The 54,403-nt window shown below is 67.0% G+C and carries 59 protein-coding genes (1 of these 59 cut by a window edge); 36 read left to right on the top strand and 23 right to left on the bottom strand.

Annotated elements, in window-relative coordinates; all coding sequences use genetic code 11:
- On the bottom strand, positions 1–131 hold the beginning of the coding sequence (locus tag WFK61_RS24005) for an SDR family NAD(P)-dependent oxidoreductase (RefSeq protein WP_336814577.1). 652 nt of this gene lie to the left of the window's left edge; only the first 131 of its 783 coding nucleotides appear in the window; it begins with the start codon at positions 129–131; its stop codon lies beyond the left edge, outside the window.
- 166 nt (positions 132–297) lie between these two features.
- Between WFK61_RS24005 and WFK61_RS24000 the strand changes: the two genes are divergently transcribed.
- Genes WFK61_RS24000 through WFK61_RS23985 form a run of 4 tightly spaced genes read left to right on the top strand, consistent with a single transcriptional unit; the run spans position 298 to position 2,887 of the window.
- Positions 298–1,014: an alanyl-tRNA editing protein gene (locus WFK61_RS24000; protein WP_336814576.1), complete on the top strand. Its 717-nt coding sequence runs from the start codon at positions 298–300 to the stop codon at positions 1,012–1,014.
- 34 nt (positions 1,015–1,048) lie between these two features.
- Complete coding sequence (gene sseA, locus WFK61_RS23995) at positions 1,049–1,906, top strand: 3-mercaptopyruvate sulfurtransferase (RefSeq protein WP_336814575.1); 858 nt, start codon at positions 1,049–1,051, stop codon at positions 1,904–1,906.
- 13 nt (positions 1,907–1,919) lie between these two features.
- Positions 1,920–2,435: a cupin domain-containing protein gene (locus WFK61_RS23990; protein WP_336814574.1), complete on the top strand. Its 516-nt coding sequence runs from the start codon at positions 1,920–1,922 to the stop codon at positions 2,433–2,435.
- 14 nt (positions 2,436–2,449) lie between these two features.
- Positions 2,450–2,887: a GNAT family N-acetyltransferase gene (locus tag WFK61_RS23985; RefSeq protein ID WP_336814573.1), complete on the top strand. Its 438-nt coding sequence runs from the start codon at positions 2,450–2,452 to the stop codon at positions 2,885–2,887.
- A 13-nt stretch (positions 2,888–2,900) separates the two neighbouring features.
- On the opposite strand, the gene tsaA is transcribed toward WFK61_RS23985, so the two are convergent.
- Both tsaA and WFK61_RS23975 read right to left on the bottom strand, forming a co-directional pair.
- Positions 2,901–3,392: a tRNA (N6-threonylcarbamoyladenosine(37)-N6)-methyltransferase TrmO gene (tsaA, locus tag WFK61_RS23980; RefSeq protein ID WP_142115539.1), complete on the bottom strand. Its 492-nt coding sequence runs from the start codon at positions 3,390–3,392 to the stop codon at positions 2,901–2,903.
- 13 nt (positions 3,393–3,405) lie between these two features.
- On the bottom strand, positions 3,406–3,612 hold the full coding sequence (locus WFK61_RS23975) for a TOBE domain-containing protein (RefSeq protein WP_265059377.1): 207 nt from the start codon (positions 3,610–3,612) through the stop codon (positions 3,406–3,408).
- A gap of 117 nt (positions 3,613–3,729) precedes the next feature.
- On the opposite strand from WFK61_RS23975, the gene modA reads away from it, so the two are divergent.
- The 7 genes from modA (at position 3,730) to WFK61_RS23940 (ending at position 11,725) form a co-directional block, all read left to right on the top strand.
- The gene (modA, locus tag WFK61_RS23970; protein WP_336814572.1) at positions 3,730–4,533 is read left to right on the top strand and encodes a molybdate ABC transporter substrate-binding protein; all 804 of its coding nucleotides are present in this window, start codon (positions 3,730–3,732) and stop codon (positions 4,531–4,533) included.
- A complete protein-coding gene (gene modB, locus WFK61_RS23965) occupies positions 4,530–5,228 on the top strand; it encodes a molybdate ABC transporter permease subunit (RefSeq protein ID WP_336814571.1) in 699 nt (232 codons plus the stop codon). Before modA ends, modB begins: the two co-directional genes overlap by 4 nt.
- Positions 5,225–6,319: a molybdenum ABC transporter ATP-binding protein gene (modC, locus tag WFK61_RS23960; RefSeq protein ID WP_336814570.1), complete on the top strand. Its 1,095-nt coding sequence runs from the start codon at positions 5,225–5,227 to the stop codon at positions 6,317–6,319. The genes modB and modC overlap by 4 nt, the downstream gene beginning before the upstream one ends.
- A 102-nt stretch (positions 6,320–6,421) precedes the next feature.
- Entirely contained in the window at positions 6,422–8,926 is a 2,505-nt protein-coding gene (locus tag WFK61_RS23955; RefSeq protein WP_336814569.1) for a heavy metal translocating P-type ATPase, read from the top strand.
- Between the two features lies 1 nt (position 8,927).
- On the top strand, positions 8,928–9,338 hold the full coding sequence (cueR, locus tag WFK61_RS23950; protein ID WP_336814568.1) for a Cu(I)-responsive transcriptional regulator: 411 nt from the start codon (positions 8,928–8,930) through the stop codon (positions 9,336–9,338).
- Positions 9,339–9,504: 166 nt separating this feature from the next.
- On the top strand, positions 9,505–10,923 hold the full coding sequence (locus WFK61_RS23945) for a M20 family metallopeptidase (protein ID WP_336814567.1): 1,419 nt from the start codon (positions 9,505–9,507) through the stop codon (positions 10,921–10,923).
- A 244-nt stretch (positions 10,924–11,167) separates the two neighbouring features.
- Positions 11,168–11,725: a MarR family winged helix-turn-helix transcriptional regulator gene (locus WFK61_RS23940; RefSeq protein ID WP_336814566.1), complete on the top strand. Its 558-nt coding sequence runs from the start codon at positions 11,168–11,170 to the stop codon at positions 11,723–11,725.
- Here the strand turns inward: WFK61_RS23940 and WFK61_RS23935 are convergent.
- The 10 genes from WFK61_RS23935 to WFK61_RS23890 all read right to left on the bottom strand — a co-directional run bounded on the left by WFK61_RS23935 (position 11,682) and on the right by WFK61_RS23890 (position 20,637).
- On the bottom strand, positions 11,682–12,392 hold the full coding sequence (locus tag WFK61_RS23935; protein ID WP_336814565.1) for an ABC transporter ATP-binding protein: 711 nt from the start codon (positions 12,390–12,392) through the stop codon (positions 11,682–11,684). The genes WFK61_RS23940 and WFK61_RS23935 overlap by 44 nt on opposite strands.
- Entirely contained in the window at positions 12,392–13,165 is a 774-nt protein-coding gene (locus WFK61_RS23930; protein ID WP_336814564.1) for an ABC transporter ATP-binding protein, read from the bottom strand. Before WFK61_RS23930 ends, WFK61_RS23935 begins: the two co-directional genes overlap by 1 nt.
- Positions 13,162–15,030 (bottom strand): ABC transporter permease, encoded by a 1,869-nt coding sequence (locus WFK61_RS23925; protein ID WP_336814563.1) that lies wholly within the window; start codon positions 15,028–15,030, stop codon positions 13,162–13,164. Before WFK61_RS23925 ends, WFK61_RS23930 begins: the two co-directional genes overlap by 4 nt.
- Before the next feature lie 63 nt (positions 15,031–15,093).
- A complete protein-coding gene (locus WFK61_RS23920) occupies positions 15,094–16,302 on the bottom strand; it encodes an ABC transporter substrate-binding protein (protein WP_336814562.1) in 1,209 nt (402 codons plus the stop codon).
- A 392-nt stretch (positions 16,303–16,694) separates the two neighbouring features.
- Positions 16,695–16,943: a hypothetical protein gene (locus tag WFK61_RS23915; RefSeq protein ID WP_336814561.1), complete on the bottom strand. Its 249-nt coding sequence runs from the start codon at positions 16,941–16,943 to the stop codon at positions 16,695–16,697.
- Between the two features lie 66 nt (positions 16,944–17,009).
- On the bottom strand, positions 17,010–17,873 hold the full coding sequence (locus tag WFK61_RS23910; RefSeq protein ID WP_336814560.1) for an energy transducer TonB family protein: 864 nt from the start codon (positions 17,871–17,873) through the stop codon (positions 17,010–17,012).
- A complete protein-coding gene (gene exbD, locus WFK61_RS23905; protein ID WP_336814559.1) occupies positions 17,870–18,319 on the bottom strand; it encodes a TonB system transport protein ExbD in 450 nt (149 codons plus the stop codon). The genes WFK61_RS23910 and exbD overlap by 4 nt, the downstream gene beginning before the upstream one ends.
- A 3-nt stretch (positions 18,320–18,322) precedes the next feature.
- Positions 18,323–19,450 (bottom strand): tonB-system energizer ExbB, encoded by a 1,128-nt coding sequence (exbB, locus tag WFK61_RS23900; RefSeq protein WP_336814558.1) that lies wholly within the window; start codon positions 19,448–19,450, stop codon positions 18,323–18,325.
- 310 nt (positions 19,451–19,760) lie between these two features.
- On the bottom strand, positions 19,761–20,111 hold the full coding sequence (locus WFK61_RS23895; RefSeq protein WP_336814557.1) for a winged helix-turn-helix domain-containing protein: 351 nt from the start codon (positions 20,109–20,111) through the stop codon (positions 19,761–19,763).
- 7 nt (positions 20,112–20,118) lie between these two features.
- Positions 20,119–20,637, bottom strand: a complete 519-nt coding sequence (locus tag WFK61_RS23890) for a GAF domain-containing protein (RefSeq protein WP_336814556.1) — start codon at positions 20,635–20,637, stop codon at positions 20,119–20,121.
- Positions 20,638–20,784: 147 nt separating this feature from the next.
- On the opposite strand from WFK61_RS23890, the gene WFK61_RS23885 reads away from it, so the two are divergent.
- Both WFK61_RS23885 and WFK61_RS23880 read left to right on the top strand, forming a co-directional pair.
- Positions 20,785–21,210 (top strand): NUDIX hydrolase, encoded by a 426-nt coding sequence (locus WFK61_RS23885; protein ID WP_336814555.1) that lies wholly within the window; start codon positions 20,785–20,787, stop codon positions 21,208–21,210.
- Positions 21,207–21,998: a class I SAM-dependent methyltransferase gene (locus tag WFK61_RS23880; protein WP_336814554.1), complete on the top strand. Its 792-nt coding sequence runs from the start codon at positions 21,207–21,209 to the stop codon at positions 21,996–21,998. The genes WFK61_RS23885 and WFK61_RS23880 overlap by 4 nt, the downstream gene beginning before the upstream one ends.
- 188 nt (positions 21,999–22,186) lie before the next feature.
- Here WFK61_RS23880 and ssb read toward each other — a convergent pair whose 3' ends face one another.
- From ssb to WFK61_RS23865, 3 genes are all read right to left on the bottom strand, one after another.
- Positions 22,187–22,750, bottom strand: a complete 564-nt coding sequence (gene ssb, locus WFK61_RS23875; protein ID WP_336814553.1) for a single-stranded DNA-binding protein — start codon at positions 22,748–22,750, stop codon at positions 22,187–22,189.
- Positions 22,751–22,896: 146 nt separating this feature from the next.
- The gene (locus WFK61_RS23870; RefSeq protein WP_336814552.1) at positions 22,897–23,754 is read right to left on the bottom strand and encodes an ABC transporter permease; all 858 of its coding nucleotides are present in this window, start codon (positions 23,752–23,754) and stop codon (positions 22,897–22,899) included.
- Positions 23,751–24,743 carry an ABC transporter substrate-binding protein gene (locus WFK61_RS23865; protein WP_336814551.1) on the bottom strand — a complete coding sequence of 331 codons (993 nt, stop codon included), beginning with the start codon at positions 24,741–24,743 and terminating at the stop codon, positions 23,751–23,753. The genes WFK61_RS23870 and WFK61_RS23865 overlap by 4 nt, the downstream gene beginning before the upstream one ends.
- 286 nt (positions 24,744–25,029) lie before the next feature.
- Here WFK61_RS23865 and rpiB point away from each other — a divergent pair, with 286 nt between their 5' ends.
- Positions 25,030–25,479, top strand: a complete 450-nt coding sequence (gene rpiB / locus WFK61_RS23860) for a ribose 5-phosphate isomerase B (protein ID WP_336814550.1) — start codon at positions 25,030–25,032, stop codon at positions 25,477–25,479.
- Positions 25,480–25,557: 78 nt separating this feature from the next.
- Here rpiB and WFK61_RS23855 read toward each other — a convergent pair whose 3' ends face one another.
- Together WFK61_RS23855 and WFK61_RS23850 are read right to left on the bottom strand one after the other, a co-directional pair.
- Entirely contained in the window at positions 25,558–25,863 is a 306-nt protein-coding gene (locus WFK61_RS23855; protein ID WP_336814549.1) for a hypothetical protein, read from the bottom strand.
- A 246-nt stretch (positions 25,864–26,109) separates the two neighbouring features.
- Complete coding sequence (locus tag WFK61_RS23850) at positions 26,110–27,426, bottom strand: porin (protein ID WP_336814548.1); 1,317 nt, start codon at positions 27,424–27,426, stop codon at positions 26,110–26,112.
- Positions 27,427–27,532: 106 nt separating this feature from the next.
- On the opposite strand from WFK61_RS23850, the gene WFK61_RS23845 reads away from it, so the two are divergent.
- Complete coding sequence (locus tag WFK61_RS23845) at positions 27,533–27,697, top strand: hypothetical protein (RefSeq protein ID WP_336814547.1); 165 nt, start codon at positions 27,533–27,535, stop codon at positions 27,695–27,697.
- A gap of 111 nt (positions 27,698–27,808) precedes the next feature.
- Here WFK61_RS23845 and WFK61_RS23840 read toward each other — a convergent pair whose 3' ends face one another.
- Both WFK61_RS23840 and WFK61_RS23835 read right to left on the bottom strand, forming a co-directional pair.
- Positions 27,809–28,375, bottom strand: coding sequence for a biotin transporter BioY (locus tag WFK61_RS23840; RefSeq protein WP_336814546.1), 567 nt, complete (start codon positions 28,373–28,375; stop codon positions 27,809–27,811).
- A 129-nt stretch (positions 28,376–28,504) separates the two neighbouring features.
- A complete protein-coding gene (locus WFK61_RS23835; protein WP_336814545.1) occupies positions 28,505–29,173 on the bottom strand; it encodes a GntR family transcriptional regulator in 669 nt (222 codons plus the stop codon).
- Positions 29,174–29,383: 210 nt separating this feature from the next.
- Here WFK61_RS23835 and uvrA point away from each other — a divergent pair, with 210 nt between their 5' ends.
- From uvrA to WFK61_RS23810, 5 genes are all read left to right on the top strand, one after another.
- A complete protein-coding gene (gene uvrA / locus WFK61_RS23830) occupies positions 29,384–32,353 on the top strand; it encodes an excinuclease ABC subunit UvrA (RefSeq protein ID WP_442896365.1) in 2,970 nt (989 codons plus the stop codon).
- A gap of 330 nt (positions 32,354–32,683) precedes the next feature.
- On the top strand, positions 32,684–33,115 hold the full coding sequence (locus WFK61_RS23825; RefSeq protein ID WP_336814544.1) for a hypothetical protein: 432 nt from the start codon (positions 32,684–32,686) through the stop codon (positions 33,113–33,115).
- Complete coding sequence (locus tag WFK61_RS23820; RefSeq protein ID WP_336814543.1) at positions 33,087–34,331, top strand: hypothetical protein; 1,245 nt, start codon at positions 33,087–33,089, stop codon at positions 34,329–34,331. The genes WFK61_RS23825 and WFK61_RS23820 overlap by 29 nt, the downstream gene beginning before the upstream one ends.
- Before the next feature lie 22 nt (positions 34,332–34,353).
- Positions 34,354–34,950, top strand: a complete 597-nt coding sequence (gene dcd, locus WFK61_RS23815; RefSeq protein WP_336814542.1) for a dCTP deaminase — start codon at positions 34,354–34,356, stop codon at positions 34,948–34,950.
- Positions 34,951–35,528: 578 nt separating this feature from the next.
- Positions 35,529–35,855: a hypothetical protein gene (locus tag WFK61_RS23810; protein WP_336814541.1), complete on the top strand. Its 327-nt coding sequence runs from the start codon at positions 35,529–35,531 to the stop codon at positions 35,853–35,855.
- 36 nt (positions 35,856–35,891) lie between these two features.
- On the opposite strand, the gene WFK61_RS23805 is transcribed toward WFK61_RS23810, so the two are convergent.
- On the bottom strand, positions 35,892–36,932 hold the full coding sequence (locus tag WFK61_RS23805) for a zinc-dependent alcohol dehydrogenase family protein (RefSeq protein ID WP_336814540.1): 1,041 nt from the start codon (positions 36,930–36,932) through the stop codon (positions 35,892–35,894).
- A 167-nt stretch (positions 36,933–37,099) separates the two neighbouring features.
- On the opposite strand from WFK61_RS23805, the gene WFK61_RS23800 reads away from it, so the two are divergent.
- From WFK61_RS23800 to rimO, 15 genes are all read left to right on the top strand, one after another.
- A complete protein-coding gene (locus tag WFK61_RS23800) occupies positions 37,100–38,413 on the top strand; it encodes an O-antigen ligase family protein (RefSeq protein ID WP_336814539.1) in 1,314 nt (437 codons plus the stop codon).
- Between the two features lie 94 nt (positions 38,414–38,507).
- Positions 38,508–39,482: a Gfo/Idh/MocA family protein gene (locus WFK61_RS23795; protein WP_336814538.1), complete on the top strand. Its 975-nt coding sequence runs from the start codon at positions 38,508–38,510 to the stop codon at positions 39,480–39,482.
- Positions 39,483–39,701: 219 nt separating this feature from the next.
- Positions 39,702–40,016, top strand: coding sequence for a 2Fe-2S iron-sulfur cluster-binding protein (locus WFK61_RS23790; RefSeq protein ID WP_265059304.1), 315 nt, complete (start codon positions 39,702–39,704; stop codon positions 40,014–40,016).
- A complete protein-coding gene (locus tag WFK61_RS23785; RefSeq protein WP_336814537.1) occupies positions 40,016–40,372 on the top strand; it encodes a DUF2849 domain-containing protein in 357 nt (118 codons plus the stop codon). The genes WFK61_RS23790 and WFK61_RS23785 overlap by 1 nt, the downstream gene beginning before the upstream one ends.
- Positions 40,373–40,374: 2 nt before the next feature.
- Positions 40,375–42,045, top strand: coding sequence for a nitrite/sulfite reductase (locus tag WFK61_RS23780; protein ID WP_336814536.1), 1,671 nt, complete (start codon positions 40,375–40,377; stop codon positions 42,043–42,045).
- Positions 42,032–42,556, top strand: coding sequence for a DUF934 domain-containing protein (locus WFK61_RS23775; protein ID WP_336814535.1), 525 nt, complete (start codon positions 42,032–42,034; stop codon positions 42,554–42,556). The genes WFK61_RS23780 and WFK61_RS23775 overlap by 14 nt, the downstream gene beginning before the upstream one ends.
- 3 nt (positions 42,557–42,559) lie before the next feature.
- Positions 42,560–42,811 (top strand): hypothetical protein, encoded by a 252-nt coding sequence (locus tag WFK61_RS23770; protein WP_336814534.1) that lies wholly within the window; start codon positions 42,560–42,562, stop codon positions 42,809–42,811.
- Complete coding sequence (gene cysG, locus WFK61_RS23765) at positions 42,808–44,265, top strand: siroheme synthase CysG (RefSeq protein ID WP_336814533.1); 1,458 nt, start codon at positions 42,808–42,810, stop codon at positions 44,263–44,265. Before WFK61_RS23770 ends, cysG begins: the two co-directional genes overlap by 4 nt.
- Positions 44,266–44,457: 192 nt before the next feature.
- Positions 44,458–45,498: a sulfate ABC transporter substrate-binding protein gene (locus WFK61_RS23760; protein WP_336814532.1), complete on the top strand. Its 1,041-nt coding sequence runs from the start codon at positions 44,458–44,460 to the stop codon at positions 45,496–45,498.
- Between the two features lie 9 nt (positions 45,499–45,507).
- Positions 45,508–46,404, top strand: a complete 897-nt coding sequence (gene cysT, locus WFK61_RS23755) for a sulfate ABC transporter permease subunit CysT (RefSeq protein ID WP_336814531.1) — start codon at positions 45,508–45,510, stop codon at positions 46,402–46,404.
- Entirely contained in the window at positions 46,397–47,287 is an 891-nt protein-coding gene (gene cysW / locus WFK61_RS23750; RefSeq protein WP_336814530.1) for a sulfate ABC transporter permease subunit CysW, read from the top strand. Before cysT ends, cysW begins: the two co-directional genes overlap by 8 nt.
- Positions 47,288–47,311: 24 nt before the next feature.
- A complete protein-coding gene (locus tag WFK61_RS23745; RefSeq protein ID WP_336814529.1) occupies positions 47,312–48,358 on the top strand; it encodes a sulfate/molybdate ABC transporter ATP-binding protein in 1,047 nt (348 codons plus the stop codon).
- A gap of 125 nt (positions 48,359–48,483) precedes the next feature.
- On the top strand, positions 48,484–48,921 hold the full coding sequence (locus WFK61_RS23740) for an OsmC family protein (protein ID WP_257732945.1): 438 nt from the start codon (positions 48,484–48,486) through the stop codon (positions 48,919–48,921).
- Positions 48,918–49,784, top strand: coding sequence for a sulfurtransferase (locus tag WFK61_RS23735; RefSeq protein ID WP_336814528.1), 867 nt, complete (start codon positions 48,918–48,920; stop codon positions 49,782–49,784). The genes WFK61_RS23740 and WFK61_RS23735 overlap by 4 nt, the downstream gene beginning before the upstream one ends.
- A 104-nt stretch (positions 49,785–49,888) precedes the next feature.
- Entirely contained in the window at positions 49,889–51,208 is a 1,320-nt protein-coding gene (rimO, locus tag WFK61_RS23730; RefSeq protein ID WP_336814527.1) for a 30S ribosomal protein S12 methylthiotransferase RimO, read from the top strand.
- A 171-nt stretch (positions 51,209–51,379) separates the two neighbouring features.
- Here the strand turns inward: rimO and WFK61_RS23725 are convergent, their stop codons facing one another.
- The gene (locus tag WFK61_RS23725; protein WP_336814526.1) at positions 51,380–51,709 is read right to left on the bottom strand and encodes a hypothetical protein; all 330 of its coding nucleotides are present in this window, start codon (positions 51,707–51,709) and stop codon (positions 51,380–51,382) included.
- Between the two features lie 213 nt (positions 51,710–51,922).
- The gene (locus tag WFK61_RS23720) at positions 51,923–52,897 is read right to left on the bottom strand and encodes a quinone oxidoreductase family protein (protein ID WP_336814525.1); all 975 of its coding nucleotides are present in this window, start codon (positions 52,895–52,897) and stop codon (positions 51,923–51,925) included.
- Between the two features lie 135 nt (positions 52,898–53,032).
- On the opposite strand from WFK61_RS23720, the gene WFK61_RS23715 reads away from it, so the two are divergent.
- Positions 53,033–54,208, top strand: coding sequence for a UbiH/UbiF family hydroxylase (locus WFK61_RS23715; RefSeq protein ID WP_442896364.1), 1,176 nt, complete (start codon positions 53,033–53,035; stop codon positions 54,206–54,208).
- Positions 54,209–54,403 lie beyond the last annotated feature (195 nt).

The raw sequence follows: 54,403 nt of genomic DNA, 5'->3' as shown, positions 1-54,403 counted from the left end.
AGCCGCCGTGCCGTGACCGCGACCGTCCAGCCCCGGCGCGCCAGTTCGAGCGCGACCGCGGCCCCGACGCCGGAGCTCGCGCCGGTGATCCAGGCGACGCCGTCCTGCGGCTTCATGCGGGCTGAGGCCATGCTGGCTCCGGGTTGGCGGGTAGTCATCTAGGCACGGAATCGCGAAGCCGGAAGCCATGCGCCCCAAATCATCCCCGCTATCCCGCCAATGAGGTGGCACCCCGGCGGCAATCGGTGCAGTCTGCGCCGCGAAGGCGCGCTCGCGCCGCTCAAGAGACACGAGACCATGCCGACCGAACTGCTCTTCCGCCAGGATGCCTATCTCAAGGAAACGCCCGCGACGGTCGAAGCCGTGAATGAGCGCGGCGGCATCATCCTGGACCGCACCAATTTCTACGCGACCGGCGGCGGCCAGCCCGGCGATGCCGGGCATCTGCGCCGTGCCGATGGCAGCCAGATCGCGATCGCCACGACGATCTACGACCCCGAGGACAAGAGCCGGGTCATCCATGTTCCCGCCGAAGGACAGGCCTTGCCGGCGCCGGGCGAGGCGGTCACCGCCGTGCTCGACTGGGAGCGCCGCTTCAAGCGCATGCGCATCCATACCGCTTTGCATCTGCTCAGCGTCGTGCTCGCCTTCCCCGTTACCGGCGGCTCGATCGGCGATGGCGACGGCCGGCTCGATTTCGACATCCCGGAAGGCGGGCTCGACAAGGCCGAGATTTCCGAGAAGCTCAACGCGCTGATCGCCCGCAACGCCGACGTCACCGAGCGCTGGATCACCGACGAGGAGCTCGACGCCAATCCGGGCCTGGTCAAGACGATGTCGGTGAAGCCGCCGCGCGGCTCGGGCCGCGTCCGGCTCGTCGCCATCGGCGATATCGACCTGCAGCCCTGCGGCGGCACCCATGTCCGCAACACCGCCGAGATCGGCGCGGTCGCGGTCACCGATATCGAGAAGAAGGGCAAGCAGAACCGGCGCGTCCGGATCGCGCTCGCCTGAGAACACCAAGCTCAAGTGCCCAGAGGATACGCCTATGGCCCGTGAAGACGTCTTCGTTTCGACCGAGTGGCTGGCCGAGCGCCTGAACGCGCCGGATATCGTCGTGGTCGATGCCTCCTGGTACCTGCCGGCGCAGAAGCGCGATGGCGCGGCCGAATACGCCGCGCGACGCATTCCGGGCGCGGTCCATTTCGACATCGACAAGATCAAGGACAGCCGCTCGTCCCTGCCCCATATGCTGCCCTCGGCGCCCGAATTCGCGGCCGCCGTCGGCGCGCTCGGCATCGGCGACGGCATGCGCATTGTCGTCTATGACGGGCTCGGCTTCTTCGCGGCCCCGCGCGTGCGCTGGACCTTCAAGGTGTTCGGCGCGCGCGATGTCGTCATCCTCGATGGCGGCCTCCCGAAATGGCTCGCCGAGGGCCGCCCGGTCGAGGAAGACAGCCCGAAGCCGCGCCAGCCCCGCAGCTTCACCGCAAGGCTCGACAACGGCGCCGTGGCCAACGCGGACGACGTCGCGCGCGCCACCGCCTCGCAGGCGATCCAGGTGGTCGATGCCCGCGCCGCCGACCGCTTCCGCGGCGAGGCGCCGGAGCCGCGGCCGGGCCTGGCCTCCGGCCATATTCCCGGCTCGCTCAACCTGCCGTCGTCGCAGCTCACCGCCGATGGCCGGCTGAAATCCCCGGAAGAGATCGTCGCGCTGTTCAGGGATGCCGGCTTCGACCTCGACAAGCCCTCGATCATGACCTGCGGCTCGGGCGTCTCGGCCGTGATCCTGTCGACGGCGCTCGAGACCGTCGGCAAGCCGGCCAAGGCGATCTATGACGGCTCCTGGTCCGAATGGGGCATGGGCGAGCGGCCTGTCGCGACAGGCCCGGCGAAGCAGGCTTGAACGGGAGACTGCCATGAGCCACGACCATTCGCACGATCATCCCCATGATCACAGCCATGACGGCGAGCCGCGCTGGAAGCATGACGGCGTGCGCGTCATCTCCGGCGACAAGCTCGACCCCAACACGGCGCAGACACCCGGCATGTTCCGGCAGGCCGCGATCAACCATGCCCGCGTCGGCGCCCAGAAGATCTGGGCCGGCACCGTCGCGATCGAGCCCAATGCCAAGACCGGCGTGCACCATCACGGCGAGCTCGAAAGCGTGATCTATGTGGTGAGCGGCAAGGCGCGGATGCGCTGGGGCGAGCGGCTGGAATTCGTCGCCGAGGCCGGTCCGGGCGACTTCATCTACGTGCCGCCCTTCGTGCCGCATCAGGAGATCAACGCCGATCCCGACAACCCGCTGCAATGCGTGCTGGTGCGCTCCGACAACGAGGCGGTGGTGGTCAACATCACCGATGTCGACCCGGTCGAGAAGCCGGAGGAGGTCTACTGGGTCGACCCGATCCACAAGCACCCGCACGGGTGAGCGGGGACGCCTCCTTGCCTGTCGAACTGCGCGAAATCACGGCAGAGACGGTCCGCATCATCTGCGGACTCGAGGTCGCAGAGGAGCAGAGCGACTATGTCGCGCCGGTCGCGATCTCGATCGCGCAGGCGCATTTCGAACCGCGCGCAACCTTCCGGGCGATCTATGCCGAGGACGAGCCCGTCGGCTTCATGCTCTGGCGTGACGGCGACAAGCCCGATGCCGCCTATCTCTGGCGTTTCATGGTCGATCGCCGGCATCAGGGCAAAGGCTATGGCCGCGCCGCGCTGGAACAGGTCTTCGCGCTGCTGAAGGCGCGCGGCATCACCACGCTCAGCGCCAGCGTGGTCCGCGGGGAGCACAGCCCGCTGGGCTTCTACCTGTCGATCGGCTTCATCGAGGCGAACGAAGTCACCAGCACTGGCGAATGGCTGATCCTGAAGAGCCTTTAGGCAGAACGGCTACCTAGCCCGTCTCGAAATCGCCGGGCTGCGGCGGCGCGATCGGGGTGAACAGCGTTCGGTCCGGCTTGATATCGAGGAGCGGCGTCTCATCGAGACAGTCGAGCCCGCGCACCAGCAGCACCCGTCCCTCGCGCGCCACCAACGTCGCGATCGAAGTTCCGATCGGGTTCGGCCGGACCGGCGTGCGCAGCGCGAAAGTGCCGTGGGTCTCGCCATTATTGGCGGGGCTCTGGCGGACGAGATCGCGGCGCGACTGGTGCAGCCAGTAGAGCACTTCCAATCGCTCGAAGCGCTCGATGCCTTCCAGCGCCTCGTCCCAGGGCGGGAACAGCTCGATGCGGCAAATCGGCCCGTCCGCCCTGCCCTGGCGCGGGCAGACCAGCCGCGAGGTCCAGGGCGTACGGATGGTGCCGATGAAGACGAGGCCGGCATCGGTCGCCTGCGGCGGCGCGACGGCGACCTCCCTCTCGCGGATCTCGTTCTCGCGGACCATGTGAGCAAGCCCGTCAGTCGATCGCGATCATCACGTCGGAGGCCTTGACCACGGCATAAGCTTCCTTGCCGACGGTGAGGCCGAGATCGTCCACCGCGGCGTTGGTGATCGAGGAGGTCACGATCGCGCCGCCGATATCGATGCGGACATGGGCCGTCGTCGCGCCCTTGGTGATCTCGACGATCTTGCCTTTGAGCTGGTTGCGGGCGCTGATCTTCATGGCTCATCCTTTCCTTGCGACAACGCGACCGCCGCCGCGCCTTGACTTGGATCCGGGCGCGCGGCAACCATCGTTATATCCGTCGATATACAACGATAAATTCGAGCGAGGAACAGCATGTTGAAACGCCGCACCCTGCTGGGCATGGGCCTCGCCCTTGCCGTGAGTTTCGCCCCTGCCTTCGACGCCGCGCAGGCGCAGACGAAGGACCTCGTGATCTTCGCCGCGGCCAGCATGAAGAATGCGCTGGACGAGGCCGCCGCCAACTGGGTCAAGGAGAGCGGCAAGCCCGCGCCGAAGATCTCCTATGCCGCCAGCAACACGCTGGCGAAGCAGCTTGAGAACGGCGCCCCGGCCGACCTCTTCGTCTCGGCCGATCTCGACTGGATGGACTATGCGGCGGGCAAGAACCTGATCAAGCCGGATACCCGCGTCAGCCTGCTCGCCAACCGCATCGTGCTGGTCGCCGGCAAGGATTCGACCGCCAAGCTCGATCTCAAGCCCGGCGCCGATGTCGCGGGGGCCGTTGGCGCAGGCCGCCTCGCCATGGGCAATGTCGATTCCGTCCCGGCCGGCAAATACGGCAAGGCGGCGCTGGAGAAGCTGGGTGCCTGGGACAAGGTGAAGGACAAGATCGCGCAGGCCGACAATGTCCGCGCCGCGCTGCTGCTGGTCTCGCGTGGCGAGGCTCCGCTCGGCATCGTCTACGCGACCGATGCCGCGGCCGACCCGCAGGTCAAGGTCGTCGCGACCTTCCCCGAGGATTCGCATCCGCCGATCGTCTATCCCGTCGCCGTCACCAAGGACTCGGCCAACCCCGACGCGCAGGCCTTCCTGACCTATCTGCGCAGCCCCGCCGCCCGGCCCGTCTTCGAGAAGCAGGGCTTCACGGTGCTCAACCAGGCTGCCAGCTCTTCGTGACCGACTGGCTGTCGCCTGAAGAATGGACGGCGGTGAGGCTCAGCCTCATCGTCGCGACGACGGCCATGATCGCGAGCCTCCCGCTGGGGCTTGGCGTTGGCCTGCTGCTGGCGCGCGGGCGCTTCTGGGGCAAGTCCCTGCTCGACGCCATCGTCCACATGCCGCTGATCCTGCCGCCCGTGGTGACGGGCTATCTGCTGCTCGTCGGCTTCGGCCGGCGCGGGCCGATCGGGCAGTTCCTCTATGACTGGTTCGGGATCGTGCTCTCGTTCCGCTGGACCGGCGCGGCGCTCGCCTGCGCCGTGATGGGCTTCCCATTGATGGTCCGCGCCATCCGCCTCTCGATCGAGGCCGTCGACCGCAAGCTCGAATCCGCTGCCGGAACGCTGGGCGCGAGCCCGATCTGGGTCTTCCTCACCGTCACCTTGCCGCTCTGCCTGCCCGGCATCATCGCCGGCATGATCCTGTGCTTCGCCAAGGCGATGGGCGAATTCGGCGCGACGATCACCTTCGTCTCCAATATCCCCGGCGAGACGCAGACCCTGCCCTCCGCGATCTACACCTTTACGCAGGTGCCCGGCGGCGATGCCGGCGCGCTGCGCCTGACGCTGATCTCGATCGCGATCTCGGTCGCGGCGCTCTTCCTCTCCGAACTGATGGCCCGCATCGTCGGCCGCCGGATCAATGTCGAATGACCCACGTCCTCGACATTGCCGTCCGCCACAGGCTCGGCGACTTCACCCTCGATGCCTCCCTCACCTCCGACGGGCGCCTGACCGCCCTGTTCGGCAGCTCGGGCTCCGGCAAGACCTCGCTGGTCAACGTCATCGGTGGATTGATCCGCCCCGATTCCGGCCATGTCCGCATCGATGGCGAGACACTGGTCGATACGGAGCGCGGCGTCTTCGTGCCGAAGCACCGCCGCCGCATCGGCTATGTCTTCCAGGAGGCGCGCCTCTTTCCGCACCTCACCGTGCGGCAGAACCTGCTGTTCGGGCACTGGTTCGTGCCGCGTGCCCAGCGCAAGCCGGCCGAGCTCGACAAGGTGCTGGACTTGCTCGGCATCGGCCATCTGTTGCGCCGCCGCCCCGGCGCGCTTTCCGGCGGCGAGAAGCAGCGCGTCGCCATCGGCCGCGCCCTGCTCGCCCAGCCGCGCCTGCTGCTGATGGACGAGCCCTTGGCCGCGCTCGACGAAGCCCGCAAGGCCGAGATCCTGCCGCATATCGAGCGCCTGCGCGACGAGGCCGGCATCCCCATCGTCTATGTCTCGCATGCGCTGGCGGAGGTCGCGCGCCTCGCCACGACGGTCGCCATGGTCGAGAACGGGCGTGTTGCTGCCTGTGGCCCGACGGCTGAGATCCTCTCCCGTCCCGATCTGGCGGCGCGGCCGGGCGCGCCCGAGGCGAGCACGCTGCTATCCGCCGAAGTCGCCGGCTTCGAGGAAGCCTTCGGTCTGGCGCGGCTGACGACGCCGGCCGGGTTGCTCACGATCGCACGCGGCGCGCTGCGGCAGGGCCAGCGCATCAAGATCCGCATCCTCGCCAGCGATGTGATGCTCAGCCTCGGCCAGCCGGCCGAGATCAGCGCGCTCAACGTTTTGTCCGGCTCTATTGCCGAAATCGGCGAGCGCAGTGGCGTCGGCGGCAGTACCGTGCATCTGCTCATCGCTTGCGGCGAGGCGAAACTGGCGGCACGCCTGACGGCGAAATCCGTCGCCTTGCTCGGCCTGGCGCCCGGCAAGCTTGTTCATGCGGTGATCAAGAGCGTCTCGGTCGAGATGCCGTGAAACGGGCGCCTCACCGCCCTCTCAAAAAATCATGGGGCTAATCTTGACCTTCCCATGATGGGAAGGACTATATCGCCTGTCATCACCATGAAGGAGACGGCGATGACGGTCATCGACAAGAGCAGGAACGACCTCGAAACCCTCGATCTGGGCGTCGAGGGCATGACCTGCGCGAGCTGCGTCGCTCATGTCGAGCGCGCCATCGCGGCGGTGCCGGGCGTCGATGCGGTCTCGGTCAACCTCGCGACCGAGCGGGCTCACATCAGCTTCGCCAAGGACGACACCGACCTGAAGCAGGTCGAAGCAGCGGTTCGTCAGAGCGGCTACATCCCGGTCGAGACCACGATCGAGTTGTCGGTCTCGGGCATGACCTGCGCCTCCTGCGTCGGCCATGTCGAGAAGGCGCTCCGCGCCGTGCCGGGCGTGGTCGATGCCACCGTGAACCTCGCGACCGAGCGCGCCAGCGTGAAGACGCTCGCCGGCGACGAGATTGTCCCGGTCCTGGTCAAAGCCGTCGCCGGCGCCGGCTATGAGGCGAGCCCGGTCATTGCGGCCGATGGCGATGCCAGCGCTCGCCAGCAGGCCGCCAAGGACGAGGAACAGGGCAAGCTGCTGCGCTCCGTCATCCTCGCCGGTTTGCTGACCCTGCCGCTGCTCGTCGTCGAGATGGGCAGCCATATGGTCCCTGCCCTGCATCACTGGCTTGCCGGCACCTTCGGCGAGTGGAACCTGCGCGTGTTCTCCTTTGCGCTGGCGACCATCGTCCAGTTCGGCCCGGGCCTCGTCTTCCTGCGCAAGGGTTTCCCGGCGCTGCTGCGGCTGGCGCCCGACATGAACTCGCTGGTCATGCTCGGCACCGGCGCGGCCTATCTTTATTCCAGCGTCGCGACCTTCCTGCCGGACCTGCTGCCGGCGGGGACGGAGGGCACCTATTTCGAATCCGGCGCCGTGATCGTCACGCTGATCCTGCTCGGGCGCTGGTTCGAGACGCGCGCCAAGGGCCGTACGGGCGCCGCCATCCGCAGCCTGATCGCGCTCCAGCCCAAGACCGCCCGCGTGCTGCGTGACGGCGCGGAGAGCGATATCGCGGTCGACAGCGTCCGCCCCGGCGATATCGTCATCCTCCGGCCGGGCGAGCGCGTCCCGGTCGATGGCGAAGTTGCGGACGGCACCTCCTTCGTCGATGAATCGATGATCACCGGTGAGCCCGCGCCCGTCCGCAAGGAAGCCGGCAGCACTGTGACCGGCGGCACGATCAACGGCTCGGGCGCGCTGCGCTTCACCGCGAGAAAGGTCGGTTCCGACACGCTGCTCGCCCAGATCGTGCGCACCGTTCAGGCCGCGCAGGGCGCCAAGCTACCGATCCAGGCCATGGTCGACCGCGTCACGCTCTGGTTCGTCCCGGTCGTGATCGGGCTGGCGCTGCTGACCTTCGCCGTATGGCTGACCTTCGGCCCGAGCCCGGCTCTGTCGCATGCGCTGGTCAACGCCGTTGCGCTGCTGATCATCGCCTGCCCCTGCGCCATGGGCCTGGCCACGCCGACCTCGATCATGGTCGGCACCGGCCGCGGCGCCGAACTCGGCATCCTGTTCCGTCAGGGCGACGCCTTGCAGGCCCTGAAGGACGTCCAGATCGTCGCGCTCGACAAGACGGGCACGCTGACCAAGGGCAAGCCGGAACTCACCGATATCGAGCCGGCGAACGGCTTCGCGGCCGATGACGCGCTGCGCCTCGTCGGCTCGGCCGAGAACCGTTCGGAGCATCCGCTGGCGCTGGCGCTGGTCGCGGCCGCCAAGGCTCGTAATCTTGCGCTCGCCGAGCCCGCCGATTTCGCCAGCGATCCCGGCCGCGGCGTCACCGCGACGGTCGAGGGCCGCAAGGTCGCGATCGGCGGCCACCGGCTGATGGAGGACGCCGGGCTCGACATCGCGCCCTTCGCCGCCCGCGCCAAGGCTCTGGCCGAGGCCGGCAAGACGCCGCTCTATGCCGCAATCGACGGCAGGATCGCTGCGGTCATCGCCGTTGCCGACGCGGTGAAGGAGACCACGCCCGCCGCCATCGCCGCCCTTCACAGGCTCGGCCTCAAGGTCGCGATGGTGACCGGCGACGACCGGCGCACGGCGGAAGCGGTGGCGCGCGGCCTCGGCATCGACGAGGTCTGGGCCGAGGTGCTGCCGACCGACAAGGCCGAGGTGGTGAAGCGCCTGCAGGGCCGTGGCGCCAAGGTCGCCTTCGTCGGCGACGGCATCAACGACGCGCCGGCGCTGGCCCAGGCCGATGTCGGCATCGCCATCGGCACCGGCACGGATATCGCGATCGAAAGCGCCGATGTCGTGCTGATGTCCGGCGACGTCATGGGCGTGCCGCGCGCGATTGCGCTCTCGCAGGCGGTGATTTCCAACATCCGCCAGAATCTCGCCTGGGCCTTCGGCTACAACGCCCTGCTGATCCCGGTCGCGGCCGGCGTGCTCTATCCGGCCTTCGGCATCCTGCTTTCGCCGGTCTTCGCCGGGCTCGCCATGGCGCTGTCCAGCGTCAGCGTCGTCAGCAATGCGCTCAGGTTGAAGCGTTTCCAAGTTCCGGCTTCACATGGAAAGGAGGCCTGAGATGAATATCGGCGAAGCCGCAACCCGCTCCGGCGTCAGCGCCAAGATGATCCGCTATTACGAGAGTATCGGCCTGATCACCGCGCCAGCCCGCACCGCCGCGCAATACCGGGTCTATGCCGCCGACGACGTGCATACGCTGCGCTTCGTGCGCCGCTCGCGCGATCTCGGCTTCTCGCTGGAGGAGACGCGTGAGCTGCTCGCCCTCTGGCGCGACAAGAGCCGGGCCAGCGCCGATGTGAAGAACCTCGCCATGGCGCATGTGCGCGAGCTCGAGGAAAAGGCGGCCGAGCTCAAGGCCATGGCCGACACGCTCAGGCATCTGGCGACGCATTGCCATGGCGACCATCGCCCGGATTGCCCGATCCTTGCGGACTTCGCCGCCACGCCAACGGTGCAGGCCAAAGCCTGAGACGCTGCTCCGCCATGCGCTGAATGTCTGGACGGGGCGGTGCGGGATTGCTCATATGCCACCGCCCACCAGAGGCGGGTCCGGCCCGGCCGCATCGGCCCCGCCGGGGAATCCGCCTCTCAACGAAAGACGGGGAGCGCCAAGGCGTTCTCCAGGCGGAACGACAATGGACAATCGAAACGATCTCTGGCGGCATGTCGATGCGAACAAGGAGCGCCTGATCGCGCTCTCCGACCGGGTCTGGGGCATGCCGGAGGTGTGCTACACCGAGAAGCGCTCCGTCGCAGAGCACATCGCAGAGCTGAAGCACCAGGGCTTCAAGATCACTGAAAACGTCGCCGATATCCCGACCGCCGTGATCGGCGAGGCCGGCGAAGGCGGCCCGGTCATCGCCTTCCTCGGCGAATACGACGCCTTGCCCGGCCTGTCGCAGGAAGCCGGCGCTTCCGAGCACAAGGAGATCGAGGCCGGCGGCCATGGCCATGGCTGCGGCCATAACCTGCTCGGCTCGGCCGCTATGCTCGCCGCGGTGGCGATGAAGGACTGGCTCGCCGAGAACAAGATTCCCGGCCGCGTGCGCTATTACGGCTGCCCGGCCGAGGAAGGCGGCGCCGCCAAGGCCTTCATGGTCCGCGCCGGCGCCTTCGACGACGCCGATGTCGCGATCTCGTGGCACCCGTCGAGCTTCTGGGAGGTCGCTCCAGCCCTCGCCCTGGCCAATACCCGCGCCGATTTCGTCTTCACCGGCCGCGCCTCGCATGCCGCTGCCGCGCCCCATCTCGGCCGTTCGGCGCTCGATGCCGTCGAATTGATGAATGTCGGCGTCAACTACATGCGCGAGCACATGCCGTCCGACGCCCGCGTCCATTACGCGCTGCTCGACACCGGCGGCATCGCGCCCAACGTCGTCCAGGCCCATGCCCGCGTCCGTTATTCCATCCGTGCCCGTGACTTGCGCGGCATGCTGGAACTCGTCCAGCGCGTAAAGAAGATCGCCGAAGGCGCTGCGCTAATGACGGAAACCAAGATGGAGATGCGCATCGTCAGCGCCGTCTCCGATCTCGTCGCCAACACGCCGCTCGAAGAAGCCATGCACAAGGTGATGGGCGAACTCGGCGCGCCGCATTTCGACGATGCCGACAAGGCCTATGCCGAGAAGATTCGCGGCACGCTCTCCCCGCAGGAGATCGCCTCGATCTGGCGCACCATCGGCATGCCCGATACCGGCGCCCCGCTCGCCGACTTCCTCGTGCCGCGCGATGCCAAGCGCAACCCGGCGATCGGCTCGACGGATATCGGCGACGTCAGCTGGGCGGTGCCGACCGTGCAGGCCCATGCGCCGACCGTCGCGATGGGCACGCCGTTCCACACCTGGCAGGTGGTGGCGCAGGGCAAGTCCCCGGCCGCGCACAAGGCGATGGTCCATGTCGCCAAGGCGATGGCTGCGACCGGCGCGGCCGTGCTGAGCGACCCCGCCCTGATGGCGGCCGCCAAGGCCGACCACAAGGCGCGCCTCGGCAAGGAAGGCTACACCTCGCCGCTGCCGCCCGAAGTGAAGCCGCCGCTGACCATGTCGCTGGGCTGATTTTCAGCCCCTGACACAATCCGGAAGACGCTGGTCATCCCGGACGAAGCGCAGCGGAGATCCGTGATCCATGCCTGAACCTTCTTCGGAAGCGTTCCGGAATGGATCCCGGGTCTCCCTGCGGTCGCCCGGGATGACTTCTTTTTGTTGAGGCTCGGGTGTTATCGCCTGATTGAACGAACACATATGATCCGGGAGAATGAGCCTCTGCCGTCAGCCGGCAGAATCGCCACCCGGAGCCAGCATGGATCGCGCAGAGGAATCGGAAGACGGGCTCGGCCGGCATCACCGCACGGCCAGCGGCCAGGCCGATTCCGCGACGCCTGAGTCGGTCGACCTCGCCGGCTATGTCCTGGACGAGCAGTTCGGCTTCCTGCTGCGGCAGATGCAGCAGCGCTATGTCGCGATGTTCCTGGAGATGATGGGCGAGGATGGGCCGACGCCGCCGCAATTCGCGGTGCTCTGCCGACTCGCGGTCGATGGGCGGATTTCCCAGAACCAGCTCGGTCGCATGACGGCGATGGACCCGGCCACGATCCGGGGCGTGGTGACGCGGCTGGCCGAGCGCGGGCTGGTCGAGCGCCTGCACGATCCCGACGACAAGCGCCGCGTGCTGGTGCAGCTCGGCGCGCGCGGCCGCGAATTGCTGCCGACTTATGTCGAGCGCGCCAAGGCGATCACCATCGCGGCGCTCGATCCGATGGCCGAGCCTGAAGTTGCGCCGCTGCTCGACGTGATGCGGCGCCTGCTCGCGGGCTTCAGACCGCCAGATACTGGCTCCGCGCCGCCTCGTCAGCCTTGAGCGCGGTCATCGTATCGTCGAAGCGGATCAGTCCCTTCTCGATGATCACGGCGCGGTCGGCGATGCTGCCGGCGAAATGCAGATTCTGCTCGGAGAGCAGCACGGACAGCCCCTCGCCCTTCAGCACGCGGATGGTCTGTGCCATCGCCTCGACGATGACCGGCGCGAGCCCCTCGGAGGGCTCGTCGAGCAGCAGCAGGCGCGGATTGCCCATCAGCGTGCGGGCGATGGTCAGCATCTGCTGCTCGCCGCCGGACATGGCGCCGCCCGGCCGGTCGCGCATGCGCCCGAGATTGGGGAAGAGATCGAACAGGCGCTCCGGCGTCCAGTGCGGCGCGCCCTTGCGGGACGGCTGGCGGCCGACCTCGAGGTTCTCCATCACCGTCAGGTCCGAGAAGACGCGCCGGTCCTCCGGGACATAGCCGATGCCGAGCCGGGCAATGGCGAAGGGCTCGCGGCCGGCGATCTCCTGGCCCTCGAAACGGATCAAGCCTTGCGGCTCCGGCACCAGCCCCATCACCGTCTTCATCGTCATGGACTTGCCGGCGCCGTTGCGCCCCATCAGCGCGACGACCTCGCCTGTCCCGACCGAGAAGCCGACGCCGTGCAGGATCTTGGCGCGGCCATACCAGGCCTCGACGCCCGCGAGTTCGAGGAGCGCCGTCATCAATGCCCTCCCGAGGTCGCGCCGGAGCCGAGATAGACCGCCCGCACCTGCGGGTCGTTGCGCACCTCGGCACTCGTCCCGGCCGCGATCACCCGGCCACGGTCGAGCACCAGCACGCGGTCGGCATGGGCGAAGACGACGTCCATGTCGTGCTCGGTGAAGAGCACCGCTATACCGCGCTCCCGCGCGATGCGGGCGGTCAATGCCATCAACGCGATGCGCTCCTGTGGCGCCATGCCGGCGGTCGGCTCGTCCATCAGCAGCAGCTTCGGCGCATTGGCGAGCGCGACCGCGAGCTCGACCCGCTTCAGGTCGCCATAGGCGAGCACGCCGCAGGCGCGCTCGGCTTGCTGGGTCATACCGACCTGAGCGAGCAGCTTGTCCGCCGCCTCGCGGTGGCGCCCGTCGGCGCGGCCGAATAGGCGCCAGCTCTCGCCTTCATGCGAGGTCAGCGCCATCTGGACGTTCTCGCGTACGGTCATCGAGGCGAAGGTCGCCGTGATCTGGAAGGTGCGACCGACGCCGAGGCGCCAGACCTTGCGCGGCGCCAGCCCGGTGATCGGCCGGCCCGCCAGCAGGACTTCGCCGCGATCGGGCTTGAGCTGCCCGTTCAGCATATTGAAACAGGTCGTCTTGCCGGCGCCGTTGGGGCCGATCAGGGCGACCAGCTTGCCGGCCTCGACCGAGAAGGACGCGCCGTCGACCGCCTTCACGCCGCCGAAGGACCGGGCGAGGTCGCGGGCTTCCAGCACAGGGACCGCGGGCGCGTTCATGCCGTTGCCGTTGCTGGCGTGGCGCTCTCGCGCCGGGCGCGCCAGAACAGCCAGGTGCCGACGAGGCCGCGCGGGAACAGGACGACGAGCAGCACGATCGACAAGCCCAGCACGAAGCGCCAATAGGCCGTCAGCTTCATCAACTGCTCGTTGAGGCCCATATAGGCGAAGGCGCCCACGACCGGCCCGGCAACCGTCTGCACGCCGCCGAGCAGCACCATCAGCAAGGCATCGACCGAGCGCGGGATCGCCATATAGGTCGGGAAGACCGAGCCCTTCGAGAAGGCGAAGAGCCCGCCGGCGATGCCGGCCGCGACCGCAGCGATGACGAAGGCCGCCCATTGCACGCGCCCGACATCGAGCCCGATCGCCTCCGCCCGCAAGGGGCTGTCGCGGCCGGCGCGCAAGGCGTAGCCGAAGGGCGCGAAGATGATGACGCGCAGCGCCACGATCACGATTACGGCGATGGCGAGCGCGAGATAGTAGAACACCGTCTTCGGCACCGCCCAGGCCGAGGGCCAGACGCCGAGGATGCCGTTGTCTCCGCCGGTAAGGTCGACCCATTGGAAGGCCGTGGCCCAGGCGATCTGGGCGAAGGCCAGCGTCAGCATGGCCAGATAGACGCCCGAGAGCCGCACGCAGAACCAGCCGAAGATCGCGCCCGCGATGCCGGCCATCAATGGCGCCAGCATCAGTGCCTCTTCCATCGGGCTGCCCAGCCATTTCACCGCCAGCGCCGCGCCATAGGCGCCGAGGCCGAAATAGGCGGCATGGCCGAAGGAGGTGATGCCGCCCGGCCCCATCAGCAGATGCAGCGAAGCGGCGAAGACCGCGAAGATGACGAGATCGGTCAAGGTCAGGATGACATGATCTGGGACGACGAGCGGCGCCAGCGCCAGCAGGCCGAGCGCCACCGCTCCGAACAGCTTGGCCGCGCCGTCGGCCGGACGCAGCAGGAAAAGCTGGCCGGCATGGCCGCGCGGCTCGATCGCCGCCTTGCCGAGCAGACCGTGCGGCCGGACGATCAGCACCGCCGCCATCACCAGGAAGACCAGCACCAGCGTGATCTTCGGCAGGATCAGGATGCCGAAGGCATGGAGGACGCCGATCAGCACGGCGGCGAGATAGGCGCCCGTCACGCTTCCCAGCCCGCCGACCACCACGACCACGAAGGCCTCGGCGATCATCGACAGGTCCATATGGAGGTTGATCGCCTCGCGCGGGAGCTGGAGCGCGCCGCCGAGCCCCGCCAGCGCCGCGCCGAAGGCGAAGACCGAGGTGAAGAGCAGGCGCTGGTTGACGCCGAGCGCGGAGACCATCTCGCGGTCCTGCGTCGCCGCCCGGATCAGCACGCCCCAGCGTGTCCGGTGGAACAAGAGCCAGATCAGGCCGAGCACGACCGGCCCGACCGCGATCAGGAAGAGCTCGTAGCTCGGGAAGCGGTTGTCGAACAGGATGACGAAGCTGCGGAAGCCCGGCGCGCGCGGGCCGAGCTTGTCCTCCGGCCCCCAGGTCGCGAGCGCGATGTCCTGCAGCATCAGCACGACGCCGAAGGTCGCGAGCAACTGGAACAGCTCCGGCGCCTGATAGATCCGCCGGAGGATCAGGACCTCGATGAGCACACCGGCAAGGCCGGTCAGCAGCACGGCGAGGATGACGCCGCCCCAGAAGCCGAGCGGATCGGCCGGACCGAGCCAGGTCACCAGCGTGAAGGCCAGGTAGCCGCCCAGCATGTAGAGCGAGCCATGGGCGAAGTTCACGATGCGCGTGACGCCGAAGATGATCGACAGCCCGCACGCCACCAGGAACAGCGACGACGCCGAGGCCAGGCCATTCAGGGTCTGGGTGAGGACGAGATCAAGCATGTCGTCTCGGGCGCGGCGCTACGGCGTTTCAGGCGGCAGCGCCACGCTCCCTGTCAGCCAAGCTCAGCCGACGACCGGTCGCAGCTTGCGGACCTCGTCGTCGCTGGGCAGGTACTTGGCGCCGTCGCGATAGCTCCAGTCGACCATCACGCCCTTGCCGTTCTTCAGCGCGCTCTTGCCGACATAGGCGCCGAGCGTCGACTGGTGGTCGATCTTGCGGAATTCGATCGGGCCGAAGGCCGAGCCGAATTTCAGCCCCTCGAAAGCGTCGACCAGCTTCTCGTTGTCGGTGGAGCCCGCCTTCGCGAGTGCGGCTGCGATGGCCTGCACCGTCTCGTAGCCCACGACCGAGCCGAGCCGCGGATAGTCGTTGTACTTCGCCCTGTAGGCGTCGCGGAACTTCACGTGCTCGGGCGTCTGCAGGTCGGCATGCGGATAGCCGGTGATGATCCAGCCTTCCGGCGTCTCGGGACCGAGCGTGTCGAGATATTCCGGCTCGCCAGTCAGCATCGAGACGACCTGGCGCCCCTCGAACAGGCCGCGCGTGTTACCGGCGCGGACGAAATTGGCGAGATCGACCGCGAAGGTGACGTTGAAGATCGCATCGGGCTTGGCCGCTTCCAGCGCCTGAACGGTCGCGCCGGCATCGATGCGGCCCAGCGCCGGGAACTGCTCGGCGACGAAGGTCACGTCGGGACGCGCCTTCACGAGCAGTTCCTTGAACCACTTCACCGCCGACTGGCCGTATTCGTAGTTCGGCGCGACGATGGCCCATTTCTTGGCCGGGAGCTTCGCCGCTTCCTCGACCAGCATCGCCGCCTGCATGTAGGTCGAGGGCCTTAAGCGGAAGGTGTAGCGATTGCCCTTCGACCAGACGAGCGCATCAGCCAGCGGCTCGGAAGCGACATAGAGCCGCTTGTTCTGGTTGGCGTAATCGGCGAGCGCGAGGCCGACATTGGAGAGGAAGCCGCCGGCGATGATGTCGACCTTCTCGGCGGTCGCGAGATCGGCGGCGTGACGCACCGCATCCTCGGGCTTGCCGGCATCGTCGCGGAAGACCGTCTCGAGCTTGCGGCCGAGCACGCCGCCGGCCGCGTTGATCTGCTCCTGCGCCAGTTCCCAGGCCTGCCGATAGGGTTTCAGGAAGGCCGGCTGCGCGGTATAGGAATTGACCTCGCCGATGCGGATCGGCCCCGCGCCCTGGGCGCGCACCAGCTGGGGAACGCCGAGGGCGAGCGTGCCCGCGACGAAACTGCGACGATCGATCTTCATCGGATGGGTCCTTCGCCTCGCTGCGGCTGCAATCCGCAGCGATACCGCTCGCACCGGGCTTGGGAGAGCGGATTTCATATGCATACATATGAATGAGCAGTTTCCGGCGCTTGTCAATCTGACTTTCTTGCAATGCAGCGCATCGGCAATCGATGGGCAGCGGCTCGCGCGGGCACCAAGAGAAATCAGGTAATCGATTGATTTCAATGAACGATTCGATCGCCCAAAAATAAGTCAGCGATGCTGCCCTTTTGACCTTGCAGCGGCGGCCGGGGCTCCCTATCTAGGATGCAGCGCAGCAGAGATGTTGCGTCGCCCTCCTTGGGCGTTTCCTCCCTAGACTTGGGCTGCGCTTCCCGCGCGGCCCTTTTTTCTTGTCGGGAGTGCGGCGCTCACCAGCGCCGGCCGTAGCCCCACGGCCCGCCGAAAGAGGCGTCAAAACGGTCGAAGCGATAGCGCCGCTCGGCCGCGCGATCGAGATCGAGCTGCAGCAGGCAGTTCGAGAATCCCTCGCTCGGCGCGCGGAAGCCGAAGGAGCGGCAGCGCTGCTCGTCCATGGCCCGGTATTCGGCCTCGGTGGTGACGCAGCCGCCCAGTGCGAGGACCAGCACCGCGCCGGCTGCAAGCCTGATGATCGTCATCCCGCTTCTCCTCTCGCAAACCTGTCCGTCCTACGCGCGGACGGCCTCCCGGTTCCCGTCGCCAGTCTAGCGCGAGAACCGGATCGGCACAGCCAGCGAGATCGCGCCGCCGCCAAGCCCGTCCGGCGGAGCCGGCACGGGGCTGGCGCGGCGGATCATCGAGACCGCCTCCTCGTCCAGCGCCGCGTCGCCCGAACCGCGGACGAGCCGGGCCGAAAGCACGCGGCCGCCGCGATCGATGCTGAACGCGACCTGCACCGTGCCGGGGCTGGCGCCGCCCGGGAAGCGCTTGTAGCGGTTGAGATGCGCCATCAGCGTGCCGCGCCAGCTCGCGGTCGCGGCCGGAGATGCGGAGGACGCCCCGGAATTGGGGGCAGCCGCGCGCGGCGCCGCCTGCTCCTGCGCCACCGGCGCGGTGGTCTGCTCGGCCTTCGGCTTATCCGGCCGGATCGGCTTCTTCTTTTCGACGATCTTCGGTTTCGGCTTCGGCTTGGGCTTCTCCGGCGGAGGCGGCTTCGGCTGCTCCTTCGGCGGCGGCGTCAGGATGGCCGCGGCATCCGGCAGCGGCGGCAATTCGGGAATCTTGATCTCCGGCTCGGGAATCGCGACGGGCTCCGGCTCCGGAGGTGGCGGCTCGATCTCCTTGGGCTGCTCAACCGGCTCGGGCGGCGGCGGCTCGGGCTCCGGCTGCGCCTCGGCCATCTCGGGACCGGGCGCGACATCCTGCTGCGGCGCCTCGGGCGCGACGGCCAGCGGCGCGAGCTCGATCATGACGGCGGCTGGCGGCGCGCCCATCGCGGCCTCGGCGCGCTGCCAGTTGGCGATGACCCAGCCGGCCGTGCCATGGGCGGTCGCGACCACGAAGGCGGCCAGGCTCCAGCGCAGGGCGGCCGGCGCGTAGCGGGAGATCGACGGGCGTTCCATGCTCATGGCCTCGGCCCCGCAGCAGCCCCCTGCCCGGTATCCTCCAGCCCGACCAGCGCGATCTTGAGATAGCCGGCATTGCGCAGCAGGTTCATCACGTTCATCAGCTCGCTATAGGCGACGCTGCCATCGGCCCGCAGGAACACCCGCTGCTCGCGGTCGCGATTGGTCTTCTGGTCGAGCGCCGCCTGCAGCGCCTCGCGCGGCACAGCGTCGTTGCCGAGCGCGAGCGTGAGATCGCCCTTCACGGTCAGGAACATCGGCGTATCCGGCCGCGGCTGCGGCTGCGCGTTCGAAACCGGCAGGTCGACCGCGACATCCACCGTCGAGAGCGGCGCCGCGACCATGAAGATGATCAGCAGCACGAGGATGACGTCGATGAACGGCGTCACGTTGATGTCGCTGACCTCGCCGAGGTCGCCGTCCTGCGGGTCCTTGAGGGAAACGCCCATGGCTCACTCCGCCGGAACGAGCGGCGCAGGCGCCGCCGCTGCGGCGGAAGCCGAGGAGGCCGAGGCCGCGCGCGGAGCCGGCGCGACGGCGCGCTGGCGGCGCTCCAGGTCGCGCGAGAGATGGCGCAGGATCTCGCCCGAGGCATCGGAGAGCGTGGCCCGGTAGCCGGTAATCGCGCGGGCGAAGACGTTGTAGATGATGACGGCGGGAATGGCGGCGACGAGGCCGATCGCGGTCGCCAGCAGCGCCTCGGCGATGCCCGGCGCGACGACGGCGAGATTGGTTGTCTTGGCCTGGCTGATGCCGATGAAGGAATTCATGATGCCCCAGACCGTGCCGAACAGGCCGACGAAGGGCGCGGTCGAGCCGATCGTGGCGAGCAGGCCGGTGCCGCGCGCCATGGAGCGGCCGGCGCGCGCCTCGATCCGCGAGAGCGCAATGGCGACGCGCTCCTTGATGCCGTCCTCGCCGAGATCGGCCGAACGGCGCGTCTCGGCAAGGGCCGCCGAGAGCAATTGGCCGACGGCGCCGCGCAGCTTGCCGTTCTTGCCGGCGGCAGCACTGGCCGCAGCATTCAGGTTGTCGGCCGCCTCGATGCGGCGCAGCGCCCGGCCGGCCGAACGCTTGGCGGCGGCGAGCTCCATCGCCTTGGCGAGCCAGATCGTCCAGGTCACCAGCGAGGCGAAGGCGAGCCCGAGCATCACGCCCTTCACGACGATATCGGCCGCCATGAACATGCCCCAGGGCGACAGGTCATGCGGCAGGGTGGCCGCCGCAGCCGGCGGAGCGACCACGGGCGTCGCCGGCGAGGACGTGGCTGCATTGCCGGGCGTCAGCGGCGGGTGAGCCGTGCTGGGCGGGTTGATGCTGAGCTGGGGCAGAGCGGGCGGCAGCGGAGTGGTCGGAGCTCCCGGCTGGGCCGGGGCGGCTTGCTGAACGGGAGCGGCTGGCTGTGCCGCCGCCGGCTGGCTGGGAACAACTGGCTGGCTCGGGGCGGCCGGCTGAGCCTGCGCCGCGGGCGGAGCCGCATCGGCCGGCGTCTGCGGGGCGGTTTGCCCCGGCACCTGAGCCTGGGCCGCCACCACGGACAGGCTCATCGCAACCAGAGCCAGACGGAACGCACGCATCATCACAAATCAGCCTTCTCTGGAGGAGCGCCGTGCCGGCTTTCGCCGGCTCCACGGCCCTGCCGCCGGGTCCCTGGAGGCCGGCAGCTTCCTCATTGGAATCATTACAAAAAAAGACTTGCAGCACCGATGCTGCATATGCGATACGCCTGTTCGAATCGGGCGGGCATGTCAAGAAAAAGCGGCTCGCCGGGCATGGCCCCGCATGGGCCTCGGCCACGCGAAATCAGGCCTGCCCGCGCTGCCGGACGGCCCTCACATATCCGCTATTCGATGAATGCAAGGCGCCGCCGACGCGGCGCGTACCGGCCTGTCAGCCGCGCTCGGGCCGGTCGATCTCGGCCTGCAACGCCGCGAGATGCGTCGCCGCGGCCTCGGCCGCAGCCTGCTCGACCGCCCGGAAGCGCAGGATCAGCGCTTCGCCCAGCGCCGTCAGTTGCGCGCCGCCGCCATTGCGCCCGCCGACCTGACGCTCGACCACCGGCTTGCCGAAGAGCACGTTCAGTTCCTCGACCAGTTCCCAGGCGCGCCGGTAGGACATCTCCATCGCCCGGCCGGCAGCCGAGATCGAACCATGCATCGCGATGTTCTCGAGCAGCGCGATCTTGCCGGGGCCGATCCTGCCCTCGGGGTCGAGCTGGATGCGCAGGCTCAGCGAGGGCACCGCCGCCTCAGGAGGCTTTGGCGAGGTTCGCCTGCGCGCCTTCGCCGCAGGCGGCGAGCCAGATCGCCGCGATGCGTTCGATGCCCGCCTGGTCGTCGGCATCGAATCGCGCCGGCGACGGGCTGTCGAGATCGATCACGCCGATGACGCCGTCGCGGCCATGGAGCGGCACGACCAGTTCGGAGCGCGAGGCCGCATCGCAGGCGATATGGCCGGGGAAGGCATGGACGTCCTCGACCAGCATCGTTTTCCGCTGGGCGACCGCCGCACCGCAGACGCCCTTGCCGACGGGAATGCGGACGCAGGCCGGCTTGCCCTGGAACGGGCCGAGCACCAGCTCGCCACCGCGCATGATGTAGAACCCGGCCCAGTTCAGGTCCGGCATCATCTGGAACAGCAGGGCGGAGGTGTTGGCGGCGTTGGCTACGGGATCGCTTTCGCCGGCGAGCAGGGCCTCGAGCTGCCCGGCGAGCTCGCGATAGAAGTCCGGCTTGCTGCCGGCGGCGATGCTGCGTGCCTCGAACATGATCCTGACGCCTCGCTTGCGTTGGCTCTCGAAATCCAGCGCCGGTTCCTATCACCATCCTCCCGGCCACGCCATCGAAGAGGCCCCTTCCCCGCCCCCCGCCGATCGTGCCAATCCTCGCGCGCCTCATCGGATAGGGAATCGATCTTGAGCGAGGGTATCCAGCGAATCCGCATCGCAGCCGCCCTGCTGACCGACGCTGGCCAGCGCCTGCTGCTCGTCCGCAAGCGCGGCACCGCCTGGTTCATGCAGCCGGGCGGCAAGATCGAGCCCGGCGAACAGCCCCTCGATGCGCTCGCCCGTGAACTCCGGGAAGAGCTGGGACTCGCCACCTCACCCGAAGCCGCGCGCCATTGCGGGCGTTTCGCGGCCCCTGCCGCCAACGAGCCGGGCTTCATCGTCGAGGCCGAGCTTTTCGCCCTGCCTCTCGATGGCGAGCCACGCCCCGCGGCGGAGATCGCCGAGATCGCCTGGCTCGATCCCGGTACGGCCGCCACGCTTCCGCTCGCCCCGCTGACGCGCGATCACGCCTTGCCGCTCTGGCACTCCCTGCTGACGGAGACGACACGATGAACGACCTGATTGCGAGCCCGCGCCGGGCGGATGGCAGCGCCGGTGACGCCGATTACGGCCGCATCGGACAGGGCTACGCTTCCTATCGCCAGCCCGAGCCCGCCATCGCCGCCCTGATCGAGGCGGCGCTCGGCCCGGCCCGGCGCATCCTCAATGTCGGCGCCGGCGCCGGCTCCTATGAGCCGCGCGGCCGCGACATGACGGCGGTCGAGCCTTCCGCCTCGATGCGGGCGCAGCGCCCGGCCGATATCGTCGCCGCGATCGACGCGACCGCGGAGGCCCTGCCCTTTCCCGACGGTCATTTCGACGCGAGCATGGCGACCTTCACCGTGCATCAATGGGCAAACCTCGATGCGGGGCTGCGCGAGATGCGCCGGGTGACGCGCGGGCCGGTCGCGATCCTTTCCTGCGATCCCGAGCTGGTGCAGGCCTTCTGGCTCAATCATTACGCGCCGGAGGTGCTGGCGACCGAGGCGCGGCGCTATCCCTCGCTCGGCCATATCGGCACGGTGCTGGGCGGCGATGTCGAGATCGTCGCGGTGCCGATCCCGCTCGACTGCCGCGACGGCTTCAACGAGGCCTATTACGGCCGGCCGGAGCTGTTCCTCGATCCGGGCGCCCGCTCGGCCTGCTCGGCCTGGAGCTTCGTCGACGAGGCGCGGAACGCCGCCTCGATCGAGAAGCTGCGCCAGGACCTCGCATGCGGCGCCTGGGACGATTGCTATGGCTTCCTGCGCAACCAGCCGAGCTTCGACGGCTCGCTGCGCCTCGTCATCGCGCGGCCCTGAGCCGAAACGGAAAGGCCGGCTCCCTTGCGAGAGCCGGCCCTTCTGAAACCACAGGCAAAGCTCGTCATCCCGGACTCAGCGAAGCGAAGATCCGGGATCCATGCCTGAACCTTGATCGGAGGCGCTCCGGAATGGATCCCGGGTCAAGCCCGGGATGACGGTGCGTTTCCGAGAAAAATTCCCAAGCCCTAGAACGGGATATCGTCGTCGAGATGGCTGGACGACGAGCGTCCGCCGCCACCACCGCCACCGCCCGACATCGCCGGCTGGCGCGAACCGCCGCCGCCACCGCCCATCGCGCTGGAACGGCCGAAGGAGCCGCCACCGCCGCCGCCCGAGCGATCGTCCATATAGCCGCCGCTGCTGCCGCCACCCTCGCCATACTCGTCGCCGCCGCCCTGGCGGCTGTCGAGGATGGTGAGCTCACCGCGGAAGCGCTGCAGCACGATCTCGGTGGTATATTTCTCGACGCCGGATTGGTCCTGCCATTTCCGGGTCTGGAGCTGGCCCTCGATATAGATCTTCGAGCCCTTCTTCAGGTACTGCTCGGCGACCTTCGCCAGGTTCTCGTTGAAGATCACGACCGAGTGCCACTCGGTGCGCTCCTTGCGCTCGCCGCTCTGCTTGTCGCGCCAGGTCTCGGAGGTGGCGATACGCAGATTGACGACAGGCTCGCCGCTGCCGAGGCGGCGCACTTCGGGATCGCGCCCGAGATTGCCGACCAGAATGACCTTGTTGACGCTACCAGCCATGACAGGCTCCGTTTCCTGCGCACTTCACACAAACCGGCCTTGTGACCGGAGCCGAACCCTATCGGCCGATTGAGGCATTATCAATGATGTTCCTGTTTTGTTCAAGTGCTTCGAGCATGGTTTTCCCCCGCTGATTCGCTGACTGGTCAACGTGGCGGCTGTCGGGCTCCGAGAACCGCCTGCGCCATCCGGTCGAGCAGCACCGCGAGCAGGACGATGCCGAACCCGCCGACGAAGCCGAGGCCGGGATCGGCTCGTTGCAGGCCGAGCAGCACGACCTCGCCCAGCCCCTTGGCGCCGATCATCGAGGCGACCACGACCATGGCGAGCGCCATCATGATCGCCTGGTTCAGCCCCTGCAGGATTGTCGGCCGGGCCAGCGGCAATTCGATCAGCCAGAAGGTCTGGCGCGGCCTGAGGCCCAAAGCCCGCGAGGCCTCGACCAGCCCGGCATCGACGCCGCGCAGGCCGAGTTCGGTCAGGCGGGCGAAGGGCGGCAGCGCATAGACCAGCGTCGCGACGAGAGCCGGCGCGCGACCGAGCCCGAGCAGCATCGCGACGGGGATGAGGTAGACGAAGCTCGGGATGGTCTGCATGAGGTCGTAGAGCGGTGCGAGCGCCCGCCCCAATCGCGGCAGCCGCGCCGCGGCGACGCCGAGCGGCAAGCCCAGCAGCACGACGAAGACGACGGCGACCGTCACCAGAGCGAGCGACTGCATCGCCTCGCCCCAGACCCCTAGTCCCGCAAGCGCCAGCGGCAGGGCCGCCATTGCTAATGCGAAACCGACCCGCCGCGTCGCGAGCCAGGCGCCGGCCGCGACCGCCAACACGAAGGCCGGGGCCGGGACATGCTGAAGCAGCGTCTCGGCCAGGCGGACAGGCGCCGTCAGCGCCGCACCGAAACCATCGAGCCTGTCGCCATAACCGGTGACGAGGGCATCGACGGCCCGGTTGATCGCGCCTTGCAGGGTCCTCCCGAAATCCGGCACCAAGGCGGTCGTCACAGGCTCGCAGCAACCTTGCCGGCGACATCGGCCGGCAGCCATTTCTTCCAGGTCTCGCCCTGCGTCTTCAGGAAGACGAGCGCCTGCTGCTCGGGCGTGACGCCCTTCTCGCGGGCTTCGGCCAGCATCTTCGAGGTCACGTCGCTGGTCGTGCCATAGCTCTTGAAGAAGCCGGCGAGCTGCGGCGCCTTCCTGGCGAGATCGACATTGGCGCCGATCACGACCTTGCTGGTCGGATAGGCCGTGGCGCGTTTGGGAGCGTCGCTCGCCTTGAGCTCGGCCCAGATGCTCGCGTCGAAGGGCGCCTCCTCCAGCTTGACGAGATCATAGGCGCCGAGCAGCCAGCTCGGCCCCCAGTAATAGAACACGACCGGGCGCTTGCGCTTCAGCGCGGCCTCGATCGCGGCGACCAGCGCCTCGCCCGAACCGCCGCGCGTATTGGTGAAGTCATCAGCGAGCCCGTAGACCGCGAGCTTCTTGGTGTTGATGCCCTCGCAGACCCAGCCGGCGACGCAATTGTAGAAGCGCCCCTTCCCCGGCTCCTCCGGGTCGGCGAACAAGGCCTTGTAGCGCTTCAGGTCCTCGGGCTTCCTGAGGTCCGGCGCCTTGGCATCGGCGCCCGAGACGAGATAGCGCGGCACGAACCAGCCCTCGCTCGCATCCGGGAAGGTGGTGCCGAGCGGCTCGACCTTGCCGGCCTCGGCCGCCTTCACCCAGGCATCGACCGGGTTGGCCATCCAGATTTCCATGACGATATCGACATCGCCGCGTGCCATGCCGTTGACCAGCGGCGCGATCACGCCTGGCACGCGCTCGACCTTGCAGCCGAAGCCACGCTCGGCGATCGCGCTGGCGACGGCGGTGTGGAAGGCGGCGGAATCATAGTCGAGACCGGCCATCTTCAGCTGCCGGTCGAGTTCGCAGGCCATGGCCGGCGCGCCAAGGCCGAGGCCGAGCGCAAGCGTCGCTGCTCCAAGAAGGGCCTTCATCATCATCGCTCCCCCGATCGCTCATGGCTGGCGCCGCCGGGCCGATGGCTGGGGCGGCTCGCGCTGAAACGCAGGACCGGGCGGTTTGATCCGCCCGCCTGGCCTTTCCCGGGCGAGCATCGCGCAATCGGACCGGCGAGGCGAGCCCGCCCCTGTCAGCGCCCGTCAGGACCGAACGGGCCGCGGCAAGCTCGTCTGAAACGTGAGACGCATTGACGGCCCATGACGCGCCTGATCCAACGGGATCAGGCCGCCCGCTGCCAGCGCGAAACAGGACGATCCCACCGTGACCGCCGATAACCGCCTTGTGCTCTCCAGCGACCACGCCGCCATCCCGCTCCGGCAGGCTATCGCAAAGCATTTGTCGGCACGGGGCTGGACCGTGGTCGATATCGGCCCGACGACGCCGGAGAGCACGCCCTATCCGAAACATGGCGAAGCGGCTGCAAGGCGCGTCGCCTCCGGCGATTGCCGGCTCGGCATTATCCTATGCGGCACCGGCCAGGGCATCATGATGGCCGCGAACAAGGTCAGGGGCATCCGCTGCGGCGTCTGTTCCGACACCTTCTCGGCCCGCATGATCCGCGAGCACAACGACGCCAACATGCTCTCGCTCGGCGCCCGGGTGGTGGGCGAAGGGCTGGCGCTGGAGATCGTCGACGCCTTCCTCAGTGCCACATTCGAAGGTGGCCGGCATGCGACGCGGGTGGAGATGATCGCGGCGCTGGAGGGGTAGCGCGGGCGTAGCGCTCACGGGTCAATGCGCACAGGAAAGCCGAAGCCCGCTTTCGACCCATAGCGGACATAATTCGATCTACGAACAACCAAGGCGAACGCTCGGAATAAGCCTCGATACGACGCCAATGATCGCGGCACCTAACGCGGCCAATGGTGTGGCCAAGATAGTAATGAGCATCGCCCCAATAAGCGTCTCTCCCACCGACAGGCGATAATGTTGATCTAGCGGCCACCCAAGAAAGTGAGAGGTCAGCATTTCCGAAAAAAGCGTGATGGTAAAAAAGCCAACGATGTAGCTGAGCAAGTAGGCCTTCACGGGATTAACGGCGGTAGCGCGAAGGACGGCTGGTAAGCAGAAAAGAACCGAAACGACGAAGCTCATCGCTACTGCGCTTATTATAGAAAATGCCACATCGCGCCATCCGAACTCTGGACGCGAAAGGAAGATGGACAGAGCTAGAAATTGGAAGGCTGCCGCCAGCATTATGGCGGTAGATAGGGCAGCGCTACGGCTGATCGCAGTTTGGCCTGACATGAGTGCCTAAGATAGCTTGCGCCCTGAGAAGCCTCAAGGTCCGCCCACGACCCTTTACAGACCGTAGTTGCGCCTACGCGATGCGGCCTGGCATCAGAAGCTTCGCTCGATGAAAATCTGTGCCGAGCTCTGCCGGCCTGAAAGGCTCGCTGCGCGCGCGTTCCCGGCGATGTCGAGCTTCTGCCAGGCGAGCGAGCCTTCGAGGCCGAGGCGCAGTCCCTTGATCGGCGCCCACACCATGTTCGCCGCCACGCGATCGATCTGGATCCGGCCGGACAGCCCGGACAGGTTCGGGATCGAAAGGCGGTAGCGGCTGACATAGGCGTTGCTCGACCATTCGTCCGTCCACTCCCGCCCTACCGCGACCACGCCGGACCAGCCACGTGTCGTCAGGTCGCCGGTCAGGACCGAAAAGGCCGTACGCTGGTCGAGCTTCGAGCCGATATAGGGCGCAGCGTCGATGGCACCGGCGATCTGGGCTGTCAGCGTCAGCGGCCGCTCCAGAAGTTTTTGCTCCCAGGTCGCGCCGATGATCGCCGCCCGGCCGACACGACTGGAATTAGCCCCCGGCACCTCGCGCGCCGCAACGGCCCCGTGCAGCGTCAAGCCGCCCTGCTCGTAAAGCAGGCGCGCGACGCCGTCGGGCATGCGATATCCCCCGGCCGGCAACACCGTGCGCCGGTCGGCAGAGGCATCTTCGACCGAAAGCGACAGGCTGAGCTGCTCGGTCAATTGCCGCCCGTAGCCGATCAGGGCGACCGTCCGGCTCGGAATCCGCCCGATGAAGGCGAAGTCGTCGCCAGCCCAGAAATCGAAGCGCGAGCCTGTCAATCCGAAGGCGAAGGCGCCGAATGTGACGCTGGCCTCGCTCATCGTCAGGTCGCTGCCGCCTTCGCTGTTCGTATCCATGGAGAACCCGAAGGCGGTCGCCAGATAATGGCCATCGGCAAGCATCCGTCCGGTCTCGATCCGGAAGCTGGCGCTCAGGGGAAAGCTGGTGGCGTTCTCCGGAACCTGCCCGGTCGCCCGCGCCAGCGCATTCGCCTTGTAGTCGTCGCGCTGGAGCCCGGCATTGACCGAGCCCGACACCGCGATGCAGGTGCCGGCGTTCGGCGAGACGAAGCCGCGAGGGCTCTCGTCATCCCCGTCTTCGCCTCCATCCTCATCGTCATCGTCATCGGTCTTGGCCGCGGATTTCGACCCGCCGGGCAACGCGAAAAGCGGCGCCGGGTCCGGCGGCGCGATCGTGCAGCTGCGCAGGAACTGAGGAGGCTTGCTCGCGGCGCGAACCGGAGAGTCCGCGAACAGGACGAGGCAGGCCGTGGCCAGCACCGCCGTGCCATAAATCCTCGCCGCGATCGGCACAATGCCGCGCCAAACCGGCGGATCGCGTGTCTCGTCAGGAAGCATGCGTTTGGCGGGGACCGTGGACGTCTCGCGCGATCATCGCATTCGGGCGCGAGGAACGCTATGAAATCTCCAACCCCGGTTCCGGGCGACAGCGAGGGAGTTCGCGATGTTGAAACGCTATGTTGCCCTGGCCTTCATGCTTCTCGGACCGATCGGCTGCACCACGCAGGATACCGTTCCCCGTGCGAGGGCCGACGGGCCGGCCTATACGCACCCGGGCATCGGCGCCCCGGCTCGCCAGACGGATTCGTTCGGAAGCGCCCTGCGCTAGGCGCGCTCAACTGGCCGAGGCACCTCGGCTCGGCCCCCGCTCAAAAAGCCCAATAAAAAAACCGGCAGGCCCAAGCCCGCCGGTTCATTGACGTCAGATCGTTTGGCAGTCTCAGCCGCGCGGCGCGAAGGCCTTGAGCGTCGCGGCAGCCAGCCCCGACTTCAGGATGGCGCCGAGGATGAAGGGCACCGCGCCGACGGCGATCGCCTTGGACAGGCCGATCAGGGTGCCGAGCCAGGCCACGCCGATCACCAGGCAAAGCGCGTTGCCGGCCAGCATCGCGGCGAAGGCGAGGCCGACGCGGCTGCCGTTCCAGCCCTGCTGCGCCAGCCAGCCGGTCAGGGCCGCGGCGAAGGGGAAAGCCAGCAGGTAGCCGCCGGTCGGGCCGGCGAAATAGGCAGCGCCGCCGACAGCGCCGGCGAAGACCGGCAGGCCCATCGCGCCCTGCGCCAGCCAGGCGATGACGGTGACCGCGCCGAGGCGCCAGCCATAGAGCGCGCCGATCAGCGTCACGGCAAAAGTCTGCATCGTCATCGGCACCGGGTACATCGGCACCTTGATCTGCGAGGACAGGGCCAGCAGCAGGCTGCCGACGATCACGGCGCCGGCCTGCCAGGCGAGCGAGCGGCTTTCCAGCCGCAGCGGGCTGAACGGACGGCTGAGGGCAAGATCGGTCATGGTCACTCCTTCGTCGCGATCAAAATTATCTATAATTTCGATCTTTGATCTATGAGGAAGTCCATATCTCGCCGGAAAAGGCAAGTGCGCCCTTTGTGCGAAACCGCCCACGCCGGAGACGGACAACGCCTAACCGACGATGGCGAAGGCCCCGCGCGTCGCTCCGGAGGCGGTGCGAACCGGGCGCTCGCCGATCCATTGCGCGTGCCGCGCCAGCGTCGCGATCGCGGTTTCCAGGTCGCCATTGCGCAGGGCGTTGAGGATCGCTCGGTGGTCATGGTCGGTGCGCGCCTCCCATTCCGAGCGCCAGGCCGAGAACAGGAAACGCGCGCTCGCAGCATGGAGATCGTCGATCGTCGCGAGCAGGCGCTTCATCCCGCAAGGCGCGACCAATGTGCGGTGAAAGCGCCGATTCGCCTCCTCCCAGGCCCGGACATCGGTGGCGGCGTCGCAATCGCGCCGCGCTTGCTCGGCCTTGTCGAGGATGGCGGCGGTGAGATGCGGCGCGGCATGGCGCAGCGCCAGCACCTCCAGCGCCGCGCGCATCGCCGCCACCTCCTTCACCTCCGAGAGGTCGAAGGAAGCGACGCGGACGCCCCGGCGCGGCTCGCTGATCGCCAGGCCCTGCGCCTCCAGCCGGCGGAAAGCCTCGCGCACCGGGACATGGCTGGTCTCGAATTCCTCGGCGACATGGTCCTGCCGCAGGCGCGAGCCGGGCTCGATCGTTCCGGCGATGATCCGCTCGGCCAGGGCCTTGGCGATGCGGACGGCGATGGTGTCTTCGGCAGGCTTCGTCATGATTTATAGATAATTCGAGCGCGCGGCGGAGTCGATTGCGATCGGTGCGACAATCCCCATATCGAGCCCTCGCCGATCCTGACGTTTCCTGTCAGGAAGACGGCAGCAGCCGGCACGGCTGCGTGCTATTCATGCCGGGCAGATCGCCGCGAGGCTGGAACGGCCCGGCATTTGCCCTACATCTAGCGCTTCACCGCAACGGACGCCCCGATGGCCCGCAAGACCGATACCGCCGCTGCCCAGGCCGCTGCGCTGGAAGACATGTTCGACCGCAACCGCGCGGCCGATCCGAACAGCCGCGCCATCACCGTGCGCGGCGCGCGCGAGCACAATCTCAAGAATGTCGATCTCGCCATCCCGCGCGACAAGCTCGTGGTCTTCACCGGCCTCTCGGGCTCGGGCAAGTCCTCGCTCGCCTTCGACACGATCTATGCGGAAGGCCAGCGCCGCTATGTCGAGTCGCTCTCGGCCTATGCCCGCCAGTTCCTCGAGATGATGCAGAAGCCCGATGTCGATCAGATCGACGGGCTCTCGCCGGCGATCTCGATCGAGCAGAAGACCACCTCGAAGAACCCGCGCTCGACCGTCGGCACGGTCACCGAGATCCACGACTACATGCGCCTGCTCTGGGCGCGCGCCGGCATCCCCTATTCGCCGGCGACCGGCCTGCCGATCGAGAGCCAGACCGTGCAGCAGATGGTCGACCGCATGGTCGAATTGCCGGAGAAGACGCGCGGCTACCTGCTCGCGCCGGTGGTCCGCGGCCGCAAGGGCGAGTTCAGGAAGGAGATGGCCGACTGGCTGAAGCGCGGCTTCCAGCGCGTCAAGGTCAATGGCGAGTTCTACGAGATCCCGGACGCGCCGGCGCTCGACAAGAAGTTCAAGCACGACATCGACGTGGTGGTGGACCGCATCGTCATCCGCCCGGACCTCGGCGCCCGCCTCGCCGACTCGCTGGAGCAGGCGCTGGAGCTGACCGACGGCATCGCTGTCTTCGAATATGCCGACGAGAAGGAGGAGAACGGCGAAGCCAGGCGCGTCACCTTCTCCTCGAAATTCGCCTGCCCGGTCTCCGGCTTCACGATCCCTGAGATCGAGCCCCGGCTGTTCTCGTTCAACAACCCGTTCGGCGCCTGCCCGGTCTGCGACGGCCTCGGCCACGAGATGCGGATCGACTCGGACATGATCGTCCCGGATCATTCGCTGACGCTGAAGAAGGGCGCCATCGCCCCCTGGGCCAAGTCGACCTCGCCCTATTACGGCCAGACGCTGGAAGCGCTCGCCAAGCATTTCGGCTTCTCGATGACCAAGCCCTGGTCGGAGCTGCCGGAGAGCGCCCGCAAGGCGATCCTGTTCGGCACGGGCACCGAGCCCGTGCGCATGGCCTATAATGACGGCTTGCGCAGCTACGAGGTGAAGAAGCCCTTCGAGGGCGTCATCACCAATATGGAGCGGCGCTGGAAGGAGACGGAGTCGGACTGGGCGCGCGAGGAGATCGGCCGCTTCATGTCCGAGACGCCCTGCGCCGCCTGCAACGGCTATCGCCTGAAGCCCGAGGCGCTGGCGGTGAAGATCGACATGCGCCATATCGGCGAGGTCTCGAAGCTCTCGGTCAAGGACGCGCTGGACTGGGTCACCGCCCTGCCCGCCCGGCTCTCGAAGAAGCAGAACGAGATCGCCCCGCGCATCCTCAAGGAAATCCGCGACCGGCTGACCTTCCTGCTCGACGTCGGCCTGGAATACCTGACGCTCGCCCGCGCCTCCGGCACGCTCTCCGGCGGCGAGAGCCAGCGCATCCGGCTCGCCTCGCAGATCGGCTCGGGCCTCACCGGCGTGCTCTATGTGCTGGACGAGCCCTCGATCGGCCTGCACCAGCGCGACAACGAGCGCCTGCTTGGCACGCTGCGGCGCCTGCGCGACCTCGGCAACACGGTGATCGTGGTCGAGCATGACGAGGACGCGATCCTGACAGCCGACTATGTCGTCGATGTCGGCCCCGGCGCCGGCATCCATGGCGGCGAGATCGTCGCCAAGGGCACGCCGCAGGACATTCTCGACGACCCGAATTCGCTTACCGGCAAATACCTCACCGGCGAGATGTCGGTCGCGGTGCCGGCCAAGCGCCGCAAGGCCACGAAGGGCCGCAGCCTCAAGATCGTCGGCGCGCGCGGCAACAACCTGCGCAATGTCGATGTCGAGATTCCGCTGGGGATGTTCACCTGCATCACCGGCGTCTCCGGCGGCGGCAAGTCGACGCTGGTGATCGACACGCTCTACAAGGCGGTGGCGCGCAAGCTGAACGGCTCGATCGACCACCCGGCCCCGCATGACCGCATCGAGGGCATCGAGCATCTCGACAAGGTCATCGACATCGACCAGTCGCCGATCGGCCGCACGCCGCGCTCGAACCCGGCGACCTATACCGGCGCCTTCACGCCGATCCGCGAATGGTTCGCCGGCCTGCCAGAGGCGAAGGCGCGCGGCTATCAGGCCGGGCGCTTCTCGTTCAACGTCAAGGGCGGCCGCTGCGAGGCCTGCCAGGGCGACGGCCTCATCAAGATCGAGATGCACTTCCTGCCGGATGTCTACGTCACCTGCGACGTCTGCAAGGGCAAGCGCTACGATCGCGAAACCCTCGAAGTGAAATACCGCGACAAATCGATCGCCGACGTGCTCGACATGTCGGTCGAGGAGGCGAAGGGCCTGTTCAAGGCGGTGCCCTCGATCCGCGACAAGATGGAGACGCTGGCGCGCGTGGGCTTGGACTATGTCAAGGTCGGCCAGCAGGCGACGACGCTCTCGGGCGGCGAGGCACAGCGCGTAAAACTCTCCAAGGAATTGTCGAAGCGCGCTACCGGCCGCACGCTCTACATCCTCGACGAGCCGACGACCGGCCTGCATTTCCACGACGTCGCCAAGCTCATGGAGGTGCTCCACGAGCTGGTCGACCAGGGCAATTCGGTGGTGGTGATCGAGCACAATCTCGAGGTGGTGAAGACCGCCGACTGGGTGATCGACATGGGCCCCGAAGGCGGCGACGGCGGCGGCCAGGTGGTGGCCGAGGGCACGCCGGAGGACATCGTCCGCATCGGCAAGGGCCACACCGCGCGCTTCCTCAAGGAAGTGCTCGACCGCCGGCCGATCAAGAAGGGCAAGGTGCAGCGGCAGGCGGCGGAGTGATGTGCTGACCGGGAAGAAATATCCCCGGCAACCTCGGATGCTTTAGAAAAAGCTCCCGCGCTCGCCTCGCTATAGCAGGCCGTCGCATGGCGCTTGCCGAGTCCGGGCGCGACGAAGCCTGAATTGGCAATCCTGTTACACAAGCGGCGTCGGCTTGCCTGTAGGATGCCGATCTCGGCCTGCAAGCGTACCATACGTAAATTGGTAACGAATCGTTAGCCATACTGATTGCAGCGAGACCCAAGGCGTGCGAAGACCCTTTCAAATCGCCTTCGAGGGATCGATTCTTAATCAGCCTGGTTCTTTGTCAGCTGGGACAGGGAGAGCCACATGAGCAAGATCGCCGGTCGCATGTCCTCCTCAGAGCTAGGGGAGTTAGCGTTGGATGCTGCCATCCAGGTCGAGGACGTAATCCATGGCCGGGCGATGCGCCTGACTTCTGTAAAGGAGTTGATGGAAGCTCTCCTTAGCTCGCTCCAGAACCCGACGACCTCACAAGCTCCACTCGATTTGGCGCTTTTGCCAATCTATGAATCGGCATTCGATGTAATGGGGAGCAAGCCGGACAAAGTCGACGATTTTCGACGTGGTGTTTATGATATTCTGGAGAAATTTGTCGAAGCGGACCCTTCAAAAGGCTCCGAATTTCTGACACGTCTAAGAGATTTCTGCGTAGCTATACACGATCAGTCGCTATCTCAACGTATCGACCTTCTCCGAGCATCGGCTTATCATGACGGAATGGCAATTCGAGCCTATTGACCTTTCAACAAATGCCGCTTTAAAACTTGATAGACTTATCGCTCAAGCTGATGCAATCATTAGCTCTGAGCACCCCAATATCGATAGTAAAGCAGCAGCTATTGAGTTAAGAGCGCAAGCGGAAACCGCCAAGCGAAGACTCTCGTCATTCTCTCAGTTTCCGGCCAATTTGCAGAATTCTCTGCTGCGGCAGGCAAATTTTACACTTACTCGAATAATGGAGCTTTTAGGCTTTATAGTTCGCTCCACGGCGACGAGGAATCTCTTCGAGCTGTACTTCCCTTTCCGGGAAATCTCTCAGCGCCTAGTAGGCCAAGACGTTAGACTAATTATCTCCTCCGACTGGCGGTACTCCCCTTTTACGTACCCGTTTGGGCTAGAGGAGCTTCCTAAATTTGTACTAATTGGCCTTCCCGCGTCAGAATCGGAGAATGCTCTCGTATTTCCGACAGCCGGACACGAGCTCGGCCACAACATTTGGCGGGCGAAGGACTTCAAGGATAAATTTCAAGCTGACGCAGAAGAAGCAACCTACCAAGCGTATGAAAAGCATCGCGCCAGCTTCGAGACGATATTTCAAATTAGAGGGGCGGACATTAGAAATGATATGTTCGTTCAGCCGATCATCTACAAAAGCCTAGCATCAACCATGCGACAATTGGAGGAGATTTTCTGCGACGCGGTTGGAGCTATACTTTTCGGCGCCTCTTATCTCTATGCCTTTGATTATTTAATTGCCCCTACAGTTAGCGGCAGACGTTCAGGGGAATACCCAAATACGAAAACTCGCGTCGAATATATTCAAAAATTCTCTTCAAGCATAAATCTCGCCGTCCCAAATATTTCGCCCCGCTTCATGGACGAGTCGTTTTCCGGTATAGCCACTTCGGATTTCATAATTCAAATGGCAGATGATGCAGTTGGGCAACTAGCTGCTGATGTTTTTAGCGCGGCATACTCGTACGTATCTAGGCATGCGTCGATTGATACCGATTTGGCCGGTAGTGAAAAAGCGCTTTCTTGTTTCGAACACGGGCGCCCCGTGGGCGATCAAACTCAGCTGGGCGCGCTGATCAACGCCGCATGGGCCGTGTACAACGACCCTATAAAGGCGCGGCGACTAGCTGATCATGGCGTCGATCTAATCCCTTTCTTGACCGACCTAGTTATTAAATCAGCTGAAAATCTAGAGTTCGCGAGCTTCCGAAATGCTTAGCACCCTGGAAGTTAGAAAGCGTATGACAGACAATTCGCTTGAGACTAGCGAGCGCATTGTTTTGGTGCCGGACCCTTTTGAGGTGGATGAGGCTCAGATCGGGCGAACGTCGATCGATCTTCGGCTAGGCCGCTGGTTTACTTTACTACAACAGACACGAACAAGCCTGATCGACTTCGCCAAACCGCGCGACGAAGGGCAATTTTCGGCCCGTGAAGGGAAAACTTCGTTCGTCCCATTTGGACAGAAGTTCGTGCTTCATCCGAACCGCTTCGTGTTGGCCAGCACGTTCGAGTGGCTGGCGCTTCCGTCGAATGTTGCAGCCTATATTTCGGGAAAATCTGCGCTTGGACGCATGGGTTTAATTATCGAGACCGCAGCAGGCATCCATCCAGGTTTCTCAGGGACAATAACGCTGGAGCTCTTCAATTGCGGTGAGGTTCCGGTCGGCATCTACCCCGGCATGCGTATATGCCAGCTCTTTTTCCATGAGGTTGCTGGCGAAAAAACCGTGAAGAAGACCTCGTTTGGCGGCAGACGAAAGCCTGCATTCGGCTCTTACACCCCCGATAAGATTCTCGAAGCCATGCGGCCCGACGAGGCAAATACCTTGTTTTGAGAGGCTCGCTCCAGAATACGCACAGCGGCAGCCCAAAATGACATTAAAGCGCTGCGGCTCTCTCGCCCTCCCTGTTGCGGCTCCAAATTTATCCCCACCCCTCATCACCCGTCCTATCCTGCTCTCGCCCATCACCCAAACGGGGCGGCCGTCCGGAGGTATGCTGGAGGTTGGGTGAGGGTCGGCGCCTGCGGGCGGGGGTTACGCCCTGCTCCCGGGAGGCTTCGGGGCACCGCCCTGGGGACACTACGGTCCCTGTGCGAGGAGCTCGCTGGAAGGCTCGGCCGGTGAGAGACAGGCAAGGCGACGGCGCGACGACCCGCTGAGGGGAACTGGCGTCTGAACCGGCCCATCCCGAACCGCCTTTGCCCGATAAGCGCGGCCCGGAGCCAAAAGTCGCCGGAGGCGGAGCGCCACGGGGCGTGCGACGGGTGGCTCAATCCCGCCGCGCCGCAGCCTGGCTCAACGGTTGCGGATGTCCCTCGCGCCTCGCGGCGCTCCGCCAGTCCCGCTCGAAACCCGCCGCGCATCCGCGCGGGCGGATGGTCCCGCGTGCCTGACCCAACCGGAGTTCCGCCATGCCGAAACGCCAGAACACCCCCGTCGCCATCACGCCGATCACCGATTTCGAGAGCTGCCAGAGGGCGCGGCCGCTGATCCTGCGCCGCTTCGCCGACATCCTCGGCGTCTGGGAGGTCTGCGCCAACAAGACCTGCACCCGGGCGCGCGGCTGCCAGGGCGATGGCACGGGCTGCCTGCGCGCCTTCATGCAGGCGATCCCCGACGCTGACCGCCGCGAGATCCGCTACGCGCTGGACAACCGCGCGGCCGGGCTCGCCCCCGGCGAGGCGATGGAGCAGGCGCAGGCCCGCGTCGCCGGGGAGATCGCGCGGGGCGACGAATAGCGCCGGGGCAGCGAAGTCGTCTTCGCCCCTCGCCCCTCAGAACCGGTCGATGATCGTCACGCCGGTGCCTTCGAAGCGGTCCATCGCCATCAGGGCGGGGATCGATTCGGCGAGGTCGATGCGGCGGCCGACGAGCTGCTGCGGGGTGAGCTTGCCGGCGCTGATCATGTCGAGCATCGCGCCATAGCGATGCGCCTGCATGCCGTGGCTGCCGAGGATTTCGAGCTCGTGGGCGATGACCTGCGCCATCGGGATCGGCGGCGTCGCCTGCTCCGCCAGCAGAAGCCCGACCTGGATATGCTTGCCGCGCTTGCGCAGGTTCGCCACCGAGTTGAAGCAGGTCTGGGGGTGGCCGAGCGCATCGAGCGAGACATGGGCGCCGCCGCCTGTGGCGTCGCGCACGGCGGCGACGACATCGGGCTGCGTCCTGGCGTTGATCGTCACCGCGGCGCCGACCTCGCGGGCGAGGCGCAATTTGTCATCGGAGATGTCGACGGCGACGACATTGGCGCCCAGCGCATTGGCGATCATGATCGCCGAGAGGCCGACGCCGCCGCAGCCGTGGACGGCGGCCCATTGGCCGCCCGTGACCTTGCCCTGGTCGACCACGGCGCGGAACGAGGTCACGAAGCGGCAGCCGAGGCTGGCCGCCGTGGCGAAATCGATCTCGTCCGGCAGCCGCACGAGGTTGAAATCGGCCCGGTCGATGCGGACGTACTCGGCGAACGAGCCCCAATGGGTGAAGCCGGGCTGGAACTGGTCGTCGCAGACCTGCTGGTTGCCGGAATGGCATTGCGGGCAGGAGCCGCAGCCCGAGACGAAGGGCACGGTGACGCGGTCGCCCTCGCGGAAGCGCACGACGCTGCGGCCGACCGCGGCGATGACGCCGGCCAGCTCATGGCCCGGCACATGCGGCAGGCGGATATCGGGATCGTGCCCGACCCAGCCATGCCAGTCGCTGCGGCACAGGCCGGTCGCCTCGACCTTGATGATGACGCTGTGCGGCTCCGGGGTCGGGTCCGGCAGGATGCGCAGCTCGGGGGCCTGCCCGAAGGCTTCGTAGACGACGGCTTTCATGGGGCGGGCCCTCCTTGGTCGAGCTCCGTGTCATGCGGCAGCGCTGCCGGAATCGTCAATCGCGGAGGCCTGCGGCGGTGAGACGCCCTTAAGATTCCGCGCCTATGGTGACTTCGCGCTCGGCCTGCCGCATCGGCGGGCTTTCCGAAGACGGCCGCGAAACATCCATGAGCGACAGCGTCCACGGCTCGACGATCAGCGATAGTTCCCGATCCGCGACCGAACCCGGCCTGCTCGGCGGCATCCTGGCCGGCTGCGGGCTGTTCGTCCTGATGCTGTCGCTGCAGCCCTTCGCCGGCGCGCCGGAACAGACGGCGCCGGGCGAATCGACCGGCAACATCGTCAACCAGGTCGGCTGGTTCGGGCTTGGCCTCGTCTTCCTCGCGGCGATGCTGGGGCTGACGCAGCGCGACGTGCTGGCGCGGCTCGGCTTCGGCCGCTGGGCCGCCGTCTTCGGCATCGCAGCGCTCTCGATCGTGCAATCGCTCGACCCGACCGCCTCGGCGCGCGGCCTGCTGCTCACCGCGATCGTGATGATCGTCGTCGCGGGCGTCCTCGTCCTGCCGCGCGACGAGCGCAACTTCGCCGTGGCCGCGGTCAATGCCTGCCTCGCGCTGCTGGCCCTGATCTACGCCATGCTGGTGCTGGCGCCGCATCTGGTCCTCCACAGCGCGGAAGGCGCCGAGGGCGTGCATGTCGGCGACTGGCGTGGGCATCTCTCGCACAAGAATTTCGCCGCCCCCGTCTTCTCGATCGCGGCGATGATCGGGATCTATGGCTGGCGCAGCGGCCTGCGCTGGCGCGGCGCCATCGTCGTGGCGCTCAGCGTTCTCTTCGTGCTCAACAGCGGCTCCAAGACCACGATGGGCTTCCTGCCGCTCGCCGTCGGCGTGGTCGCGTTGGCGCGTATCACCGGCCGGCCGGGGCTCGCGATCGCTGCCCATCTCGTACTGGTCGCGCTGATCGCGGCGCTCACCATCGGCTCGGTGATGTCGCCTGCGCTCAACGCCCTGCTCAAGGCGATGATCTCGGACCCGACCTTCACCGGTCGCGACGAGATCTGGAAATTCGCCTTGCAGCGCATCGCCGAGAAGCCCTGGTTCGGCTACGGCTATGCCAGCTTCTGGCAGACGCCGGTGGTGACCGGCTTCGAGGAGAATTACGAGGCGAGCTGGGATATCCGCGGCATCGGCTCGGGCCATAACAGCTATATCGATGCCGCGGTGAGCTTCGGCATACCCGGCGCCCTCCTGATGATCTTCCTGCTGATGGGTCTGCCGCTCGTCGACTATCTGCGAGCCTGCCGCGTCACGGCCAATCGCCGGCTTGCCGACCTCTTCATCATGATCGTGATCTTCCTGACTTATGTCGGGATGCTGGAATCGTTCCTGCTCAACCGGGCCGATCCGCTCTGGGTTCTGTTCGCGCTGGCGATAACCGGCATCAGCCTGGCCGGGCGGATGCGGACGAAGAGCGGCTAACAAGTCAGACGCCGGAACAGCACCGAACCACTGGACAAGCGGACCTTGTCCGGGGAAACAGCAGCCGTCCCCATACCCGGCAAGCGAGACGTCCATGAGCGCAACCCCGATTTCCCTTGGCCTCATCGGCGCCGGCATCATGGGCGAGCGCATGCTGCGTGCCGCGCTCGACCAGCCCGCGACGGCGCTGCGCGTCTCCGGTATCTGGGACCCTTCGACCGATGCGATGGCGCGGATCGGCGCTGAATTGCCTTCGGTGGCACATCAGCCCGACGCGGCCGCCCTGATCGCGGCGAGCGATTGCGTCTATATCGCGTCGCCGCCCTCCTCCCATCTCGGCCATGCGCGCGCCGCGCTCGCGGCCGGCAAGGCGGTGTTCTGCGAAAAGCCGCTGGCGGTCGATGTCGAGGATGCCCGCGCGTTCGTGAGTGAGGCCGGCGCGCGCGGCGCGGTGAACTTCCCCTTCGCCTCCTCGCCGGCCGTTGCACGGCTGCGGGAATGGATCGACTCCGGCGCCATCGGCGCGCCGCAACGCATCTCGATCGAGGTCGCCTTCGCGACCTGGCCGCGCTCCTGGCAGGTCGATGCGGCCGGCTGGCTCGACCGCACGGCGCAGGGCGGCTTCACTCGCGAGGTCGTCTCGCATTTCCTGTTCCTGACCCGCCGCATCGCCGGCCCCTTCAGCGGCCTTTCCGCCAAGGCGGCCTATCCCGAGGCGGGCAAGAGCGAGCGCCGGATCGAGGCGACGCTGACCGCAGGCACCCTGCCCGTCAGCTTGACCGGCAGCGTCGGCACGACCGCGAAGGATGACCATAACGTCTGGACGCTGGAGGGGGATAAGGGCGCGATCCGGCTCTGCGACTGGTCGCGCGCCGAGCGACGCCTTCCCGACGGCAGCTGGCAGCCCGATCCGGAGGCGCTCTCCCAGAACGAAGCACGCCCGCTGGCGCTGCGCCGCCAGCTCGAAGGCGTGGCGAAGCTCACCCGCGGCGAACCGCACCATCTCGCGACGCTACGCGAAGCGTTCGATGTGCAGGACATCGTCGAGACAATCCTGAAAAGCGCCTGACGCGCAGGCTTGCACCTGGCAGCGCTCCGCATTTCAACGCGAGAAGCTCCCCGGATGGCATAAATTTGCGGCAGATCGGCCAGAAAGCGCTTCTTCAGGATAATTCTACTCTAGCACGCCGATAATTCGAAAAAACCGACTACCTGATGTGAATTGAGCTGAAACCCGCCTGTAGCGTAAAATCCCTGTTCGAAAGACCGAACGGGGATGGGCGTTATCGTGGCAGTTCTCAACGTCATCGATCGACAGGGCCGGAGCCATGAACTCGAAGCCGTTGAAGGCTGGCGGGTCATGGAAATCCTGCGCGACTACAAGGTCGGCATCGAGGGCGTCTGCGGCGGCTCCTGCGATTGCGGCACCTGCCATGTCATCGTCGCGCAGGAATGGGCCGAGCGCCTGCCCGAGCCGCGCGACGAGGAGATCGACGCGCTCGACGAACTGCCATTGATCGAGGCGACCTCACGCCTCTCCTGCCAGATCATCTGGGCCGACGATCTCGACGGGCTGACGCTGACGCTCGCGGAGGCCGCGTGATGGCTGCTCCGGCGAAACGCGTTCCCCTACCGGCGATCCTTCTCGCCAACGACCTGCTCGACGGCGATGTCGTCTTCGCCTTCGTCGACGGCGCCGGCCCACTGGCCTGGACGCGCGACCCGGCGCTGGCGCTGGTCGCCGCCGACGATGCGGCGGCCGAACGGCTCGAAGCCTTCGCCGCCACTGAGCTGCGCGGCAACAAGGTCGTCGACGCCTATCTGGTCGATGTCGCCATCGAGAGCGGCAGTCCGGTTCCCCGCCATTTCCGCGAGCGCTTCAAGACGCTCGGCCCCAGCAATCGTCCCGATCTCGGCAAGCAGGCCGGTGAAGGCATCGCCTCCGCGCCGAAGGGCTGACCATGTATCGTTACGATGAATTCGACGAGCGTTTCGTCCGGGAGCGTGTGGCCCAGTTCACCGACCAGGTGACGCGCCGTCTCGACGGCTCGCTGACCGAGGACGAGTTCAAGCCACTCCGGCTCAAGAACGGCGTCTATCTTCAGCTCCATGCCTATATGCTGCGGATCGCCGTGCCCTATGGCACGCTGAATTCGCGGCAATTGCGCCAGCTCGCGTTGATCGGCGAGCGCTATGACCGCGGCTACGGCCATTTCACCACGCGGCAGAACCTGCAGTTCAACTGGCCGAAGCTGCGCGACGTGCCGGCCATCCTCGGCCTGCTCGCCGATGTCGAGATGCATTGCATCCAGACCTCCGGCAACTGCATTCGCAATGTCACCGCCGATCATTTCGCCGGCGTCGCGCAGGACGAGATCGAAGACCCGCGCCCGACGGCCGAATTGATCCGGCAATGGTCCTCGGCCCATCCCGAGTTCAGCTACCTGCCGCGCAAGTTCAAGATCGCGGTGACCGGCGCCGAGGCTGACCGCGCCGTGATCAAGGCGCATGATATCGGCCTGCGCCTGCGCCGCCATCCCGACACGCACGAGACCTGCTACGAGATCAGCGTCGGCGGCGGGCTCGGCCGCACGCCGATGATCGGCAAGGTGGTGCGCGACTACCTGCCGAAGAAGGACCTGCTCGCCTATCTCGAGGCGATCATGCGGGTCTATAATCTCGAGGGCCGGCGCGACAACAAGTACAAGGCCCGCGTCAAGATCCTCGTCCACGAGATCGGCGCCGAGGAATTCACCCGCCGCGTCGAGGCCGAGTTCGCCTTGCTCGACGGCCCCTCGATCAATGCCGACCCGGAAGAAGTCGCGCGCATCGCGGCCTATTTCGCGCCGCCGCGCTACGAGCTGCTGCCGGAAGTCAGCAACACGCTGGAAGCGGCGAAGGCGAGCAACCCGGCCTTCGCCCGCTGGGTCGAGGTCAACACGGTCCCGCACAAGGCGCCGGGCTATACCGCCCTGACGATCTCGCTGAAGCCGGCCGGACAGGCGCCGGGCGACGCGACCAGCGAACAGATGCGCCGCGTCGCCGATCTCGCCGAGCGCTATTCCTTCGATGAGCTGCGCGTCACCCATGCCCAGAACCTCGTCCTGCCGCATGTGCGCCAGCGCGACCTCTTCGCGATCTGGCAAGCGCTCGGCGAGGCGGGCTTGGCCACGGCCAATGTCGGACTCGTCACCGACATCATCTCCTGCCCCGGCCTCGACTATTGCGCACTGGCGACGGCGCGCTCGATCCCGATCGCACAGGCTATCCAGCAGCGTTTCGCCGATGATGCCCGCCAGCGCGAGATCGGCCCGCTCGGCATCAAGATCTCCGGCTGCATCAATGCCTGCGGCCACCACCATGTCGGCCATATCGGCATTCTCGGCCTGGAGAAGCGCGGCATCGAATCCTACCAGATCACGCTCGGCGGCGACGCCACCGAGAACGCCGCGATCGGCGAGATTCTGGGCCCTGGCCTCGCCGCCGAAGAGGTGCCGGACGCGATCGAGCGGATCGTCTCCGTCTATCTCGCCGCGCGCAGCGAGGGCGAGAGCTTCATCGACAATGTCCGCCGCATCGGCCTCGGACCGTTCAAGGCCGCCTTCCAGGAGACCGCCCGTGCCGCTGCTTGACCGGAACGGAAGCGCCGAGGACCGTTGGACTCGCAGCGAGGGCGCGGCAATCGGCAACATCCCGGCGGCGCTCGTGCCCTGGGAGCTGCTCGTCGAGGCGCTCGACACGCAGGAGCCCGAGCAGGTGGTCGGCGTGCTGATCCCCAACAACGTGCCCTTCGCCGAGCTTGCGCCCTTCCTGCCGCGGCTGGCGCTCGTCGCCATCGCCTTCCCGGCCTATGCGGACGGGCGCGGCTTCAGCCTCGCCCGTCAGATCCGGCGCGCCGGCTTCGCAGGGGAGATTCGCGCCAGCGGCCCGCTGATCGCCGACCAGTTCGCCTATGCCCTCTCCTGCGGTTTCGACACGATCGAATTGCCGGAGGCGAACGCGGCCCGCCAGCCGGTGCCGCAATGGCTGCACGCCAAGGATTCGTTCAGCGCCACCTACCAGCGCGGCTATGGCGAGAGCGGCCGCAACGTCCTCGACCAGCGCCGGGCGGCGAGAGCCGCCGCGCCCATCGCAGCGGAGTGAGGCATGACGATCTCGACCGCAACACATGGCCCGATCGAACGCCGGCAGGCTGTTACCGGCTTCGACGAGAACCGCCCGGACGCCGAGTTCGAGGCGCTGCTGCCCCGCCCGGCTGCGGGCGAGGCACGCGGGCGCTGGTTCGATCTTTGCTTTCGCCTTATCATCCTGGCACTGGCCGCGCTGTGGCTCTTGACGCCACCGGCGGTCAACGAGCGCATCGCGGCAGACGAGAAGGCCGTAGCGACGACCCGATGACCGAAAGACAGCCCGAATCCACCGCGGCCCGCATCGAGCCGCTGGCGACGCTGCCGCTCTTCCACAAGCTGGTCGGGCGCAAGGTCGTGCTCGCGGGCGGAACCGAGGGCGCGCTGTGGAAGGCGGAGCTGCTGGCAGCGACCGGGGCCGAGCTCCACGTCTTCGCCGATGGCGAAGCGGAGCTGTTCGCCGGGCTGGCGCAGGGCGAAATCGGCCAGCGCGTGCATGTGCACGGACGGGCCTGGCAGGCCGACGACCTCGTCGACGCCGCGATCGCCGTCGCGGATATCGACGATGCCGATGCAGTCCACGCCTTCGTGGCAGCGGCGCGGCAGGCGGGCGTGCCGGTCAATATCGTCGACAAGCCCGAGCATTGCGATTTCGCCTTCGGCGCGCTGGTCAACCGCTCGCCCCTGATCGTGGCCGTCTCCACGGATGGCGCGGCTCCCGTCTTCGGACAGGCGATCCGCACCAAGATCGAAGCGCTGCTGCCGGCCGGCTTGAAGAACTGGGCGCAGGCTGCGGCCGATTGGCGCCCGGCTGTCCAGGCCCGCGAACTGCCCTTCGCGCTGCGCCGGAGCTTCTGGGAGCTCTTCGCCGGTAAGGCGATGGCCGAGCCGGAGCGCACGCCGAACCTCGACGACGAGGCGGAGCTTTTCGCGAAGCTCTCCAAGATCGAGGCCGCCCATGACGGCAAGGGCCGCGTCACGCTGGTCGGCGCCGGCCCGGGCGACCCGGAGCTGCTGACGCTAAAGGCGATCCGCGCCCTGCAGAGCGCCGACATCATCCTCTATGACGACCTCGTCTCGCCCGGCGTGCTCGAACTGGCCCGGCGCGAAGCCAAGCGCATGCTCGTCGGCAAGACCGGCTATGGCCCCTCGGTGAAGCAGGGCGACATCAACGCGCTGATCGTGTCGCTGGCCGCCCAAGGTAAGCATGTCGTGCGGCTGAAGGGCGGCGACCCCGGCATCTTCGGCCGTGCCGGCGAGGAGATCGAGGCCTGCCACGCGGCCGGCGTGCCCGTAGCGCTCGTGCCCGGCATCTCGGCGGCGCAGGGCGCTGCGGCCTCGCTCGGCCTGTCGCTGACCCATCGCGACCATGCGCGGCGCCTGCAATTCGTCACCGGCCATTCGCGCAAGGGCGAACTGCCCGAGGATCTCGACTGGCGCGCGATGGCGGATCCGGCGGCCTCGACCGTGATCTATATGGCGCGCGCCACCCTGCCCGGCTTCCGCGAGCGCGCCATCGCCGCCGGCCTCGATCCGCAGACCCCGGCCGTCGCTGTGCTGGCCGCCACGCGCCCCGACGAGCTGCGGATCGCCGCGACCATCGCGGAGCTGCCGGAACGGCTCGGCGAATTGCCGGCGAGCGGCCCCGTTCTCGTCCTGCTCGGCCATGCCTTCGGCCCGGCCCTGTCTGCCGCGAATCCGGCGGAAGACCGCCGCCGGGCCTGACCATGGCCCGGCCTCGTCGCCGGGTGGAACGTCATCGCCGGAGATGCGTTTTCTCCTCCGGCGCCCGAATTTGGAAGGCGCCCATTGCGTTAGGTCATTGAGAAAAGACCGATAATTCAGTACGTTTCGTTTGTTATTAAGAACGGATCGATGCCTCATCCGAGCCTCGCCGTGAACCAACGGAGCCCTGACATGACGCGACCCGTTTACAGCCGCCTCCTCCGGGCCGGACTCGTCCTGGGAGCCTTCACGCTCTGCTTCGGCGTCGTCGCCGGGGCCCGCGCCCAGACCGAGCTTCTCAACGTTTCCTACGATCCGACCCGCGAACTCTATCGCGAGATCAATGCGGCCTTCATCGCCGAGTGGAACGCGAAGAACCCCGACAAGAAGATTTCGACGATCCGCCAGTCGCATGGCGGCTCCGGCGCGCAGGCCCGCACCGTGATCGACGGGCTCAATGCCGATGTCGTGACGCTGGCGCTGGCCGGCGATATCGATGCCGTGGCCGAGCGCTCGAAGAAGCTGCCGCTCGACTGGCAGAAGCGCCTGCCGCACAATTCCTCGCCCTATACCTCGACGATCGTCTTCCTCGTCCGCAAGGGCAATCCCAAGGCGATCAAGGACTGGGGCGACCTCGTGAAGCCAGGCGTCCAGATCATCACACCGAACCCGAAGACCTCAGGCGGCGCGCGCTGGAACTATCTCGCCGCCTGGGCCTATGCCGAGAAGGCCTTCAACAAGGACGAGGCGAAGGTGCGCGACTATATCGCCAAGCTCCTCGCCAATGTCCCGGTGCTCGACACCGGCGCGCGCGGCGCGACCACGACCTTCACTCAGCGCGGCATCGGCGACGTCTTCCTGTCCTGGGAGAACGAGGCCTTCCTGGCGCTCAAGGAATTCGGCGCCGACAAATTCGATATCGTCGTGCCGAGCCTCTCGATCCTGGCCGAGCCGCCGGTCGCGTTGGTCGACGCCAATGTCGACGCCAAGAAGACCCGCGAGCAGGCGCAGGCCTATCTCGACTTCCTCTACACGCCGAAGGGCCAGGCGATCATCGCCCGGAACTTCTACCGCCCGCGCAATCCGGAAGCGGCCGACAGCAAGGATGTCGCCAACTTCCCGAAAGTCGAGCTGGTGACGATCGACGACGTGTTCGGTGGCTGGAAGAAGGCGCAGCCGACCCATTTCGGCGATGGCGGCACCTTCGACCAGCTCTACAAGCCGGCCCGCTGAGGACTGCCTATGACGGCGGCGACGACGACCTTCCGCTGGCGTGAGCCGAGCATCCTGCCCGGCTTCGGCCTGGCGTTCGGCATCACCGTGACGGCGTTGTCGCTGATCGTGCTGATCCCGCTGGCGGCGCTGTTCCTCAAGGCCGCCAGCGCCGGCCCCGCCGATATCTGGGCGGTGGCGACCTCGCCGCGCACTTTGGCGGCATTGAAGCTCTCCTTCACCGCCGCGCTGTTCGCCGCACTGGTCAATGCCGTCTTCGGCCTGATCCTGGCCTGGGTGCTGGTGCGCTACGACTTTCCCGGCCGGCGCCTGATCGATGCGGCCGTCGACCTGCCCTTCGCCCTGCCGACCGCGGTCGCCGGCATCTCGCTCGCGGCGATCTATGCGCCGAATGGCTGGGTCGGCTCGCTGCTGGCGCCGCTCGCCTTCAAGCTCACCATCCCCTTCACCGATCTCTCCTTCGGTTTCGACGGCAAGGTCGCCTATACGCCTGTTGGAGTGATGGTCGCGCTGATCTTCATCGGCTTGCCCTTCGTCGTGCGCACCGTGCAGCCGGTGCTGGAGGAGCTGCAGAGCGATGTCGAGGAGGCCGCGGCGCTGCTCGGCGCCAGCCGCGCCCGGACGATCTTCCGCGTGATCCTGCCGCCGGTCCTGCCGGCGCTGATGACCGGCTTCGTGCTCGCCTTCGCACGCGCCGTCGGCGAGTACGGCTCGGTGATCTTCATCGCCGGCAACGTACCGATGATCTCGGAGATCGCGCCGCTGCTGATCGTGATCCGGCTCGAGCAATTCGATTATGCCGGCGCCGCCGTGGTCGCGACGATGATGCTGCTGATCTCCTTTGCCCTGATCCTCGCCGGCAACCTGATCCAGGCCCGCGCGCGCCGGAGGTTCGGCGATGTCTGACGCCACCTTGCCTTCCGTCTCCGCAGCGGCGCCAGCACGCAAGCCCGGCTGGGCGCGCGGCGAGAGCCCCGTCGTGCAGGTCGTGCTGATCGCGGTTTCACTTGCCTTCCTGCTGCTTTTCCTGCTGCTGCCGCTGGTCACGGTCTTCATCGAGGCTGCCGCCAAGGGCTGGGAGGCCTATCGCGCCGCGATCACCGAGCCCGATGCGCTGGCAGCGATCCGTTTGACCTTGCTGGTCGCTGCGATCGCGGTGCCGTTCAACATTATCGTCGGCATCGCCGCCGCCTGGGCCGTCGCCAAGTTCGAATTCCGCGGCAAGAACCTGCTGATCAGCCTGATCGACCTGCCCTTCTCGGTCTCGCCGGTGATCTCGGGTCTCGTCTTCGTGCTGCTCTTCGGTGCGCAGGGCTATTTCGGGCCGTGGCTCCAGGCCAACGACCTGAAGATCGTCTTCGCCTTGCCCGGCCTGATCCTCGCCACCGTCTTCGTGACTTTCCCCTTCGTGGCGCGCGAATTGATCCCGCATATGCAGTCGCTCGGCTCGGCCGACGAGGAAGCGGCGCTGACGCTCGGCGCCTCGCCCTGGCGGGTGTTCTTCTCGGTGACGCTGCCGAACGTGAAATGGAGCCTGTTCTACGGCGTCCTGCTCTGCAACGCCCGCGCGATGGGCGAGTTCGGCGCGGTTGCCGTGGTCTCGGGCAAGATCCGCGGCCTGACCAACACCATGCCGTTGCATATCGAGATCCTCTACAACGAGTACATGGGCGCCGCGGCCTTCGCGGTGGCCTCGCTGCTGGCAGGGCTGGCGCTGGTCACGCTCGTGCTGAAGACCTTGCTGGAATGGCACTACGGCGATGTCATCGCCGCCAGCCGCCGTCACTGACCCACAGACGAAGGATTTCTCGCCATGTCGGTCGCCGTCACCATCGAGACCATCGAAAAGCGCTTCGATAACTTCCCGGCGCTGCGCGGCGTCTCGCTCGATATTCAGCCGGGCGAGCTGGTCGCGCTGCTCGGCCCCTCCGGCTCGGGCAAGACCACGCTGCTGCGTCTGATCGCCGGACTGGAAGAGGCCGATCGCGGCCGCGTCCTGTTCGGCGAGACCGATACGCGTAATCTCTCGCTGCGCGACCGCCGCATCGGCTTCGTCTTCCAGCAATACGCGTTGTTCAAGACGATGAACGTCGCCGAGAATATCGGCTTCGGCTTGAAGTCCCGGCCGCGGCACGAGCGCCCGAGCAACGACGAGATTCGCAAGCGCGTCAGTGATTTGCTTGAACTGGTTCAGTTGCCGGGGCTGGAAAAGCGCTATCCGAGCCAGCTCTCCGGCGGCCAGCGTCAGCGCGTCGCCCTGGCGCGTGCGCTCGCCATCGAGCCGCGCGTGCTGCTGCTCGACGAGCCCTTCGGCGCGCTCGACGCCAAGGTCCGCAAGGACCTCCGCGCCTGGCTGCGCGAATTGCATGGCCGCACGGGCCACACCACCGTCTTCGTCACTCACGATCAGGAAGAGGCCCTGGAGCTGGCCGACCGGGTCGCCATCCTCAACGAGGGCCGCATCGAGCAGGTCGGTTCGGCCGACGATGTCTACGATCACCCGGCAACGCCTTTCATCTGCGAATTCCTCGGCGAGGTGAACAAGCTGCCGGTCAAGGTCGTCGGCAGCCAGGCCTTCTTCGGCGACCGGCCGGTGCTGGGCGGATTATCGCAGAACCAGGGCGGCCCGGCCTCGCTCTATGTCCGGCCGCAGCATCTGCGCATCGTCGACGAGACGCCGCTCGCGCTGCCCGGCACGGTCGAGCACCTGCGCCGCAACGGCCCGATCCGCAGAGCGGAAGTGGCGGTCGAGGGGCTGAAGAAGCGGCTCGAGGTCGATCTCGCCAGCCAGGTCGCCCCGGCGATCGGCGAGCGGATCAGGCTGCGCATCGCCCATGGTAACCTGTTCGCCGCCGCCTGATCCCGAAAATTCGCGCATCGCAGCCTGCGAAAACCGGATTCCCCTTTCCGGCCCGATGCCATAGCCTCCCCGGCGAATCCGGCAGCCGCATCGGCGCCGGTCCTCGATCCGGACAGGAGATCGCGATGAAAGCACGCGCGAAATGGGTTGATGGCATGGCCTTCATGGGCGAGTCCGGCAGCGGGCACGCCATGATCATGGATGGCGCGCCAGAATATGGCGGGCGCAATCTTGGCATCCGGCCGATGGAGATGCTGCTGATCGGGCTCGCCGGCTGCACGGCTTTCGACGTCGTCGGGATGATCAAGAAGGGCCGCGAGAACATCACCGGCTGCGAGGTCGATGTCGAGGCCGAGCGCGCCACGACCGACCCCAAGGTCTTCACCAAGATCCACCTCGCCTACCGCATCACCGGCAAGGGCCTCTCTCATGCCAAGGCGGAGCGGGCCGTCACATTGTCGAAGGAAAAATACTGTTCGGCTTCGATCATGCTCGGGGCGACCGCCGAGATGAGCTACAGCCTCGAAGTGATCGACGAGCTACAGAAGGAGGCTGCTGAATGAGCCAGGCTGAATTCGCCGGATTGATCACGCCGGAGGCGCTCGCCCCGCGCCTGGGCGACGAAAACCTCGTCATCATCGATATCCGCACCGCCGCAGACGGTGCGAAAGCCGCCTTCGAGGCCGGGCATATCCCCGGCGCGGTCCATTCCGACTATGCCGCCGACGGCTGGCGGGCGAAGATCGGCAATGCGCCGGGCATGCTGCCGCCGCTCGACCATCTCGCCACGCTCGCTGGTCGGCTCGGCATCAAGCCGCATGACGACGTCGTCATTGTTCCGGCCGGCACTGCCGCGACCGATTTCGCGGCAGCGGCACGGGTCTACTGGACGCTGAAATTCATCGGCCATGGCCAGCAGGCCATCCTCGATGGCGGCTTCAAGGCCTGGGCGGCCGATCCGAAGCGCCCGGTCGCGACCGGCGCGTCAGTGCCGAAGAGCGCCGCTCCCTATCCGGTCGTGGCGCAGCAGGGCCTGCGCAGCACCGCGGATTCGACCCTCGTCGCCTCCCGGAGCAAACAGGCGAGCCTCGTCGATGCCCGTGGCCCCAGCTATTTCGAAGGCCGCGAGAAATCGGCGGAAGCCGCGCGTGCCGGCCATATCCCCGGCGCGATCCAGCGCGACTATGCCGGCGCCTTCGAGCCCGGCAGCGGCAAGCTGAAAGCGGCCAGTGAGCTGGAGCAACTCTTCGCGGCCGTGCCGCAGGGGCCGGTCGTCTCCTACTGCAATACCGGCCATTCGGCGGCGGCGAACTGGTTCGTGCTGTCCGAGGTTCTGGGTCGCGACGAGGTCGCGCTCTACGACGGCTCGATGACCGACTGGACGCAGGACCCGGACCGCCCGGTCGCGACCGGCAAGGCGGCCTGATCGCGCTTTCGATTGCAAATCAGCTTGAAAAGGTTCAAAGGAAGCGCCGATCGCGTGCTGTGACGCGCGGCGCTTCCTGACATTCTGAACCGAGCCATCAGCCGATGAACGCCGTCGCGCCGAAAATCTCCTTCGTTTCGCTGGGCTGCCCCAAGGCGCTCGTCGATTCCGAACGGATCATCACCTCGCTGCGCTCCGAGGGCTACGAGCTCTCGAAGAGCCATGCCGGCGCCGACCTCGTCATCGTCAACACCTGCGGCTTCCTCGATTCCGCCAAGGCGGAGTCGCTTGAGGCGATCGGCTCGGCCATGGCCGAGAACGGCAAGGTCATCGTTACCGGCTGCATGGGCGCCGAGCCCGAGCAGATCCGCGACGTCTTCCCGAACGTGCTCGCGATCACCGGCCCGCAAGCCTATGAAAGCGTCGTCTCGGCCGTGCACCAGGCGGTGCCGCCGAAGCACGACCCCTTCGTCGATCTCGTGCCCGATCAGGGCGTGAAGCTGACGCCGCGGCACTACGCCTATCTCAAGATTTCAGAGGGCTGCAACAATCGCTGCACCTTCTGCATCATCCCGAAGCTGCGCGGCGACCTCGTCTCGCGGCCGATCGGCGACGTGCTGCGCGAGGCCGAGAAGCTGGCCAGGGCCGGCGTCAAGGAACTGCTGGTGATCTCGCAGGACACCAGCGCCTACGGGCTCGACATCAAGTACGCCCCGTCGATGTTCAAGGATCGCGAAATCCGCACCCGCTTCTTCGAACTCGCCCGCGAGCTCGGCCAGATGGGGATGTGGGTGCGCCTGCACTATGTCTATCCCTACCCGCATGTCGACGAGGTCATCCCGCTGATGCAGGAAGGGCTCGTGCTGCCCTATCTCGACATCCCCTTCCAGCATGCCTCGCCGAACGTCCTCAAGGCGATGAAGCGCCCGGCCCATCAGGACCGCACGCTGGACCGCATCCGGAAATGGCGCGAGATCTGCCCGGACCTCGCCATCCGCTCGACCTTCATCGTCGGCTTCCCCGGCGAGACCGAGGAGGACATGGACATCCTCGTCGACTGGCTGAAGGAAGCGAAGCTGGAGCGCGTCGGCGCCTTCAAATACGAGCCGGTGAAGGGCGCGCCCGCCAACGACCTCGGCCTCGACCTTATCCCCGAGGAGATCAAGGAAGCGCGCTGGCACCGCTTCATGAAGGCGCAGGCCGAGATTTCCGCCCGCATCGTCAAGGGCCGTGTCGGCAAGCGCATCCCGGTGATCATCGACGAAGCCGGCCCGACAGTTGCCAAGGGCCGCTCGAAATGGGACGCGCCAGAGATCGACGGCAATGTCTATGTCGCGAGCCGCAGACCCTTGCGGGCGGGCGACATCGTCACCGTGAAGATCGAACGCGCCGACGCCTACGACCTGCACGGCATCGCCGTCTGAATCACCCAGATCTAGCAGGGAACCACGCCGTCATCCCGGACAAGCTGCCCAGCAGCGCCGATCCGGGATCCATCGTAGAGCGCCGAGCCCTCCGATGGATCCCGGCGCTCCGCTTCGCTGCGGCCGGGATGACGGCGTGTTTCCCCGCGAAATGGGATACCCGAGCGTTCCTCAGTTGAAGGTGCAGAGCCGGCGGATGGTGCGGCCGTTACGGTCGCGCGCCGTGCCGAGGCTACTGCAGGCGTCGCTCGCCATCACGGTCGCCGCCTGTTCGACCTGCCGGGGCGCCTCGCTGCAGATGCCGGCGGTGCAGCCGCTCTCGGCATAGCGCAGGCGCACCGGGCCGGGGACGCGCACGCGGCCCTTCTCGGCGCCTTCCAGGATCGCATCGGTATGGGTTGCGGTCGATCCACCGATTCCCCGGCTCTGCTGGGCCAGCGCGACGCCCGAAAGGGCGATGACGGCGAAGAGGAAAGCGGCGATCTGAAACTTGGACGACATGAGCGTCGGGGTCCTGAATGGTCGCCAGCATGCGCTGGCACCGATTCGTCGCGGCTCCTCGTGTCCGGGTTCATGATCTCATAAAAAATGCGCCCGGATGGCCGGACGCATCGTTCTTGCTGGCGAGATGCGCGGGCTCGACCCGGGAATCTCGGGAACCAGTACCCTCTCGTCATGAGATGCTCGGGGTGAGCCCGAGCATGACGGCGCTGCTCAGGGAATCAGCACCGTCGAGCCCGTCGTCCCGCGCGATTCCAGCAGCCGGTGGGCGTCGGCCGCGTCCTTCAGCGGGAAGGTCGCGTTGACCGGCACCTTGACCTTGCCGCTGGTCACGGCCCCGAACAGGTTCTGCGCCATCGCGATCATGGTCTCGCGCTTGGCCGTATGGGTGTTGAGCGTAGGCCGCGTGACATAGAGCGAGCCCTTGGCGGCGAGGATGCCGAGATTGAAGGCTTCCACCGCGCCCGACGCGTTGCCGAAGCTCGCCAGCAGGCCGAAGGGCTTCAGCGTGTCCAGGGACTTCATGAAGGTGTCCTTGCCGACGCCGTCATAGACCACGTCGCAGAGCGCGCCGCCGGTGATCTCCTTCACCCGTGCCGCGAAATCCTCCTCGCGGTAGTTGATGACATGGTCGGCGCCATGCGCCTTGGCGAGCTCCGCCTTCTCCTTCGAGCCGACAGTGCCGATCACGGTGGCGCCCAGCGCCTTGCCCCATCGGCAGAGGATGAGGCCGGTCGCACCGGCCGCGGCGTGGACCAGGATCGTATCGCCCGGCTTCACCTTGTAGGTCCGGTGCAGCAGGTACTCGGCCGTCAGCCCCTTCAGGAGCATGCTGGCGGCGGCTTCGTAGGAGATGCCCTCCGGCAGCGCCACAACCGAAGCCGCCGGCACGATCCGCTCCTCGGCATAGGCGCCGAGGCCCGCGACCACCGCGACGCGGTCGCCCGGTTTGAACTCGGTGACATTGGGGCCGACGGCGAGCACGTCGCCGGCGCTCTCGTTGCCCAGCGTGAAGGGCAGCTGCGGCGCCGGGTAGAGGCCCGAGCGGAAATAGGTATCGATGAAATTCAGGCCGATCGCCCGGTTGCGGATCAGGATTTCGCCGGGACCCGGCTGCGGCAGGGTGACGTCCTCGAACTGCAGGACCTCGGGGCCGCCGGTCTTGTGGGCGCGAATGGCTTTGACCATGAAAGGCATCTCCTACGGGATGGATGCCCCGACCATAGTTCATCGGGCCGGAAAGGCATCCGTGCCCAACGCAGAACGCACCTTGCGACTTTGCGGCCCGTGGCCAAGACGCCGCGCATCGGCTAGCCAAGAACGATGAGCATGGACATTGCCGATCAGGTCGATATCGCCATCGTGGGCGCCGGCGCCGTGGGCTTGGCGGCAGCGCACGCGCTGAGCCGCGAGGGGCGCAGCGTCGCCCTGCTCAGCCCGGTTGCGACGCCGCGCGACGGCCGCACCGTGGCCCTGCTCGACGGCTCCTGGCGGATGCTGGCCGATCTCGGCGTGCAGGACGCCTTGCTGGAGAAGGCCGCGCCGCTCGAAGTGATGCGCCTCGTCGACGACAGCGGCAGCCTGTTCCGCCAGCCGCCGGTCGAGTTCCGCGCCTCCGAGATCGGGCTGGAGGCTTTCGGCTGGAATATCGAGAATGCCGACCTGACCGCGATCCTGGCAGACAAGGCCGCGGAGATGCCGGGCCTGCGCATGATCCCCGGCTTCGTCCGCGCGATCGAAGCGGAAGAGGACGGCGTGCGTCTGTCCGGCGAGGGCTTCGCGCCGCTGAAGGCCCGGCTCGTCGTCGGTGCCGACGGACGCAATTCGCAGGTGCGCGCGGCGGCGGGCATCGACAGCCGCGACTGGCGCTACCCGCAGGTCGCGCTGACCGCGATCTTCGAGCACCGCCGCGACCATCAGGAAACCTCGACGGAATTCCACACGCGCAAGGGCCCCTGCACGATCGTGCCCTTGCCCGGCCGCCGCTCCTCGCTGGTCTGGCTCGTCGATCCGGAGGAGGCTCCGGCGCTGACCGCACTCGACGATGCCGCCTTCGCCCTGCGGGTCGAACGACAGGTGCAGTCGCTGCTCGGCGCGATGACCGTGTCGGGGCCGCGCGGCAAGGTGCCGATGGGCGGTCTTTCGGTCGATCGCTTCGGCGCCGGGCGCATGGCGCTGATCGGCGAGGCCGCGCATGTCTTCCCGCCGATCGGCGCGCAAGGGCTCAATCTCGGGCTGCGCGATGTCGCGGCGCTGAGCGAGGCACTGGCGGGAGCCATGGACGCCGGTGCGGCGAGCGTGATTGCTGGTTACGACAGCGCACGGCAGGCCGATGTCCGCTTGCGCACGGGCGCGGTCGATGTGCTCAACCGCACGCTGCTGACCGACCTGCTGCCGGCCGACCTGATGCGCGGCGCCGGCCTGCTGGCGCTGTCGCGGATCGGCCCGCTGCGGCGTCTGATCATGCGGCAGGGCTTGGCCGGCGGCGCTGCGCGATAGGCGCTGGTCAGCACCTGATCACGACTGCGTCGAGCGATTGTCATTCCGGGGCGCACCGCAGGTGCGAACCCGGAACCCACGACCGGGTGAGATATTCGACGTCGGGTTGCGAACCGCTCGCCCAGTCGTGGGTTCCGGGTTCTTCGCTCTGCGAAGCCCCGGAATTGTCTGTTTGAGTTTTGGTATTGTTGTGTG

It is taken from the genome of Allobosea sp. MMO-172 (assembly GCF_037147855.1).
Lineage (GTDB): Bacteria > Pseudomonadota > Alphaproteobacteria > Rhizobiales > Beijerinckiaceae > Allobosea.
This window is presented reverse-complemented; position numbering and strand designations above follow the sequence as displayed.

Excerpts from the sequence above, each read along its gene's own strand:
- WFK61_RS23725 (WP_336814526.1), bottom strand. The coding sequence starts at position 51,709 with ATGTCGTCCAAGTTTCAGATCGCCGCTTTCCTCTTCGCCGTCATCGCC.
- uvrA (WP_442896365.1), top strand. The coding sequence starts at position 29,384 with ATGGCCCGCAAGACCGATACCGCCGCTGCCCAGGCCGCTGCGCTGGAA.
- WFK61_RS23845 (WP_336814547.1), top strand. The coding sequence starts at position 27,533 with ATGTTGAAACGCTATGTTGCCCTGGCCTTCATGCTTCTCGGACCGATC.
- cueR (WP_336814568.1), top strand. The coding sequence starts at position 8,928 with ATGAATATCGGCGAAGCCGCAACCCGCTCCGGCGTCAGCGCCAAGATG.
- cysW (WP_336814530.1), top strand. The coding sequence starts at position 46,397 with ATGTCTGACGCCACCTTGCCTTCCGTCTCCGCAGCGGCGCCAGCACGC.
- WFK61_RS24000 (WP_336814576.1), top strand. The coding sequence starts at position 298 with ATGCCGACCGAACTGCTCTTCCGCCAGGATGCCTATCTCAAGGAAACG.
- WFK61_RS23850 (WP_336814548.1), bottom strand. The coding sequence starts at position 27,426 with ATGCTTCCTGACGAGACACGCGATCCGCCGGTTTGGCGCGGCATTGTG.
- cysG (WP_336814533.1), top strand. The coding sequence starts at position 42,808 with ATGACCGAAAGACAGCCCGAATCCACCGCGGCCCGCATCGAGCCGCTG.
- WFK61_RS23715 (WP_442896364.1), top strand. The coding sequence starts at position 53,033 with ATGAGCATGGACATTGCCGATCAGGTCGATATCGCCATCGTGGGCGCC.
- WFK61_RS23820 (WP_336814543.1), top strand. The coding sequence starts at position 33,087 with ATGACGGAATGGCAATTCGAGCCTATTGACCTTTCAACAAATGCCGCT.
- WFK61_RS23890 (WP_336814556.1), bottom strand. The coding sequence starts at position 20,637 with ATGTTCGAGGCACGCAGCATCGCCGCCGGCAGCAAGCCGGACTTCTAT.
- WFK61_RS23975 (WP_265059377.1), bottom strand. The coding sequence starts at position 3,612 with ATGAAGATCAGCGCCCGCAACCAGCTCAAAGGCAAGATCGTCGAGATC.
- ssb (WP_336814553.1), bottom strand. The coding sequence starts at position 22,750 with ATGGCTGGTAGCGTCAACAAGGTCATTCTGGTCGGCAATCTCGGGCGC.
- WFK61_RS23805 (WP_336814540.1), bottom strand. The coding sequence starts at position 36,932 with ATGAAAGCCGTCGTCTACGAAGCCTTCGGGCAGGCCCCCGAGCTGCGC.
- cysT (WP_336814531.1), top strand. The coding sequence starts at position 45,508 with ATGACGGCGGCGACGACGACCTTCCGCTGGCGTGAGCCGAGCATCCTG.
- rimO (WP_336814527.1), top strand. The coding sequence starts at position 49,889 with ATGAACGCCGTCGCGCCGAAAATCTCCTTCGTTTCGCTGGGCTGCCCC.
- modC (WP_336814570.1), top strand. The coding sequence starts at position 5,225 with ATGACCCACGTCCTCGACATTGCCGTCCGCCACAGGCTCGGCGACTTC.
- WFK61_RS23940 (WP_336814566.1), top strand. The coding sequence starts at position 11,168 with ATGGATCGCGCAGAGGAATCGGAAGACGGGCTCGGCCGGCATCACCGC.
- WFK61_RS23825 (WP_336814544.1), top strand. The coding sequence starts at position 32,684 with ATGAGCAAGATCGCCGGTCGCATGTCCTCCTCAGAGCTAGGGGAGTTA.
- sseA (WP_336814575.1), top strand. The coding sequence starts at position 1,049 with ATGGCCCGTGAAGACGTCTTCGTTTCGACCGAGTGGCTGGCCGAGCGC.
- WFK61_RS23745 (WP_336814529.1), top strand. The coding sequence starts at position 47,312 with ATGTCGGTCGCCGTCACCATCGAGACCATCGAAAAGCGCTTCGATAAC.
- WFK61_RS23720 (WP_336814525.1), bottom strand. The coding sequence starts at position 52,897 with ATGGTCAAAGCCATTCGCGCCCACAAGACCGGCGGCCCCGAGGTCCTG.
- WFK61_RS23935 (WP_336814565.1), bottom strand. The coding sequence starts at position 12,392 with ATGACGGCGCTCCTCGAACTCGCGGGCGTCGAGGCCTGGTATGGCCGC.
- WFK61_RS23920 (WP_336814562.1), bottom strand. The coding sequence starts at position 16,302 with ATGAAGATCGATCGTCGCAGTTTCGTCGCGGGCACGCTCGCCCTCGGC.
- WFK61_RS23735 (WP_336814528.1), top strand. The coding sequence starts at position 48,918 with ATGAGCCAGGCTGAATTCGCCGGATTGATCACGCCGGAGGCGCTCGCC.
- tsaA (WP_142115539.1), bottom strand. The coding sequence starts at position 3,392 with ATGGTCCGCGAGAACGAGATCCGCGAGAGGGAGGTCGCCGTCGCGCCG.
- WFK61_RS23910 (WP_336814560.1), bottom strand. The coding sequence starts at position 17,873 with ATGAGCATGGAACGCCCGTCGATCTCCCGCTACGCGCCGGCCGCCCTG.
- WFK61_RS23795 (WP_336814538.1), top strand. The coding sequence starts at position 38,508 with ATGAGCGCAACCCCGATTTCCCTTGGCCTCATCGGCGCCGGCATCATG.
- exbD (WP_336814559.1), bottom strand. The coding sequence starts at position 18,319 with ATGGGCGTTTCCCTCAAGGACCCGCAGGACGGCGACCTCGGCGAGGTC.
- modA (WP_336814572.1), top strand. The coding sequence starts at position 3,730 with ATGTTGAAACGCCGCACCCTGCTGGGCATGGGCCTCGCCCTTGCCGTG.
- exbB (WP_336814558.1), bottom strand. The coding sequence starts at position 19,450 with ATGATGCGTGCGTTCCGTCTGGCTCTGGTTGCGATGAGCCTGTCCGTG.
- WFK61_RS23760 (WP_336814532.1), top strand. The coding sequence starts at position 44,458 with ATGACGCGACCCGTTTACAGCCGCCTCCTCCGGGCCGGACTCGTCCTG.
- WFK61_RS23990 (WP_336814574.1), top strand. The coding sequence starts at position 1,920 with ATGAGCCACGACCATTCGCACGATCATCCCCATGATCACAGCCATGAC.
- WFK61_RS23930 (WP_336814564.1), bottom strand. The coding sequence starts at position 13,165 with ATGAACGCGCCCGCGGTCCCTGTGCTGGAAGCCCGCGACCTCGCCCGG.
- WFK61_RS23785 (WP_336814537.1), top strand. The coding sequence starts at position 40,016 with ATGGCTGCTCCGGCGAAACGCGTTCCCCTACCGGCGATCCTTCTCGCC.
- WFK61_RS23780 (WP_336814536.1), top strand. The coding sequence starts at position 40,375 with ATGTATCGTTACGATGAATTCGACGAGCGTTTCGTCCGGGAGCGTGTG.
- WFK61_RS23810 (WP_336814541.1), top strand. The coding sequence starts at position 35,529 with ATGCCGAAACGCCAGAACACCCCCGTCGCCATCACGCCGATCACCGAT.
- WFK61_RS23925 (WP_336814563.1), bottom strand. The coding sequence starts at position 15,030 with ATGCTTGATCTCGTCCTCACCCAGACCCTGAATGGCCTGGCCTCGGCG.
- WFK61_RS23800 (WP_336814539.1), top strand. The coding sequence starts at position 37,100 with ATGAGCGACAGCGTCCACGGCTCGACGATCAGCGATAGTTCCCGATCC.
- WFK61_RS23945 (WP_336814567.1), top strand. The coding sequence starts at position 9,505 with ATGGACAATCGAAACGATCTCTGGCGGCATGTCGATGCGAACAAGGAG.
- dcd (WP_336814542.1), top strand. The coding sequence starts at position 34,354 with ATGACAGACAATTCGCTTGAGACTAGCGAGCGCATTGTTTTGGTGCCG.
- WFK61_RS23840 (WP_336814546.1), bottom strand. The coding sequence starts at position 28,375 with ATGACCGATCTTGCCCTCAGCCGTCCGTTCAGCCCGCTGCGGCTGGAA.
- WFK61_RS23770 (WP_336814534.1), top strand. The coding sequence starts at position 42,560 with ATGACGATCTCGACCGCAACACATGGCCCGATCGAACGCCGGCAGGCT.
- WFK61_RS23740 (WP_257732945.1), top strand. The coding sequence starts at position 48,484 with ATGAAAGCACGCGCGAAATGGGTTGATGGCATGGCCTTCATGGGCGAG.
- WFK61_RS23880 (WP_336814554.1), top strand. The coding sequence starts at position 21,207 with ATGAACGACCTGATTGCGAGCCCGCGCCGGGCGGATGGCAGCGCCGGT.
- WFK61_RS23955 (WP_336814569.1), top strand. The coding sequence starts at position 6,422 with ATGACGGTCATCGACAAGAGCAGGAACGACCTCGAAACCCTCGATCTG.
- WFK61_RS23835 (WP_336814545.1), bottom strand. The coding sequence starts at position 29,173 with ATGACGAAGCCTGCCGAAGACACCATCGCCGTCCGCATCGCCAAGGCC.
- WFK61_RS23865 (WP_336814551.1), bottom strand. The coding sequence starts at position 24,743 with ATGAAGGCCCTTCTTGGAGCAGCGACGCTTGCGCTCGGCCTCGGCCTT.
- WFK61_RS23915 (WP_336814561.1), bottom strand. The coding sequence starts at position 16,943 with ATGACGATCATCAGGCTTGCAGCCGGCGCGGTGCTGGTCCTCGCACTG.
- WFK61_RS23855 (WP_336814549.1), bottom strand. The coding sequence starts at position 25,863 with ATGAGCTTCGTCGTTTCGGTTCTTTTCTGCTTACCAGCCGTCCTTCGC.